Annotated in this window: 55 protein-coding genes and 2 tRNA genes (2 of these 57 cut by a window edge); 41 read left to right on the top strand and 16 right to left on the bottom strand. The window is 72.8% G+C overall.

The features are described 5' to 3' along the window. From mrdA to BMX74_RS27230, 11 genes are all read left to right on the top strand, one after another. On the top strand, window positions 1-818 hold the end of the coding sequence (mrdA, locus tag BMX74_RS27280; protein ID WP_091103564.1) for a penicillin-binding protein 2. Its footprint begins 1,228 nt before the window's first position; only the last 818 of its 2,046 coding nucleotides appear in the window; its start codon lies beyond the left edge, outside the window; its stop codon occupies window positions 816-818. Next, entirely contained in the window at window positions 815-1,981 is a 1,167-nt protein-coding gene (rodA, locus tag BMX74_RS27275; protein WP_091103563.1) for a rod shape-determining protein RodA, read from the top strand. The genes mrdA and rodA overlap by 4 nt, the downstream gene beginning before the upstream one ends. A 27-nt stretch (window positions 1,982-2,008) precedes the next feature. Next, window positions 2,009-3,919, top strand: a complete 1,911-nt coding sequence (locus BMX74_RS27270; protein ID WP_055506263.1) for a TIGR03960 family B12-binding radical SAM protein — start codon at window positions 2,009-2,011, stop codon at window positions 3,917-3,919. A gap of 154 nt (window positions 3,920-4,073) precedes the next feature. Beyond that, window positions 4,074-4,826 (top strand): TIGR03936 family radical SAM-associated protein, encoded by a 753-nt coding sequence (locus BMX74_RS27265; RefSeq protein WP_337959862.1) that lies wholly within the window; start codon window positions 4,074-4,076, stop codon window positions 4,824-4,826. Window positions 4,827-4,970: 144 nt separating this feature from the next. Then, window positions 4,971-7,949: an Rne/Rng family ribonuclease gene (locus tag BMX74_RS27260; RefSeq protein ID WP_091103561.1), complete on the top strand. Its 2,979-nt coding sequence runs from the start codon at window positions 4,971-4,973 to the stop codon at window positions 7,947-7,949. A gap of 203 nt (window positions 7,950-8,152) precedes the next feature. Beyond that, window positions 8,153-8,455 (top strand): 50S ribosomal protein L21, encoded by a 303-nt coding sequence (gene rplU, locus BMX74_RS27255; RefSeq protein WP_055506260.1) that lies wholly within the window; start codon window positions 8,153-8,155, stop codon window positions 8,453-8,455. A gap of 15 nt (window positions 8,456-8,470) precedes the next feature. Next, complete coding sequence (rpmA, locus tag BMX74_RS27250; RefSeq protein WP_020546367.1) at window positions 8,471-8,728, top strand: 50S ribosomal protein L27; 258 nt, start codon at window positions 8,471-8,473, stop codon at window positions 8,726-8,728. Between the two features lie 164 nt (window positions 8,729-8,892). Next, a complete protein-coding gene (gene obgE / locus BMX74_RS27245; RefSeq protein ID WP_055506259.1) occupies window positions 8,893-10,242 on the top strand; it encodes a GTPase ObgE in 1,350 nt (449 codons plus the stop codon). A gap of 118 nt (window positions 10,243-10,360) precedes the next feature. Beyond that, window positions 10,361-11,479, top strand: a complete 1,119-nt coding sequence (gene proB, locus BMX74_RS27240; protein ID WP_218154073.1) for a glutamate 5-kinase — start codon at window positions 10,361-10,363, stop codon at window positions 11,477-11,479. Window positions 11,480-11,537: 58 nt separating this feature from the next. After that, window positions 11,538-12,821: a glutamate-5-semialdehyde dehydrogenase gene (locus BMX74_RS27235; RefSeq protein ID WP_091103560.1), complete on the top strand. Its 1,284-nt coding sequence runs from the start codon at window positions 11,538-11,540 to the stop codon at window positions 12,819-12,821. Window positions 12,822-12,983: 162 nt separating this feature from the next. Further along, window positions 12,984-14,960 (top strand): serine/threonine-protein kinase, encoded by a 1,977-nt coding sequence (locus tag BMX74_RS27230; RefSeq protein ID WP_055506257.1) that lies wholly within the window; start codon window positions 12,984-12,986, stop codon window positions 14,958-14,960. Between the two features lie 62 nt (window positions 14,961-15,022). Here the strand turns inward: BMX74_RS27230 and BMX74_RS27225 are convergent, their stop codons facing one another. Further along, window positions 15,023-16,036, bottom strand: coding sequence for a M48 family metallopeptidase (locus tag BMX74_RS27225; protein WP_055506378.1), 1,014 nt, complete (start codon window positions 16,034-16,036; stop codon window positions 15,023-15,025). A 96-nt stretch (window positions 16,037-16,132) separates the two neighbouring features. Between BMX74_RS27225 and nadD the strand changes: the two genes are divergently transcribed. The 4 genes from nadD (at window position 16,133) to BMX74_RS27205 (ending at window position 18,020) form a co-directional block, all read left to right on the top strand. Beyond that, window positions 16,133-16,750, top strand: a complete 618-nt coding sequence (nadD, locus tag BMX74_RS27220; protein WP_082535335.1) for a nicotinate-nucleotide adenylyltransferase — start codon at window positions 16,133-16,135, stop codon at window positions 16,748-16,750. A gap of 90 nt (window positions 16,751-16,840) precedes the next feature. Continuing rightward, window positions 16,841-17,236: a ribosome silencing factor gene (gene rsfS, locus BMX74_RS27215; protein ID WP_055506256.1), complete on the top strand. Its 396-nt coding sequence runs from the start codon at window positions 16,841-16,843 to the stop codon at window positions 17,234-17,236. Next, a complete protein-coding gene (locus BMX74_RS27210; RefSeq protein ID WP_055506255.1) occupies window positions 17,233-17,880 on the top strand; it encodes a histidine phosphatase family protein in 648 nt (215 codons plus the stop codon). The genes rsfS and BMX74_RS27210 overlap by 4 nt, the downstream gene beginning before the upstream one ends. A gap of 67 nt (window positions 17,881-17,947) precedes the next feature. After that, a tRNA-Ala gene (locus BMX74_RS27205) sits at window positions 17,948-18,020 on the top strand. Window positions 18,021-18,073: 53 nt separating this feature from the next. Here BMX74_RS27205 and BMX74_RS27200 read toward each other — a convergent pair. Then, window positions 18,074-19,039: a metallophosphoesterase gene (locus tag BMX74_RS27200; RefSeq protein WP_091103558.1), complete on the bottom strand. Its 966-nt coding sequence runs from the start codon at window positions 19,037-19,039 to the stop codon at window positions 18,074-18,076. Window positions 19,040-19,284: 245 nt separating this feature from the next. Between BMX74_RS27200 and BMX74_RS27195 the strand changes: the two genes are divergently transcribed. Then, window positions 19,285-20,475, top strand: coding sequence for an MFS transporter (locus BMX74_RS27195; RefSeq protein ID WP_218154072.1), 1,191 nt, complete (start codon window positions 19,285-19,287; stop codon window positions 20,473-20,475). 44 nt (window positions 20,476-20,519) lie between these two features. Here BMX74_RS27195 and BMX74_RS27190 read toward each other — a convergent pair whose 3' ends face one another. Then, window positions 20,520-20,840 (bottom strand): hypothetical protein, encoded by a 321-nt coding sequence (locus tag BMX74_RS27190; protein WP_143078776.1) that lies wholly within the window; start codon window positions 20,838-20,840, stop codon window positions 20,520-20,522. Between the two features lie 35 nt (window positions 20,841-20,875). Here BMX74_RS27190 and BMX74_RS27185 point away from each other — a divergent pair, with 35 nt between their 5' ends. Beyond that, the gene (locus BMX74_RS27185; protein WP_091103552.1) at window positions 20,876-21,643 is read left to right on the top strand and encodes an SDR family oxidoreductase; all 768 of its coding nucleotides are present in this window, start codon (window positions 20,876-20,878) and stop codon (window positions 21,641-21,643) included. Here BMX74_RS27185 and BMX74_RS27180 read toward each other — a convergent pair. The 5 genes from BMX74_RS27180 to nhaA form a co-directional block, all read right to left on the bottom strand. Continuing rightward, complete coding sequence (locus BMX74_RS27180) at window positions 21,637-22,182, bottom strand: G protein-coupled receptor family protein (protein WP_055506250.1); 546 nt, start codon at window positions 22,180-22,182, stop codon at window positions 21,637-21,639. The genes BMX74_RS27185 and BMX74_RS27180 overlap by 7 nt on opposite strands. A 127-nt stretch (window positions 22,183-22,309) precedes the next feature. Further along, window positions 22,310-23,308, bottom strand: a complete 999-nt coding sequence (locus BMX74_RS27175; protein WP_091103550.1) for an NAD(P)-dependent alcohol dehydrogenase — start codon at window positions 23,306-23,308, stop codon at window positions 22,310-22,312. Further along, window positions 23,305-23,538, bottom strand: a complete 234-nt coding sequence (locus BMX74_RS27170; RefSeq protein WP_055506248.1) for a helix-turn-helix transcriptional regulator — start codon at window positions 23,536-23,538, stop codon at window positions 23,305-23,307. Before BMX74_RS27170 ends, BMX74_RS27175 begins: the two co-directional genes overlap by 4 nt. After that, window positions 23,532-23,960, bottom strand: a complete 429-nt coding sequence (locus tag BMX74_RS27165) for a hypothetical protein (RefSeq protein WP_055506247.1) — start codon at window positions 23,958-23,960, stop codon at window positions 23,532-23,534. The genes BMX74_RS27170 and BMX74_RS27165 overlap by 7 nt, the downstream gene beginning before the upstream one ends. A gap of 112 nt (window positions 23,961-24,072) precedes the next feature. After that, window positions 24,073-25,869 (bottom strand): Na+/H+ antiporter NhaA, encoded by a 1,797-nt coding sequence (nhaA, locus tag BMX74_RS27160; RefSeq protein WP_055506246.1) that lies wholly within the window; start codon window positions 25,867-25,869, stop codon window positions 24,073-24,075. 288 nt (window positions 25,870-26,157) lie between these two features. Here nhaA and BMX74_RS27155 point away from each other — a divergent pair, with 288 nt between their 5' ends. Continuing rightward, window positions 26,158-26,529, top strand: coding sequence for a hypothetical protein (locus BMX74_RS27155; protein WP_055506245.1), 372 nt, complete (start codon window positions 26,158-26,160; stop codon window positions 26,527-26,529). 74 nt (window positions 26,530-26,603) lie between these two features. On the opposite strand, the gene BMX74_RS27150 is transcribed toward BMX74_RS27155, so the two are convergent. Continuing rightward, window positions 26,604-27,116: a 2-thiouracil desulfurase family protein gene (locus BMX74_RS27150; protein ID WP_055506244.1), complete on the bottom strand. Its 513-nt coding sequence runs from the start codon at window positions 27,114-27,116 to the stop codon at window positions 26,604-26,606. A gap of 144 nt (window positions 27,117-27,260) precedes the next feature. On the opposite strand from BMX74_RS27150, the gene BMX74_RS27145 reads away from it, so the two are divergent. From BMX74_RS27145 to BMX74_RS27120, 6 genes are all read left to right on the top strand, one after another. Further along, window positions 27,261-27,623, top strand: coding sequence for a hypothetical protein (locus tag BMX74_RS27145; RefSeq protein WP_055506243.1), 363 nt, complete (start codon window positions 27,261-27,263; stop codon window positions 27,621-27,623). Window positions 27,624-27,670: 47 nt separating this feature from the next. Then, window positions 27,671-28,051 (top strand): hypothetical protein, encoded by a 381-nt coding sequence (locus BMX74_RS27140; protein WP_055506376.1) that lies wholly within the window; start codon window positions 27,671-27,673, stop codon window positions 28,049-28,051. A gap of 31 nt (window positions 28,052-28,082) precedes the next feature. Next, window positions 28,083-28,706, top strand: a complete 624-nt coding sequence (locus BMX74_RS27135; RefSeq protein WP_055506242.1) for an SRPBCC family protein — start codon at window positions 28,083-28,085, stop codon at window positions 28,704-28,706. Between the two features lie 215 nt (window positions 28,707-28,921). Further along, window positions 28,922-30,133 carry a CynX/NimT family MFS transporter gene (locus tag BMX74_RS27130; RefSeq protein WP_091103548.1) on the top strand — a complete coding sequence of 404 codons (1,212 nt, stop codon included), beginning with the start codon at window positions 28,922-28,924 and terminating at the stop codon, window positions 30,131-30,133. Then, window positions 30,130-30,969 carry an alanyl-tRNA editing protein gene (locus tag BMX74_RS27125; RefSeq protein WP_055506240.1) on the top strand — a complete coding sequence of 280 codons (840 nt, stop codon included), beginning with the start codon at window positions 30,130-30,132 and terminating at the stop codon, window positions 30,967-30,969. Before BMX74_RS27130 ends, BMX74_RS27125 begins: the two co-directional genes overlap by 4 nt. A 68-nt stretch (window positions 30,970-31,037) precedes the next feature. Then, window positions 31,038-31,110, top strand: a tRNA-Ala gene (locus BMX74_RS27120). A gap of 242 nt (window positions 31,111-31,352) precedes the next feature. Here the strand turns inward: BMX74_RS27120 and BMX74_RS27115 are convergent. Continuing rightward, on the bottom strand, window positions 31,353-31,964 hold the full coding sequence (locus BMX74_RS27115) for a TetR/AcrR family transcriptional regulator (RefSeq protein ID WP_055506239.1): 612 nt from the start codon (window positions 31,962-31,964) through the stop codon (window positions 31,353-31,355). A 69-nt stretch (window positions 31,965-32,033) separates the two neighbouring features. Between BMX74_RS27115 and BMX74_RS27110 the strand changes: the two genes are divergently transcribed. Continuing rightward, window positions 32,034-33,350 (top strand): M14 family zinc carboxypeptidase, encoded by a 1,317-nt coding sequence (locus BMX74_RS27110; protein ID WP_055506238.1) that lies wholly within the window; start codon window positions 32,034-32,036, stop codon window positions 33,348-33,350. A 261-nt stretch (window positions 33,351-33,611) separates the two neighbouring features. Here BMX74_RS27110 and BMX74_RS27105 read toward each other — a convergent pair whose 3' ends face one another. Continuing rightward, window positions 33,612-34,124: a DinB family protein gene (locus BMX74_RS27105; protein ID WP_055506237.1), complete on the bottom strand. Its 513-nt coding sequence runs from the start codon at window positions 34,122-34,124 to the stop codon at window positions 33,612-33,614. Between the two features lie 108 nt (window positions 34,125-34,232). Continuing rightward, the gene (locus BMX74_RS27100; protein WP_055506236.1) at window positions 34,233-34,430 is read right to left on the bottom strand and encodes a DUF4236 domain-containing protein; all 198 of its coding nucleotides are present in this window, start codon (window positions 34,428-34,430) and stop codon (window positions 34,233-34,235) included. 251 nt (window positions 34,431-34,681) lie between these two features. Between BMX74_RS27100 and BMX74_RS27095 the strand changes: the two genes are divergently transcribed. The 11 genes from BMX74_RS27095 (at window position 34,682) to BMX74_RS27045 (ending at window position 47,190) form a co-directional block, all read left to right on the top strand. Further along, complete coding sequence (locus BMX74_RS27095) at window positions 34,682-35,431, top strand: metallophosphoesterase (protein WP_055506235.1); 750 nt, start codon at window positions 34,682-34,684, stop codon at window positions 35,429-35,431. A gap of 268 nt (window positions 35,432-35,699) precedes the next feature. After that, window positions 35,700-36,818 carry a multiple monosaccharide ABC transporter substrate-binding protein gene (gene chvE / locus BMX74_RS27090; protein ID WP_091103547.1) on the top strand — a complete coding sequence of 373 codons (1,119 nt, stop codon included), beginning with the start codon at window positions 35,700-35,702 and terminating at the stop codon, window positions 36,816-36,818. Between the two features lie 57 nt (window positions 36,819-36,875). Next, entirely contained in the window at window positions 36,876-38,405 is a 1,530-nt protein-coding gene (mmsA, locus tag BMX74_RS27085; RefSeq protein ID WP_091103545.1) for a multiple monosaccharide ABC transporter ATP-binding protein, read from the top strand. A gap of 5 nt (window positions 38,406-38,410) precedes the next feature. After that, window positions 38,411-39,673: a multiple monosaccharide ABC transporter permease gene (gene mmsB, locus BMX74_RS27080; protein WP_218154071.1), complete on the top strand. Its 1,263-nt coding sequence runs from the start codon at window positions 38,411-38,413 to the stop codon at window positions 39,671-39,673. Between the two features lie 74 nt (window positions 39,674-39,747). Then, window positions 39,748-40,731 carry a LacI family DNA-binding transcriptional regulator gene (locus tag BMX74_RS27075; protein ID WP_201784709.1) on the top strand — a complete coding sequence of 328 codons (984 nt, stop codon included), beginning with the start codon at window positions 39,748-39,750 and terminating at the stop codon, window positions 40,729-40,731. Window positions 40,732-40,792: 61 nt separating this feature from the next. Continuing rightward, window positions 40,793-42,451 carry a ribulokinase gene (araB, locus tag BMX74_RS27070; RefSeq protein ID WP_218154076.1) on the top strand — a complete coding sequence of 553 codons (1,659 nt, stop codon included), beginning with the start codon at window positions 40,793-40,795 and terminating at the stop codon, window positions 42,449-42,451. An 11-nt stretch (window positions 42,452-42,462) separates the two neighbouring features. Continuing rightward, on the top strand, window positions 42,463-43,110 hold the full coding sequence (locus BMX74_RS27065) for an L-ribulose-5-phosphate 4-epimerase (RefSeq protein WP_201784708.1): 648 nt from the start codon (window positions 42,463-42,465) through the stop codon (window positions 43,108-43,110). After that, entirely contained in the window at window positions 43,107-44,564 is a 1,458-nt protein-coding gene (gene araA, locus BMX74_RS27060; protein ID WP_091103542.1) for an L-arabinose isomerase, read from the top strand. Before BMX74_RS27065 ends, araA begins: the two co-directional genes overlap by 4 nt. Window positions 44,565-44,643: 79 nt before the next feature. Further along, window positions 44,644-45,858, top strand: a complete 1,215-nt coding sequence (locus BMX74_RS27055) for an FAD-binding protein (protein ID WP_055506228.1) — start codon at window positions 44,644-44,646, stop codon at window positions 45,856-45,858. Window positions 45,859-45,947: 89 nt separating this feature from the next. Continuing rightward, window positions 45,948-46,739, top strand: coding sequence for an LLM class flavin-dependent oxidoreductase (locus BMX74_RS27050; RefSeq protein WP_055506227.1), 792 nt, complete (start codon window positions 45,948-45,950; stop codon window positions 46,737-46,739). A gap of 55 nt (window positions 46,740-46,794) precedes the next feature. Beyond that, a complete protein-coding gene (locus tag BMX74_RS27045; protein ID WP_055506226.1) occupies window positions 46,795-47,190 on the top strand; it encodes a DUF3224 domain-containing protein in 396 nt (131 codons plus the stop codon). Here the strand turns inward: BMX74_RS27045 and BMX74_RS27040 are convergent. Then, on the bottom strand, window positions 47,178-48,146 hold the full coding sequence (locus tag BMX74_RS27040) for a hypothetical protein (protein WP_091103540.1): 969 nt from the start codon (window positions 48,144-48,146) through the stop codon (window positions 47,178-47,180). The genes BMX74_RS27045 and BMX74_RS27040 overlap by 13 nt on opposite strands. 101 nt (window positions 48,147-48,247) lie before the next feature. After that, entirely contained in the window at window positions 48,248-49,219 is a 972-nt protein-coding gene (locus tag BMX74_RS27035) for a helix-turn-helix domain-containing protein (protein WP_091103539.1), read from the bottom strand. 122 nt (window positions 49,220-49,341) lie between these two features. Between BMX74_RS27035 and BMX74_RS27030 the strand changes: the two genes are divergently transcribed. From BMX74_RS27030 to BMX74_RS27020, 3 genes are read left to right on the top strand one after another with little or no spacing between them, the layout of a single operon-like run. Then, entirely contained in the window at window positions 49,342-50,361 is a 1,020-nt protein-coding gene (locus BMX74_RS27030; RefSeq protein ID WP_055506223.1) for a type III polyketide synthase, read from the top strand. A 7-nt stretch (window positions 50,362-50,368) separates the two neighbouring features. Then, window positions 50,369-50,881 carry an isoprenylcysteine carboxyl methyltransferase family protein gene (locus tag BMX74_RS27025; protein ID WP_055506222.1) on the top strand — a complete coding sequence of 171 codons (513 nt, stop codon included), beginning with the start codon at window positions 50,369-50,371 and terminating at the stop codon, window positions 50,879-50,881. Next, window positions 50,878-51,417: a TIGR03086 family metal-binding protein gene (locus tag BMX74_RS27020; protein ID WP_091103537.1), complete on the top strand. Its 540-nt coding sequence runs from the start codon at window positions 50,878-50,880 to the stop codon at window positions 51,415-51,417. Before BMX74_RS27025 ends, BMX74_RS27020 begins: the two co-directional genes overlap by 4 nt. Here BMX74_RS27020 and BMX74_RS27015 read toward each other — a convergent pair. Beyond that, on the bottom strand, window positions 51,386-53,161 hold the full coding sequence (locus BMX74_RS27015) for an asparagine synthetase B family protein (RefSeq protein WP_091103535.1): 1,776 nt from the start codon (window positions 53,159-53,161) through the stop codon (window positions 51,386-51,388). The two genes, BMX74_RS27020 and BMX74_RS27015, sit on opposite strands and share 32 nt — an antisense overlap. A 210-nt stretch (window positions 53,162-53,371) precedes the next feature. On the opposite strand from BMX74_RS27015, the gene BMX74_RS27010 reads away from it, so the two are divergent. After that, window positions 53,372-54,895 (top strand): vWA domain-containing protein, encoded by a 1,524-nt coding sequence (locus BMX74_RS27010; protein WP_256257283.1) that lies wholly within the window; start codon window positions 53,372-53,374, stop codon window positions 54,893-54,895. Window positions 54,896-54,946: 51 nt separating this feature from the next. Then, the gene (locus tag BMX74_RS27005; protein WP_091103531.1) at window positions 54,947-55,804 is read left to right on the top strand and encodes an alpha/beta fold hydrolase; all 858 of its coding nucleotides are present in this window, start codon (window positions 54,947-54,949) and stop codon (window positions 55,802-55,804) included. 57 nt (window positions 55,805-55,861) lie between these two features. Here the strand turns inward: BMX74_RS27005 and BMX74_RS46350 are convergent, their stop codons facing one another. Next, a protein-coding gene (locus BMX74_RS46350; RefSeq protein WP_091103529.1) for a patatin-like phospholipase family protein crosses the window boundary here: on the bottom strand, window positions 55,862-56,068 show its 3' end. It continues 648 nt past the right edge of the window; 207 of the gene's 855 nt are visible here — the last part of the coding sequence; the start codon falls outside the window, past its right edge — the gene reads right to left on this strand; it ends in the stop codon at window positions 55,862-55,864.

Raw genomic sequence — 56,068 nt, 5'->3', positions numbered from 1 at the left:
ACCCGAAGAAGCACCCGAAGGAGATCTTCGCGAACACCGCCAGGGCGTTCGGCTTCGGCAAGCCGACCGGCATCGACCTGCCGGGGGAGTCCTCCGGCCGCATCCCCGACCGGGCCTGGAAGAAGGACCTGTGGGCGCGGACGAGCGCCATCAGCTGCAAGCGGTCGCGCACCGGCTACCCGGAGGAGAAGGACGCCGCGCGGGCCGCGTTCCTCAAGCGGCTGGCGCTGGAGAACTGCACCGAGGGGTTCCTGCTGCGGCCGGGCGACTCGGCCAACTTCTCGATCGGGCAGGGCGACGTGCTGGTGACGCCCGTGCAGCTCGCGCGGGCGTACATGGCGCTCGTGGGCGACGGCAGGCTGCGCAGCCCGCGCATCGCCTGGGCGCAGGTGCGTCCCGACGGGACCGTGGTCAAGACGTTCGACGTGCCGGTGGTCGGCAAGCTGCCGCTCAGCGAGAAGGAACGGCTCTACATCAAGGGGGCGCTCAGCGACGTGGCGTCCGACGGCACCGCGGCTGGCGCGTTCGCCGGGTTCCCCATGGACAGGGTCCGGGTGGGCGGCAAGACCGGAACCGCGGAGGTGTGGGGCAAGAAGGACACCTCGTGGTTCGCGTCGTTCGCGCCCACCGACCACCCGCAGTTCGTCGTGGTGGTCATGGTGTCGCAGGGCGGCATGGGCGCCGAGACCGCGGCGCCCGCGGTCAGGGAGATCTACGAGGGCATCTACGGCATCAAGGGCCCGGCGGCGCTGCCCGGCGGCAGGCCGGTGTCGCGGCTGCCGCGCTTCGCGCCGGACGGGACGGTGATCAGGGAATGATCGACCGCGCCGTGACGCTCAGGCGGCCCTCGCTGGTGCGGCGGGCGATGGGCACCGACTCGATCGTGCGCAGGTTCGACGGCCTGATGCTGGTCGCGGTGCTGGGGCTGTCCGTGCTCGGCACGCTGCTCGTGTGGTCGTCCACCAGGACGTGGGCGCCCGGGGCCACGGGGCTGGTGAAGAAGCACCTGCTCAACCAGGTCATCGGGGTCATCCTCTGCATGGTCGTGGCGAGCGTCGACCACCGCGCGATGCGGGCGTACGCGCCGCTCGTGTTCCTCGTCTCCCTGGCGGGGCTCGGGCTGGTGATCACGCCGCTGGGCGCCACGATCAACGGCTCCCACTCGTGGATCCTGCTCGGCGGCGGGTTCGCGGTGCAGCCGTCGGAGTTCGCCAAGGTCGGGCTGTTGCTGATCATCGCGATGCTGCTGGCGCAGCCCGCCGAGGGCAGCGACAGGCCGCGCAACCTCGACGTGGTGCTGGCGCTGGTCGCGGCCTGCGTGACCATGGGGCTGGTGATGCTCCAGCCCGACCTCGGCACGGCGCTGGTGCTGGCGGTGATCACGGCGGGCGGGCTGGTCATCTCGGGCGTGCGCAAGCGGTGGATCATCCTGCTGGCGACGGTCGCCGGGGCCGGGATCTTCGCCGTGTTCCACTTCCAGATGCTGGAGCCGTACCAGATCGCGCGGTTCACGGCGTTCCTCGACCCGAGCGTCGATCCGCGCGGCGTGGGCTACAACAGCACGCAGTCGCTCATCGCCATCGGCTCGGGGCAGCTGCTCGGCAAGGGGCTGCTGGGCGGCGGGCAGACGACCGGCAGGTTCGTGCCGGAGCAGCACACCGACTTCATCTTCACGGTGGCGGGCGAGGAGTTCGGGTTCGTCGGGTCGCTGGCGGTGGTGGTGCTGCTCGGCGTGGTGCTGCTGCGCGCGCTGAAGATCGCCAGGGAGTGCGAGGACAGGTTCGGGACGCTGGTGGCCGGCACGATCGTGTGCTGGCTGGCGTTCCAGGCGTTCGTCAACATCGGGATGACCATCGGGATCATGCCCATCACCGGCCTGCCCCTGCCGTTCGTCTCGTACGGCGGCACCTCCACGTTCGCCAACCTCATCGCCGTGGGGTTGCTGCAGGCGATCAGGGTGCGGCGGCGCGTGTTCGACTAGCCCGGCCGCGCCGCTACGCTGGACGTCATGCCTGTCGAGTCGATTTTCCCTCGCCTGGAAGCGCTGCTGCCCAAGGTGCAGAAGCCCATCCAGTACGTCGGAGGTGAGCTCAACTCGACCGTCAAGGACTGGGACTCCGCCGACGTGCGATGGGCGCTCATGTACCCGGACGCGTACGAGGTCGGGCTGCCGAACCAGGGCGTCGCGATCCTGTACGAGATCCTCAACGAACTGCCCGGCACACTGGCCGAGCGCACCTACGCCGTCTGGCCCGACCTGGAGGCGCTGATGCGCGCCGAGGGCGTCCCGCAGTTCACGGTCGACGCCCACCGGCCCGTACGCGCCTTCGACGTGTTCGGCGTGTCGTTCTCGACCGAGCTGGGCTACACCAACCTGCTGACCGCCCTCGACCTGGCCGGCATCCCGCTGAGGGCCGCCGACCGCGGCGAGGACGACCCGATCGTGCTCGCGGGCGGCCACGCGGCCTTCAACCCGGAGCCGGTCGCCGACTTCCTCGACGCGGCCGTGCTCGGCGACGGCGAGCAGATCGCCATCGCCATCTCCGAGGTCGTCCGCGAGTGGAAGGCCGAGGGCCGGCCGGGCGGGCGCGACGAGCTGCTGATGCGGCTCGCCGAGTCCGGCGGCGTGTACGTGCCGAAGTTCTACGACGTCGACTACCACCCCGACGGCCGCATCAAGCGGGTGGCGCCCAACCGGCCCGACGTGCCGTGGCGGGTGCACAAGCACACCGTGATGGACCTCGACGAGTGGCCGTACCCGAAGAAGCCGCTGGTGCCGCTGGCCGAGACGGTGCACGAGCGGTTCAGCGTGGAGATCTTCCGCGGCTGCACGCGCGGCTGCCGCTTCTGCCAGGCCGGCATGATCACGCGGCCGGTGCGCGAGCGCTCGATCACCACGATCGGCGCGATGGTCGAGAACGGCATCAAGGAGTCCGGCTTCAACGAGGTCGGCCTGCTGTCGCTGTCGTCGGCCGACCACTCCGAGATCGGCGACGTCGCCAAGGGCCTGGCCGACCGGTACGAGGGCACCAACACGTCGCTGTCGCTGCCGTCCACCAGGGTCGACGCGTTCAACATCGACCTGGCGAACGAGTTCTCCAGGAACGGCAGGCGCTCGGGCCTGACGTTCGCGCCCGAGGGCGGCTCCGAGCGCATGCGCAAGGTGATCAACAAGATGGTCACCGAGGAAGACCTCATCCGCACCGTCACCACCGCCTACTCGCAGGGGTGGCGGCAGGTGAAGCTGTACTTCATGTGCGGGCTGCCCACCGAGACCGACGAGGACGTGCTCGGCATCGCCGACCTGGCCAAGAAGGTCATCAAGGCGGGCCGCGAGGCCACCGGGTCGCGCGACATCCGCTGCACGGTGTCGATCGGCGGGTTCGTGCCCAAGCCGCACACGCCGTTCCAGTGGGCGGGCCAGGCCGACCACGAGACCGTCGACCGCCGGCTCAAGGCCCTGCGCGACGCGCTGAGGGGCGACAAGGAGTACGGCAGGGCCATCGGCTACCGCTACCACGACGGCAAGCCGTCCATCGTGGAGGGCCTGCTGTCCCGCGGCGACCGCCGCGTGGGCGCGGTGATCAGGGCCGTGTGGGAGGACGGCGGCCGGTTCGACGGCTGGAGCGAGCACTTCTCGTACGAGCGGTGGATGGCCGCGGCCGAGAGGTGCGGCGTCGACGTCGGCTGGTACACCACGCGCGAGCGCGAGGAGAACGAGGTGCTGCCGTGGGACCACCTCGACGCCGGCCTCGACCGCGAGTGGCTCTGGCAGGACTGGCAGGACGCCGTCTCGGGCGGCGAGGTCGAGGACTGCCGCTGGACGCCGTGCTACGACTGCGGTGTCTGCCCCACCATGGGCACGGAGATCCAGATCGGTCCGACGGGCAGGAAACTCCTTCCTCTCACCGTGGTGTAGCCGCGCTCAGTGGGCGGCCCGTACCTCGGCGTACACGGCCATCGGCCGGGGCGGCTTATCCTGAGACGAAGGAACTCTGACAAGGGAAGGACACGAAGCTCTGAAACCTGTTCCCGAGGGGCCACCGCCCGCGCCGACGGCGCAGCGCCTGCGTGTGCGCTACGCCAAGCGCGGCCGCCTGCGCTTCACCAGTCACCGCGACATCTCGCGGGCCGTCGAGAGGGCGGTCCGCCGTGCCGGCATTCCGGTGGCCTACAGCGCGGGTTTCTCGCCTCACCCGAAGATCTCCTACGCGGGCGCGGCGCCGACCGGCGTCGCCAGCGAAGCCGAGTACCTCGAGATCGGCGTCACCACGCCGTGCGACCCCGAGCAGGTCCGGTCCGCACTGGACGAGTCGCTGCCGCCGGGGCTCGACGTCCTCGACGTCGTGGAGTCGGGCAGTGGAAGCCTGGCCGACCGCCTGGAGTTCTCCGACTGGGAGGTGCGCCTGCGCGGCGCCGACCACGGGCCGGCGCTCGTGGCGGTGGAGAAGTTCCTCGCCGCGGAGGCCGTCGAGGTCGAGCGTCTCACCAAGAAGGGGCCCCGGCGCTTCGACGCGCGCGAGGCCGTGGTGTCGCTCGTGGTGTCCGAGGGAACAGACAGAACCGCAGCTCAGGTGGGCGGACAGTCGTGTGTCATACTGCGCATGGTTGTTCGGCACATGACGCCTGCCGTTCGACCCGACGATGTGCTCACAGGGCTGCGCCTTGTGGCCGACTTCGCGCCGCCGGTCCCCCCCGAGGTGACCAGGCTGGCGCAGGGGCCGCTCGACGCCAGCACCGGTGCGCTTGCCGACCCGCTCGACCTGGACCGCGACACGACGCGCGGCGGCGAGGCGGGGCCGGTGGGTGAGCACGTCGCCGGTTAAGGCGGTGCCCTGCGAGAGCGGGGCGCCACCGCTGACAGGACTTGGCGCCCGCGCCTCCGCTGTGGGGGCGCGGGCGGACAACGAGACACGATGGCTCCTGCGCGGCGCGGCGACGCGCCCGGGAGCTGACGGGAGAGCGCCCGCATGCTCGAGAACGAGCCCAACGCCGGGGCCACTGGCCCTGACGGGGAGACAACTGAACAGCCCAAGGTGACCGCGCGCCGCCGCTCCGCCAGCCGCCCCGCGGGGCCGCCGCCGGAGGTTCCCGAGGCGCCGGCCGACGTGCCCGTCACCGTGCCCGCCGCGCAGGCGGCGCCGTCGGTGACGGAGGGAAGACCGCTGCCGAGCACGGCCGCGCAGCGCGCCGCGGGGGAGCCCGCGCCGGTCGAGGAGCGGGAGGCCGAGGTCCGTACGGCGCCGGCGGGTGACGTGAGCGCCGCCGTGGTCTCCGTGAACGGCTCAGGCACGGCCCCGGCCCAGGAGGCGGAGCCGGCCGGTGAGCCCGCCGCCGCCACGGCGGAGGAGGAGAAGCCCAAGAGGGCCACCAGGACGACGAGGACGCGGTCCACCGCGACGACCGCGCGTAAGCGCACGACGAAGAAGGCGGCCGAGGCGGAGACCGCGGAGGCCGCGGCTGAGGCGCCGTCCGAGCCGGTGGCGGGGAGCGCCGTTCAGGGCGCGCCCGCGGAGCAGGAGGCCGCGCCGGCCGCCGAGGAGGCGCCCAAGCGGCGCCGTACCCGGAAGAAGGCCGAGCCGCAGGAGGCGGCGCCCGAAGCCGTCCAGGAGGCCGCTGAGGCGGCCGTGGAGGCCCCGGCGGGCGTCCCCGGCACCACCGGGCCGCGGGCCGCCGGCGAGGCTCCTCAGGCCGCCGAGCGGGCCGCGACGGCGGGCGGCGAGGACATCCTCGAGGTCCTGCCCGAGGAGGAGCCGCTCGACGACGAGCCCGCGGGCGAGGAGCTCGTCGAGGAGCCCGCGCGTCCCAACCTGCTGGCCGACCCGTTCGGGCTGTCCGCCCACCGGCAGGACACTCCCGGCGCGACGTTCCGGCGTCCCGCGGCCATCTTCGCGCCGCTGTTCCAGGCGCCCGACCCGAGCCAGGCGGCGCCCGCGGTGACGCGCCGTCCCGAGCCGCCCGCCGAGCAGGCGGAGCCCGAGGAGGCGGAGTTCGAGGAGACGGAGGAGGACTCCGAGCTCGCCGAGCTCGACGAGGAGCACGCCGAGGAGATCGAGGACGAGACCTCCGACGAGCAGGAGGAGGAGGGCGGCGGCCGTCGCCGCCGCCGTCGCAGGGGCGGCAGGGGCCGCGGCAGGACCCGCGAGCGCGACGAGTCCGACGAGGGCGAGGAGCACGAGGAAGAGGGCGAGGAGGAGCAGCCCGAGGAGGCGCAGGAGTCCGACTCCTCCACCTCGCGCCGCCGTCGCCGCCGCCGCCGCAGGGGCGCCGAGGAGGGGGCGGAGCCGTCGAGCGACGACCCGCCGAACACGGTCGTGCGCATCCGCGCGCCGCGCTCGGGCCGCGCCGCGTCCCTGGACATCGCCACCGACGGCGTGCAGAGCGTGCGCGGCTCCACTCGCCTGGAGGCCAAGAAGCAGCGCCGCCGCGAGGGGCGCGAGCTCGGCCGCAGGCGTCCGCCGATCATCACCGAGTCCGAGTTCCTGGCGCGCCGCGAGTCGGTCGACAGGATGATGGTGGTGCGCCGCCAGGGCGACCGCACCCAGATCGCGGTGCTCGAGGACGGCGTGCTCGTCGAGCACTACGTCAACCGCGAGGCCAGCCAGTCGTACGTCGGCAACGTGTACCTCGGCAAGGTGCAGAACGTGCTGCCGTCGATGGAGGCGGCGTTCGTCGACATCGGCAAGGGCCGCAACGCCGTGCTGTACGCGGGCGAGGTGAACTTCGACACCGCGGGCATGGAGGGCCAGCCCAAGCGCATCGAGTCGGCGCTGAAGTCGGGCCAGTCGGTGCTGGTGCAGGTCACCAAGGACCCGATCGGCCACAAGGGCGCCCGCCTCACCAGCCAGATCAGCCTGCCCGGCCGCTACCTCGTGTACGTGCCCGACGGGTCGATGACCGGCATCAGCCGCAAGCTGCCCGACAAGGAGCGCACGCGGCTCAAGAGCATCCTGAAGAGGGTCATGCCGGAGAACGCCGGCGTGATCGTGCGCACCGCGGCCGAGGGCGCCTCCGAGGAGGAGCTGGCGCGTGACGTGGCCAGGCTGTCGGCGCAGTGGGAGAGCATCCAGAAGAAGGCCAAGTCGGCCAGCCCGCCCGAGCTGCTGTCGGCCGAGCCCGACCTGACCGTCCGCGTCATCCGGGACGTGTTCAACGAGGACTTCAGCTCGCTCGTCGTCCAGGGCGACGACGCCTGGGACACCGTGGACGAGTACGTCAGGTACGTCGCCCCGCACCTGGGCGAGCGCCTGTCGAAGTGGGACGGCGACCAGGGCGACGTGTTCGAGTCGTACCGGATCGACGAGCAGCTGGGCAAGGCGCTGGAGCGCAAGGTGTGGCTGCCGAGCGGCGGCTCGCTGGTGATCGACAGGACCGAGGCCATGACCGTGGTCGACGTCAACACCGGCAAGTTCACCGGCCAGGGCGGCAACCTGGAGGAGACGGTCACGCGCAACAACCTGGAGGCGGCCGAGGAGATCGTCCGTCAGCTCAGGCTGCGCGACATCGGCGGCATCATCGTGATCGACTTCATCGACATGGTGCTGGAGTCGAACCGCGACCTGGTGCTGCGGCGGCTGCTGGAGTGCCTGGCGCGCGACAGGACGAAGCACCAGGTCGCCGAGGTCACCTCGCTGGGCCTGGTGCAGATGACGCGTAAGCGGGTCGGTCAGGGGCTGCTGGAGGCGTTCTCGACGGCGTGCGAGTGCTGCAACGGGCGCGGGCTGATCGTCTCGACCGAGCCGGTCGAGGCCAAGCCCGAGCCGCGCGGCACGCAGGGCAAGATGGCCGTCGAGAAGGCGGTCGCGGAGAAGGTTTCCGCGGCCAAGGACTCCGCGGGCCGTGATACCGTGACCGGTGCGCTTGAAGACGTCCCTGTTGAGGACGACCAGGCCGGCCAGACTTCTGGCAGGGGGCGGCGACGCTCCCGCCGAGCCAAGTCCGCAGAGTAGCCAGGCGCTCCCGTGAGGGAGCGCCCGCTCGGCGGGCATCTGACGATCCGTCCGGTTCGCCTAGGGCACCGATCATCCGGTACCCTGGTGAACCGGTGCGTCCAGTGACGCGCTCTGTTCGCGCGCCTACTCGGTTCGTCGGTTTCCAGACAGTGATCGAATGCCGGGCGCAGCATTCAGTGAGTCAGTAGAAGGGTTCCGCGGTGTACGCGATCGTTCGTTGCGGCGGCAGGCAGCAGAAGGTCTCCGTCGGTGACGTCCTCGAGGTGGACAAGGTCGCCGGCGAGGTCGGCTCTTCGGTTACGCTGCCGACGGTGCTCGTCGTCAACGACGGCGACGTGACCACGGAGGCGGGCAAGTTCACGGTCAGCGCCGAGATCCTCGGTGAGACCAAGGGCCCGAAGATCCGCATCCTGAAGTACAAGAACAAGACCGGTTACAAGAAGCGCCAGGGTCACCGTCAGCGGTACACCCAGGTGAAGATCACCGGTATCGACCAGGCCTGATCGGGAGTTTGAGAGATGGCACACAAGAAGGGCGCGTCGTCCACCCGGAACGGCCGTGACTCGAACGCTCAGCGCCTGGGCGTCAAGCGCTTCGGCGGCCAGCTGGTCAACGCGGGCGAGATCATCGTCCGTCAGCGCGGCACCCACTTCCACCCGGGCGACAACGTCGGCCGCGGCGGCGACGACACGCTGTTCGCGCTGACCGCCGGGCACGTCCAGTTCGGCGTGAAGCGCGGGCGTCGCGCGGTCAGCATCGTTCCGGTCGCGGAGTAATCTCCCGCCGTTCGGAGTTCAGCCAAGGGGTGGATCGGCTTGCGATCCGCCCCTTGAGCGTTTTCCGGGGAGTTCTCCCCGGGGCGCGGCCCGCCGCAGCGGCGGGCCGCGATCAGAGGTCAGAGGTGACGCCCCCCCACCGGGGGCCGATGGAGGAGTGCTGGATGCCGGACTTCGTGGACCAGGTGGTTCTGCATGTCAAGGCCGGTGACGGGGGGAACGGGTGCGCCTCCATCCACCGGGAGAAGTTCAAGCCGCTGGGCGGCCCCGACGGCGGCAACGGCGGCCGCGGCGGCGACGTGATCCTCGAGGTCGATCCCAACACGGCGACGCTGCTGGAGTACCACCGGCGCCCGCACCGCAAGGCCGACAACGGCAAGCAGGGGCAGGGCTCCAACCGCGACGGCGCGAACGGCGAGGACGTCATTCTGGCCGTGCCCAACGGCACCGTGGTCAAGGACGCCGCCACGGGCGAGGTGCTGGTCGACCTCGTGGGCGCCGGCACCCGGTACGTGATCGCGCGGGGCGGCCACGGCGGCCTCGGCAACGCGGCGCTCGCCACGACCAAGCGCAAGGCCCCCGGCTTCGCGCTGCTGGGCGAGCCCGGCGACCAGCTCGACGTGATGCTGGAGCTGAAGAGCGTGGCCGACGTGGCGCTCGTCGGCTTCCCCAGCGCCGGCAAGTCGTCGCTGATCGCCGCGCTCAGCGCCGCCAAGCCGAAGATCGCCGACTACCCGTTCACGACGCTGGTGCCCAACCTTGGCGTCGTCACGGCGGGCGACACCGTCTTCACGGTCGCGGACGTGCCCGGCCTGATCCCCGGCGCCTCCCAGGGCAAGGGGCTCGGCCACGAGTTCCTGCGCCACGTCGAGCGGTGCGACATGCTCGTGCACGTCATCGACTGCGCCACGATGGAGCCGGGCCGCGACCCGGTCAGCGACTACGAGGTGATCGAGGCCGAGCTGCGGGCGTACGGGAAGCTGGAGGACCGGCCCCGGATGGTCGTGCTGAACAAGGCCGACGTGCCCGACGCCAGGGAGCTGTCCGAGATGGTCATCCCCGAGTTCGAGTCGCGCGGGCTGAAGGTGTTCACGGTGTCGGCGGCCACGCACGAGGGGCTGCGCGAGTTCACGTACGCGATGGGCGAGTGGGTGGCGGCGGCCCGCGCGAACAAGCCGGTCGAGGAGCCGACCCGGCTGGTGATCAGGCCGAGGCAGCTCGGCGAGTCCGGGTTCACGGTGCGCCAGGTCGGCGAGAACCAGTTCCAGGTGACCGGCGAGAAGCCGGAGCGCTGGATCAGGCAGACCGACTTCAGCAACGACGAGGCCGTCGGCTTCCTGGCCGACAGGCTGGAGCGGCTCGGCGTCGAGGAGCAGCTGCTCAAGGCGGGCGCGACCCCGGGGGCGGAGGTCGTGATCGGGTCGATGGAGGGCGGCTACGTCTTCGACTGGCAGCCGACGCTCAACGCGGAGTCGGTGCGTCAGGGCCCGCGCGGCACCGACAGCCGCCTCTAGACCGATCGCCTCAAGCCCGGCTGCCTCGGGCGGCGCGGCCGCCTCGGCCGGGGAGGCCGGGCGGCTGAGGGGGCGAGGGCAGATCGGGTGATCCGCCGGGTCGGATAGGCTTCCAGACGTGCGGGAACGGATCGGCTCAGCCTCGAAGGTCGTCGTCAAGGTAGGCTCCTCCTCGCTCACGACTCCCCAGGGCACGATCGACGTGGACCGGGTCGACGCCCTGGTCGACGTGCTGGCGGCGCGCCGCAAGGCGGGCACGCAGATCGTCCTGGTGTCGTCGGGGGCGATCGCGGCGGGCCTCGGGCCACTCGGGCTGTCGGCGCGACCGCGTGACCTGGCCACGCAGCAGGCCGCGGCCTCCGTGGGCCAGGGCGTGCTGGTCGCCCGCTACACCTCGTCCTTCGCCAGGTACGCCCTGCGCGTCGGCCAGGTGCTGCTGACGGCCGACGACATGATGCGCCGCGCCCACCACGCCAACGCCCAGCGCACGCTGGCCAGGCTGCTGGAGCTCGGCATCGTCCCGATCGTCAACGAGAACGACACGGTCGCCACCGACGAGATCCGCTTCGGCGACAACGACCGGCTGGCCGCGCTGGTGTCCCACCTCATCCACGCCGACGCGCTGGTGCTGCTCTCGGACGTCGACGCGCTGTACGACGGCCCGCCGAGCCGCCCCGGCTCGCGCAGGCTGTCCGAGGTCCGGGGGCCCGAGGACCTCACGGGCGTCGAGCTGGGCAGGAACGGCGCGGCCGTCGGCACCGGCGGCATGATCACCAAGGTGCAGGCGGCGCGCATCGCCACCGGCGCGGGCGTGCCGGTGGTGCTCACCGCGGCGGCCCACGCGGCGCAGGCGCTGTCGGGGGCCGAGGTCGGCACCTACTTCCACCCCGGCGGGCGCCACCCGGGCACGCGGCTGCTGTGGCTCGCGCACGCCACCACCGGGCGTGGCCGCCTCCATCTCGACCAGGGCGCCGTCGAGGCCATCGTGGGGCGGCGCAAGTCGCTGCTGCCGGCCGGGGTAACGTCGGTCGAGGGCGAGTTCGCGGCGGGCGACCCGGTCGACCTGTGCGGGCCGCAGGGTCTCGTCGTGGCGAGGGGCCTGGTGAACTTCGACGCCTCCGAGATCCCCGGCCTGCTCGGCCGCTCCACGAGAGAGCTGGCCAGCGCCCTCGGTCCGGAATATGAACGCGAGCTGATCCACCGTGACGACATCGTCATACTGGAAGCTCACACGTAAGCCGGTCGGTCCGCCGCACGTCGGCGGGCCCGACGAAGCCTTGACGAGGAGCACGCCGATGTCCGAGGAGTTCCTGAAGGTCGCCCGCGCGGCACGAGAGGCCGCCGCCGAGCTGGCCCCGCTGCCGCGGGCGCCGAAGGACCGGGCGCTGCGTGCCGTCGCCGACGCGCTGGTCGCCCGCACCGCCGAGATCGTCGAGGCCAACGCCAAGGACGTCGAGCAGGCGAGGGAGCAGGGCACGTCCGAGGCGATGATCGACCGGTTGCGGCTCGACGCGGCCAGGGTGGCGGCGGTGGCTGACGCGGTGCGCCAGGTGGCCGACCTGCCCGACCCGGTGGGCGAGGTGGTGCGCGGCGGCACGCTGCCCAACGGCCTGGAGCTGCGCCAGCTCAGGGTGCCGCTCGGCGTCATCGGCATCATCTACGAGGGCAGGCCCAACGTCACCGTCGACGCCGCGGCGCTGTGCCTGAAGAGCGGCAACGCGGTGCTGCTGCGCGGGTCGTCCAGCGCGTACGCCTCCAACACGGCGCTGGTCCGCGTCATGCAGGAGGCGCTGGAGGGCACCGAGGTGCCGGCGGGGGCGGTGCAGCTCGTCCCGGGGCGCTCGCGCGACTCGGTCAAGGAGCTGATGCGCGCCCGCGGCCTGGTGGACGTGCTGATCCCGCGCGGCGGCGCGTCGCTCATCAACTCGGTGGTCGAGGAGTCGACGGTGCCGGTGATCGAGACGGGCGTCGGCAACTGCCACGTCTACGTCGACGCCGACGCCGACCTCGGGCTCGCCGTCGAGATCCTGCTGAACGCGAAGACGCAGCGGCCGTCGGTGTGCAACGCGGCCGAGACGTTCCTCGTGCACGCCGACGTGGCCGCCGCGTTCCTGCCGCGCGCGCTGGCGGCGCTGGCCGAGGCTGGGGTGACGGTGCACGGCGACGAGCGGGTGGCCCGCCACGGCGACGTCGTGCCCGCCACCGAGGACGACTTCCGCGCCGAGTACCTGTCGCTCGACATCGCGGCCGCCGTCGTCGACTCGCTGGAGGACGCGGTCGCCCACATCAGGCGCTACGGCTCGGCCCACACCGACGCCATCGTCACGCGCTCGCAGCAGGCGGCCCGCCGGTTCGTGGCGCTGGTCGACTCGGCGGCGGTGGCGGTGAACGCCTCGACGCGGTTCACCGACGGCGGCGAGTTCGGGTTCGGCGCGGAGATCGGCATCTCGACGCAGAAGCTGCACGCGCGCGGCCCGATGGGGCTGCCCGAGCTGACGTCCACCAAGTGGGTGTACACGGGTGAGGGGCATCTGCGCACGTCCGAGGGTTCGGTGCTGGCGCGTCCCGATCAGGGGTGAGGCGACGGCGGGCCTGATCGCGGTCGCGGGGCGGGGCCGGGCGGCCCCGCGGCGCGCTCCGCGATCAGACCGGGCGGCAAAGTCTCGGCGCGCCGCGGGCGCGCGCTCCCGTCACGGCGCTAGGGTTGTGTCCCTTATGGGCGCGCCGAGCGGGGAGGGACGGTGAGCAAGCTCGGCAAGGTCGGGCCGTACACCCTGCTGGAACGGCTCGGCCGGGGTGGCATGGGTGAGGTGTACCTCGCCAGCGCCCGTCGTGGCGAGCGCGTGGCGCTCAAGGTCCTGCACGATCTGGCCGAGGACGAGATGTCCCGCATCCGGCTGGAGCGCGAGGTCCGGGCGCTGCGCAGGGTCGAGAGCCCGTACGTCGCCAAGGTGCTCGACGCGGACCTGACGGGTGCGCGGCCGTACCTGGTGATGGAGAACATCGACGGCGTCACCCTGCTGGAGCAGGTCAGGCAGCACGGGCCGCTCGACATGGCGCAGCTCCTGGAGCTGGCGCAGGGCATCGCCGCGGCGCTGGCGATCATCCACGCGGCCGGGGTGGTGCACCGCGACCTGAAGCCGGGCAACATCATCATGGGCTCCCACGGTCCCGTGCTGATCGACTTCGGCATCGCGCAGGTGCTCGACGCCACCCGGCTGACCATGACGGGCACGTTCCTCGGCACGCCGGGCTACACCGCCCCCGAGATCTTCGCGGACGAGCCGGTCGACGCGTCCGTCGACGTGTACGCGTGGGCGGCGACGGTGGCGTTCGCCGCGACCGGGCGGCCGACGTTCGGCAGGGGCACGGCCGAGGCGCAGATGTACGCGGTGCTGAACGGCCAGGCCGATCTGAAGGGCGTCCCGGTGGCGCTGCTGCCGCTGGTGCGGGCGGCGCTGAACAGGGAGCCGGGCAAGCGTCCCACGGCGGCGCTGCTGGCCGACAGGTTGTCGCGGCTGGCCCGCGCCACGAGCGCGGCCGCGAACGGGGCCGCGGGGCAGGCCGGGGGCGCGTCCGCCGGTCAGGGCGGCGGGACGGCCGCCGCCTCGGCGGCGGGCGGGCAGGAGGCGGGCGAGACGCCGCCGGCGGCCGACGACGCCAGGGGCGCGGCGAGGAGCCGCACCGCCGACTCGGCGAGGAGCCGCACCTCCGATTCTCCGAGGGGCCGAGCCGCCGACGAGGCGAGGGGCACGGCGGCCAGGCGCGCCGCCGACGAGCCCAGGGGAGCGGCGGCCAGGGCGCGTGCCGCCGAGGAGGCGAAGGGCGCCGCGCGGGGCCGCGCGGCGGAGGAGGCCAAGCAGCCCGCCCCGCGGGCCACGCGCACCGGCGCCGATGGCAAGGTGCCGGCGCCGCGCACGCGCGGGACGGCCGACGGCAAGGGGGCCGCCGCCCGCGCCCGCGCCAACACCGAGGGGAAGGTGCCCGCGCCCCGCGTCACCAGGGCGCAGGCGGCGGGGGCCGACAGCAAGGCGCCGGCGTCACGCGTGCGCGCGGTGACCGAGGGCAAGACGCCGGTGCCGCGTACCCGCGCCGCGGGGGAGGCGAAGGCGCCCGTGCCCAGGGCGCGGGCCGCCGAGGCGGTGCGCGGCAGGACGCAGGCGCCGCGCAGGACGGGCCTGCGGGCGGAGTCGTCCACGACGCTGCCCGCGGGCAGCGGCGCGCTGATGCTGCTCGCGGTGCTCGCGGTGCCGTGCGTGGTGGCGACGGTGATCTGGCCGATCGCCTCCATCGCCATCACCACGGCGTTCGTGGTGCTGACCAGGGCGCTGTGGATGAGCCACTGGATGGTGCGCAACCGCGCCACGCGCCGGGCCAGGGCGGCGCTGCGCACGCTGTGCTTCCCGTTCGCGCTGACCGGCTCGGCGGCCACGGCGGTGGTGTGGCCGGGCGTGCCGGTCGCGGTGGCGGCGGGCGGCGCGCTGTGGGCCACGGGAGGCGGTCAGATCACCTCCGACTGGTGGCAGCAGCCCGCGCCGGTGACGGTCGCGGGCGTGGTGTTCGGCATGCTGTGCGGCGGCATCACCGGCCGCGAGATCGAGCGGATCGGCGCCCGGCTGCCGGAGCTGCGCAGGGAAGGGCTGCGCGCACTGGCCGTGCTGGGCGGGTTCGTCGCCCTGTGCGCGGCCGCGGTGCGCGCGATCGCGCTCCTGCTGTGAGCCTCCCGCCGTGACTCTCCTGTCGCGAGTCTCCTGTCGCGCCCGCCCCGGCGGGGGCCGGGTCAGCCGTCGCGGCGGGAGAAGCGGTTGAAGATGCGCTCGCCCGCGTTCACCGCGCCCTCGGCCACGTCGCGCAGCACCCCGATGAACGGGTCCTGCGACTGCGACCAGGACGCGCGGTAGGACTCGGCCGCCGCCTTGATCTCCTCGGTCACGCGGGCGTTGGCGTCGTCCTCCCTGCGGGGGTAGTCGCCGCCGATGATGCGGTCGTACTGGCCGCTGCGCTGCCACTTGTCGAGCTCGGCCACGCGCACCACCGCGAACGGGTGGGTGGTGCCGAGCAGGTTGAGCACCTTGAGGAATCCGTCGCGCAGGTCGCCCGCGGTGTCGTACTCCTGGTACTGCTCCAGGAACGCCTCGATGTTCATCTCGTGGGTGTAGGCGCCGCCGGCGAGCTTCATCAGGGCCCGCTTGGCCGCCTCGGGGTTCTGGCTGGTGAGCAGGCCGCCTCGGTCGGAGGAGAGCTCGGACTTGCGGTACCACTCCTCCAGCCCCGCCACGATCGCGCGCAGGCCGATGTAGCCGAGCGGGATCCAGGCCACGCGGGTGGCCAGGCGGGTGAGGATGTCGAGCATGGTCCGGTAGACCGCGTGTCCCGAGAGGATGTGCGCGGTCTCGTGGCCGATGACGAAGCGCTGCTCCTCCTCGTCCATGAGGTTGAGCAGGCCGGTCGTCACGACGATGAACGGGTCGTCGAACCCGATGGCCTTGGCCTGGACCTGGGGATCCTGCTGGATGTAGATCTCCGGGATGCGGTGCAGGTCGAGGGTGTAGGCCGCGTCGCGCCCCATGTCGTAGATGGAGCGGAACTGGGTCTCGCTCACGCGCACCGCCGACGCTAGGTGCATCAGGCGCAGGCGGCGCTCGCTGACGAGGCCGGACATCTGCTTGAGAACCGTGTCGAACCCACTCAGTTTCCGCAGAGCGACCAGGGCGGACCGGTCTGCGGGGTGTTCGTAGGCACGGGACGAGATGCCGGGTAGCTGGACGCGGTTGCGGTCCGGGGTGGTCGTCATGCCCGGCATGCTACGTCCGCGAGGGGTGGGATGCGCGGCCATCACCGAGGGGGGTGCCATCATGTTGGGGTGGAGCGTCCGCGTAAGGTCCGTTTCATGATGAATGCTCCTGGTGTGCAAGGTATTAGGCGGGTTGGGGTGATGGGCGGGACGTTCGACCCCATCCACCACGGCCACCTCGTGGCAGCCAGCGAGGTCGCACACCACTTCGAGCTGGACGAGGTCGTCTTCGTGCCGACCGGGCGTCCGTACCAGAAGGCCGAGCGCGCGGTGTCGGCGCCCGAGGACCGCTACCTGATGACGGTCATCGCCACCGCCTCCAACCCGCGCTTCTCCGTCAGCAGGGTGGACATCGACCGGCCGGGGCCGACCTTCACCATCGACACCCTGCGCGACATCGGCGAGTTCTACGGCCCCGACACCGAGCTGTACTTCATCACCGGCGCCGACGCGCTCGGCGCGATCCTCGGCTGGCAGGACGCCGACGAGCTGTTCGAGCTGGCGCACTTCGTGGGCTGCACCCGTCCGGGGCACACGCTGCACGACCCCGGGCTGCCCGAGGGCAAGGTGACGCTGCTGGAGATCCCGGCGCTGGCCATCTCCTCGTCGGAGTGCAGGCAGCGCGTGGCCAAGGGGGAGCCCATCTGGTACCTGGTGCCCGATGGGATTGTGCAGTACATCAACAAGCGCGGGCTTTATCGCACTAAAGGCTGATGCGGCGTGCGCCGTACGTGAGGGGCGGCGGGGCGGAAGGGTACCCTCAAGTATGGGCATGCTGCCGACACAGGAGGACAGACCCGCATCGTGACCGCATCCGAGAGAGCCGTCCAGCTGATCCAGATCGCCGCCGAGGCCGCGGCCGACAAGCTGGCGGATGACATCCTCGCGTACGACGTGAGCGAGCAGCTCGTCATCACCGACGCCTTCCTGCTCTGCTCCGCCACCAACGACCGGCAGGTCCGCGCCATCGTCGACGAGATCGAAGAGCGGCTGCGCACCGAGGCCGACGCCAAGCCCGTGCGCCGCGAGGGTGAGCGCGAGGGCCGCTGGGTGCTGCTCGACTACATCGACATCGTCGTGCACGTCCAGCACGAGGAGGACCGCACCTTCTACGCGCTCGAGCGCCTCTGGAAGGACTGCCCGGCCATCTCCCTGCCCGAGAGCGTCACGCACGCCAGCATCCAGCGGGCGCGCACTTGAGCAAGAGGATCGTCTGCCTCCGCCACGGGCAGACGCTGTGGAACGTCGAGCACCGCTTCCAGGGCCACTCCGACATCCCCCTGGACGAGACCGGCCTCGCGCAGGCCGCCAGGGCCGCCTCGCTGCTCGCCGCGCTGCGCCCCACCCTGATCGTCTCCTCCGACCTCCAGCGGGCCAACGACACCGCGCTCGCGCTCGGCCGGCTCGTCGGCCTGGACGTCGCCGTGGACAAGGACTTCAGGGAGCGCGGCGGCGGCCAGTGGGAGGGCCTGACCCGCGACGAGATCGCCGCCCGCTGGCCCGAGGAGTACGTCGCCTGGGACGCGCCGGGCGGCGAGCCCGTGGCCGAGGTCGCCACGCGCGTGGCCCTCGCCATGCGCCGCTGGGCGGCCAGGCTGGCCGACGACGGCCTGCTGGTGGTCGCCTCGCACGGCGCCGCGCTGCGGCTCGGCATCTGCGAGCTGCTGGGGCTGCCCGAGCAGCTGTGGTCCGCCCTCGGCGGCCTCGGCAACTGCTCCTGGTCCGTCCTGGAGGAGGGGCGCAAGGGGTGGCGGCTGCTGGAGCACAACGCCGGCACGCTGCCCGAGCCGATCAGCAGCGACGACTCGCCCGACGCCGAAGGCCGCGGAGCCGGGCGCGATTAGGCGAATCGGCGCGGATGGTTATATGCTCTCGGAGCGCCGCAAGCGGGCTGACCCGCAGCGGTGACCAGGGGCTATAGCGCAGTTGGTAGCGCGCCTCCATGGCATGGAGGAGGTCTGGGGTTCGAATCCCCATAGCTCCACCTGCGATCACGAGAGCGGCGGCGTCCATGAGGGCGCCGCCGCTCTCGTTCTGTCAGGAGGCCGGTACGGTCCTGGGCTCCCACGAGAACACGCCCGGCGACGCCGGGTCGGCCGTCACGCGCAGCCACTCGCTCGCCGTCGCGCCGAACGTCTCCAGCCTCGTCAGGTTCGGCACGCCCGCGTAGCCCGGCTCCACCTCGTAGCGGTGCTCGTCGCCGTGGACGAGCAGCACCGGCTTGCCGTACGCGCGGGCCCGCTCGGCCAGCTCGGCCCTGATGCGCGCGTACCCCGGCGTGGCCGTCGGCTCGGCCTGCATCATGAGCAGCACGCCCGGCGCCTGCGCCCGCTCCGCCGTGTCGAACGCGGCGTCGATCCAGTCAAGGGCCGCCGACTCGCGCGCCTCGAACTCCGCCCGGCGCTCGGCCGGGCGGTCGCCGCCGGGGAGCTGGCCCCACGGTTCGAGGTCGTTCTCGCTGCCGACGACGTGCACGGTCGCGAACAGCACGCCCGACCGGGTGAACAGCACGTTCTCGCGGTAGTCGCGGTGCCGCGGGTCGCGGGCCTGGGTGCGCACGCCCATCGGGTGCGCGCCCAGCGTGCGCCCGGCCACCGGGTAGAACACCCGCCTGACCGCGTCGAGCCGCTCGGTCGGCAGGTAGCCGCCCGCGGCCGTGCGGTGGCAGTCGGTCCACTCGTTGTCGCCCGGCGTCAGGACGAACGGGTCGTCGAAGGTGCCGAACAGCTCGGCCAGCGCCGCGAACCTGGCGTCGTCACACGTGGACGAGCCGTTCTTGACGTCGCCCGCGTGCAGCACGAAGCGCACGCCTGGCTCGGCGTCGATCGCGGCGACCAGTGAGGGGAACGCGGCCTGCTGGGCGTCGCCGTACGGGGTGTCGCCGATCAGCGCGAACGTGACGGCGCGCCCGTCACCGGCGGGGGAGGGCGTCGCGGCGGCGGCCGGCGCGGTGACGGCCAGGGACACCGCGGCGAGGGCCGCGGCGATGAGGGTGGTACGCATGCCCGATTGTCGGCAGATCCGGCTCACCACCTCATGACGCCCGATCGACCACCGGGCCAACCCTGCGCGACGACCCGGCCAACCCGTCCGTGGAGATCTGCTAGCGTCTGGGGCGTGTTCCACCTCTGTGCGTAGACCGGTGCCTGACGTCGATCCTCCCTCCAGGCACCGCGGCCTCCGCCTGCGTGCGGGCCGCCTCTCCACGCTAGGAACACTTCCTTGTCCTCCCTGTCGCGCTGCTGCGCGTGCGCGGGACCTTCCGCGCCTTCTCCGCGGCCCTGCTGGGCCGCCTGTCCTACGGGACCGTCTTCCTGTCCCTGACGCTCGGCGTCGCCGGCGCGAGCGGCTCGTACGCCGTCGCGGGCACGGCCATGGCGCTGTTCGGGCTGTGCGTCTCGACGCTGTCGCCGCTGCGGGCCGCCCTGATCGACCGGTACGGCGCCCGCAGGGCGCTGCCGCCGATGGCCGCCGCGTACGCGCTGCTGCTGGGCTGCCTGGCCGTCGCGGTGTGGCGGCCGGGCGCGGACGCCGTGCCGCTGTGCGCCCTGGCCGGGGCGGCGGGGGCGTGCGCGCCGCCCCTCGGGCCGACCATGCGGGCGCTGTGGGGCCATCTCGCTCCAGGCCCCGAGGCGCTCCAGCGCGCCTACGGCCTCGACGCGGTCATGGAGGAGCTCATCTTCGTCACCGGGCCGCTGCTGGCGGGGCTGTTCCTGCTGGTGTCGCCGGGCGCGGGCGTGGCGGCGAGCGCCGTGCTCGTGCTGACGGGGACGGTCGCCTTCGCGTCCAGCCCCGCCGTACGGGCGATGGACGCCTCCCGCGAGGCCACCAGGCGGGGTCCACGGAACGAGCGGCCGGGAGGCTGGTGGCGGCGCGGCCCGCTGCCCATGACGGTGACGGTGACGGCGGCGGCCGGGCTGTGCCTGGGCGCGGTGAGCCTGCTCCTGGTGGCGTTCGCCGGGCAGCGCGGCCAGACCGCGCTGGTGCCGTGGCTGGAGGCCGCGCAGGCGGCGGGGAGCGCGCTCGGCGGCCTGCTCTACGCCGCCGTCCCCTGGAGGTCGCCGCTGCGGGTGCGGCTGGCGCTCCTCGCCGCGGGGCTCGGCCTTGCCGTGGCCCTGGCCGGGCTCGCGCCGGGCGGTGCGGCGATGGCGGCGGCGGTGTTCGCCGCGGGCGTGTTCGTCTCGCCGCTGCTGACCACGGGGTACCTGCTGGCCGACGAGGCGGCGGGGGAGGAGCACAGGACCCAGGCGGGGGCATGGGTCAACACCGCGCTGAACACCGGCGTCTCCGCGGGGAACGCCGGCTCGGGGCTGCTCGCGGGGTGGCTGGCGCTGCCGCTGTGCTTCGCCGCGGCCGCCGTGCCGGTGCTGGCCTCGGCGGCCGCCGCCGGCGGGGTCCGACGTCGAACCGGCGCCCCGGCGGAGCCGCCGCCCCGGTAGCGGCGCCGGACGTCAGAGGTCGCCCCCGGTAGCGGCGCCGGACGTCACGCGTTGCCGCGCACCCACAGGACGACGCCCACCGCGAGGGCCCCGATGAGGAGCACCAGGCCGCCCACGAGCACCGTCCACCACCAGGCGGACCTGGGCGGCTTGGCCACGTAGTGCGGGACGTCGGGCAGCATGTCCGGCGTGTACGGCAGGCGCCGCGTGGACTGCTCCAGCGGGTTCCCCATCGGGGGAGGGGCGGGCCGCGGCAGGCGGCGCTGGACCGTCCGGTCGGGGTCGGGCGGCTGCTGCTCGTGGGACATGTGCTCGGGGGGCATGGTCTCCTCGCGCTGCCGGAGGCAAAGGATCAATCTGGTCATTGTCACACCTTCCCGGTCCGGCTCGTCCAGAACGCATGACACGCGTACTCGTGACAGGAGCAAGCGGACGGCTCGGCAGGGCCGTCGTGGACGTACTCGCCGGACAGGGGTACGAGGTGCGGGCCGCCAGCCGCGCCGCCAGGAACGCGGGCGGGCCGGTGCGCTGGGTCGTCGCCGACCTCGTCAGCGGGCGCGGCGTCGCCGAGGCCGTGGACGGCGTGGACGCCGTCGTCCACCTCGCGTCGGCACCGTACAAGGGGCGCTACACGGCACAGGTCGAGATCGACGGCACGCGCGGGCTGCTGCGCGCCGCGCGGGAGGCCGGGGTGGGGCACGTCCTGTACGTCTCGATCGTCGGCGCCGACCGGGTGCCGTGGGGCTACTACAGGGTCAAGCTGCGCGGCGAGGAGGTGGTCAGGGCGGGCGGGGTGCCGTGGACGATCCTGCGGGCGACCCAGTTCCACGGGTTCGTGGAGCAGGGGCTCGCCGCGCTCGCCAGGCCCGGCTTCCTGGTGGTGGACCCGGCGATCCCGGCCCAGCCGGTGGACGTCCGCGACGTGGCCGCCCGCCTGGAGGGGCTGCTGCGGCTCGGCCCGTCGCGGACGGTGGAGGAGTTCGGCGGGCCGGAGGTGCTGACGCTGGGCGAGGCCGCCGAGACGTGGCTGCGGGCACGGGGGAGGCGCCGGCCGGTGCTGCGCGTGCGACTGCCCGGCCCGCTGGGGCGGGCCTTCCGCGCCGGGCACCTGGTGACCGCCGCCCGGCCGACCGGGACGATCACCTGGCGGGAGTACCTCGCTCAGTAGCCCTGCGGCGGCTGCCCGCCCGGGGTCTGCCACCCCGGCTGCTGCTGTCCGGACTGCTGCGGGCCCATCTGCTGGGGACCGGGCTGGTGGGCGCCCGGCTGGTGGGGTGCGGGCTGCTGCCAGTCCGGCAGGGGAGCGGGGCCCGGCTGGGGCCACGGCTGGTGGGGTGCGGGCTGCGGCTGCCGGCCCTGGGGCAGCGGCTGCTGCCCGGCCTCACGGCCGGTGCTGCGCGCGGCCACGCCCCAGATCAGCAGGCCGGTGCCGACGATCTCGAAGAAGGTCGAGATCAGGTTCTGGATGGAGAAGACCGTTCCCAGCGACCTGGTCCCGAACAGTTCGAGGATCAGGTCGGTCGCGAAGTTGCGCAGGACGTTGAACAGCGTGCCCAGCAGGAGCACGACGCAGCCGATCAGCCCGAGGACGGCCGCGCGGCCCCTGTGCCGTCTGGCCATGGCCGTCAGGACGATCCCCACGAGCAGCAGGACGCCCGAGGCGCCGAGACCGAGCACGGCGGTGATGAGGATGGAGGAGTCGTTCATGTGGAGGTGGTCCATTCCCTGGCTAGGAGACGGAGGGATCTGGCGGGGACCGGTGCCGGGACACCCGAGATTCCGCAGACCTCCTGGCCACCTTAGCGTCGAGGCGTGACGTCCCCCCGGGGAAAGGTCACTCCCCGGACGGCGGGCGGCCCGGCGTCCCGACGACGACGGCCTTGCCCGTCGCGTGGCCCCCGGCGACGTACCGGACGGCCTCCGGGGCCTCCTCCAGCGGGTACGTCGCGCCGATGACGGGCGTGAGCCGGCCGGCTTCGATCAGTTCCGCCAGCAGGCGCAGGTCCTCCTCGCGCGGCTTCAGCAGCAGCACGCGCAGCCGGTGACGGACGAGCGGCGACAGCAGCATCGCGCGAAGCTGACGGTCCACGCCGCCGATCCAGCGCCCGCCCTCCTCGCCGCCCATGATGACGAGGGTGCCGCGGGGCGTGAGGGCGCGCCGCAGGCGCGACAGCGGGCGGTTGCCGGCGATGTCGAGGATGAGGTCGTAGCGGTGGCGCCGGTCGGTGAAGTCCTCGCGGGTGTAGTCGACGACGTGGTCGGCGCCGATCGAGCGGACCAGGTCCGCCTTGCCGGGGCCGCACACCGCTGTGACCTCGGCGCCGAACGCCCTGGCCAGCTGCACCGCGAACGTGCCCACCCCGCCCCCGGCGCCGGTGACCAGCACCTGCTGCCCTGCCCGGACCCGTCCCAGGTCGCGCAGGCCCTGCAGGGCGGTGCGCCCGGACACCGGCACGGCCGCCGCCTGCTCGAAGGTGAGGCCGGCGGGCTTGTGCGCCAGGTCGTCCTGCCGGGCGCGGGCGTACTCGGCGAAGGCGCCGACGCAGGTGCCGAACACCTCGTCCCCGGGGCGGAAGCGGGTGACGCCGCGCCCGACCGCCTCCACGCGCCCCGCCACGTCCGCGCCCCGCACCTTGATCTTGGGCGCGCGGAGCCCGAAGCCGAACAGCCGCAGCAGGTACGGCTTCCCCGTCATGAGGTGGACCACGCCGGCGTCGACGCCCGCCGCGTGCACCCGCACGAGGACCTCGCCTTCTCCCGGCGCCGGCTGGTCGATGTCCCTGAGCCGCAGCACGTCGGCCGGCCCGTAGCTGTCCTGGACGATCGCTTTCACGGGGTCTCCTCCGCGTTGTCGGGGTAGTGGAAGACGTCGTCGAGCGGGACGCCGAACACCCGCGCGATCTGGAAGGCCATCTCCAGGGACGGCGAGTAGCGGCCCTGCTCGATGGCGATGACGGTCTGCCGCGTGACGCCGACGCGGCGGGCCAGCTCCGCCTGGGTCATCTCGCCGTGGGCGAAGCGGAGGGCGCGGATCGAGTTGGTGACCCGGGTCGGCTTCACCACGGCCAGAAGCCCCGGCGGTAGGCGACGATCTTCGCGACGGACCCGGTGACCGCGGACAGGACGAACGCCAGGTAGAGCACGTTGGCGATCCAGAACTGGTCCACGCCGGCCATCGCCATGCCGAGGGCCGCGACGGCCCCGGTGACGACGAACGACTGGCCCATGTGCTCGCCGAACCGGCTGATCTCCCGGTCGCGCTGGTCCTTCCGGTCGGCGTCCTCGGGGGCGAGGGCCGCGACGACGACGCGCAGCACGATCGTGACGACGACGGCGGAGCCGATGGTCCACAGCATGGTGGCCGCGTACGGCACGTCGGCCAGCGGGCCGCCGCCCGCCTTGCCCAGGAGGAGGACGAGGTACGTCACGTAGGCGACGGCCGAGACGACCGCCATGTTCCACGCGAGCTTCTCTTCGAACGACATGCCTTCAATGTAAAGAACGGCAGACATCGTGTCTAGTATTCTTTACATCACTCGGCCCGAGGAGGGAGCGGTGCGACACCTCACAGAAGCCGGAGCCCGAGGCCCCGGCGCGTCACCCGGACGGTCGGAGGGCTGCCAGAGCCCGGTCGATCGAGTCGAGGTCCAGGGGGCCCTGGTAGCGGACACCGTTGAGGAAGAGGGTGGGGGTGCCGCGGACGCCGCCGGCGCGGCCCGACTCCTCGTCCTCGGCGATCCGCGACACGTGCGCGGGCACGTCGCCCCAGGGGTCCACGTCGAGTTCCGCCGCGTAACGCTCCAGGTCGCGGTCCGTGAGGAAGCGCTGGTTGTCGTACAGGACGTCGTGCATGTCCCAGAACCTGCCGCGGTCGGCGGCGGATTCGGCGACGATCGCGGCGGACGCGGCCCGCGGATGCAGGGTCCGCAGCGGGAAGTGCCGGAAGACCAGCCGCACGTCCGGGTTGCGCCGCAGCAGCTCGTCCAGCACGGGGTGCAGCCTGCCGCAGTACGGGCACTCGAAGTCGCCGTACTCGACGATCGTGATCGGGGCGTCGGCGGGGCCCCTGACGTGGTCGTCAGGGCCGACGGGCGCCGCCAGCGCCTCGGGCAGCTCCTCCTCGGGCTCGGCCTCCGGCGGCGCGCAGACGCCGCCGCGGTCCCAGGCCAGCCGGAAGACGATCCAGCCCAGCACCGCCGACAGCAGCGACCCCGCCAGGATCCCGATCTTGGCCTGGCTCTGGACGGACGGGTCGTCGAAGGCGAGGTCCACGATGAACAGCGCCACCGTGAAGCCGATGCCCGACACCGCCGCCCCGCCCAGGAGCTGGCCCCACACGAGGTTGCCCGGCAGCACGCCCCACCCGAGCCGCAGCGGCAGCCACGTGCCGATCGAGATGCCGGCGAACTTCCCCGCCACCAGCCCCACGGCCACGCCGATCGAGATCGGGGAGGTGAGCGCGGCCCGCACCGCCTCGGCGTCGAGCCGCACGCCCGCGTTGGCCAGCGCGAACAGCGGCACGATCACGTAGCTGCTCCACGGGTGCAGCCGGAGCTGGAGCCGCTCGTTCACCGAGACCGCCATCCTGACGCGCCGCGCCGCCTCCCTGGCCGCCCGCGCGCTCGGCTCCGTCGTGAACCCCTGCACGGCCTCGCCCGCGAGCAGCAGCTTCTGGTCGCTGGGGGCGTACACGAAGACCAGGACGCCGAGGGCGATGCCGACCAGCGTCGGGTGGATGCCGCTCTCCAGCGTCGCCACCCACAGGGCGAACCCGAGCACGATGTACGCCGGCGCCCGCCAGATGCGCAGCCACCGCAGGGTCGCGATCGCGGCCAGCAGCGCGGCGGCGGTGACCAGCGCGGGCACCTCCAGCTCGGAGGTGTAGAAGACGGCGATGATGATGATCGCCAGGATGTCGTCGACGATGGCCAGGGTGAGCAGGAACGCCCGCAGCGGGTCGGGGCAGCGCGCCCCGACGATCGCGAGCACGCCCAGCACGAACGCGGTGTCCGTGGCGATGGGCACGCCCCAGCCTCCCGCGCCGGGGCCGCCGAGGTTGAGCGCCAGGTAGAGCCCGGCGGGCACGAGCATCCCGCCGAACGCCGCCACGGCCGGGACCGCGATGAGCCGCCGGTCGCGCAGCTGCCCGAGCCGCACCTCGTACGACACCTCCAGGCCGATGACGAAGAAGAAGACGGTCATGAGGCCGTCGTTCACCCAGTGGCGCAGGTCGAGCGAGAAGCGGGCGTCGCCGAAGGACAACCCCATCGGGATGTGCCAGAACGCCTCGTAGGTGTGCCCCCAGGGCGAGTTCGCCCAGACCAGGGCGAGGACCGTGCCGGCGAGCAGCACCGTCGTGCTCCCGGCCTCGGTCCTGAAGAACGACCGCAACATCCCGCCACCCCCGGCGTCCGATCCTAGGACCCGGCCGTCCTCCGCCCGCGCGGGCCCGGCGCGCCCCGCTCGCGGGGGCGGTCCCGCTACCCCGGCGGGCGTAGTGGGGACGTCTCCCTCCGGACGATGCCCGGGGCGCGGCGCCGCTGCCAGCCTTGTCCCATGGACGGAGGGCAGGACGCGCACCAGGACGCCCAGCGGGAGGCCCAGGGGAGGGCCCGGCGGGGTGCACGGTGGAGAGGGCGGTGGGAATCACGGTGGGGATCACGGTGGGACACCCGGTGGGAGGTGCTGCGCGGAGTTCTGGGCGGGCTCTCGGCGGCCTACGCCGTGGCCTTCCTCGTCGCCGCGCTGGCGCACGCGGGGGTCGCCTTCCGCGGGCTGGGGGAGCCCGTGATCGTCCCTGCCGCCGTGGCGGAGACGCTGTGCGGCGCGGCCGTGCTGGCCGGCGGGTACGGCGCGCTCGCCCGGCGGCCGTGGGCCTGGAACGGTCTGGTCTACACGCACGCGGCGGCGCTGGCCGGGGTGCTGATCGGCATCCTGGCCCTGGCTTCCGGCGCGGCCACCACGACGCCCCTCACCCTCCTGTACCACCATGTGATCGGCGCGCTGCTGGCCGCCGGCCTCGCCGCCGCCTTCTACGCCAGGACGCGCGGGTAGCGGCCCCGCCGGGCCTCCACGGGAACGCGGGGCCTACGGGGCGGTGAAGTGGCCAGGCTCCAGGGAACGCGCGCCTATGGGGCGGTGGGGTGGCCGGGCTCCAGGGTGCGCAGGCAGGCGGCGGCGTCGTCGAGGTGGTCCTCGCTGAAGACGCGGATGCCGTGCTGCTCCAGCAGCGCCGTGGTGACGCCGTGGCCCGCGACCCGTCGGCCGCCGAAGGTGCCGTCGTAGATCGTCAGGGAGCCGCAGGACGGGCTGCCCTCCTTCAGCACCGCCAGCCGGGCGCCGGCCGCGCGGGCGGCGTCGAGCGCCGCCCGCGCGCCCCGCACGAACTCGGCGGTCACGTCGGAGCCGTCGGCGGCCAGCACGCGGGCCGCCCCCGCGAGGACGTCGGCGCCGCTCGCGCCCGGCTCGATCTCGGCGGCCGGCCGCGGGACGGGCAGCCCGCCCGCCACCTCGGGGCAGAACGGCACCAGCCGGCCTTCTTCGCGCCAGCGGGCGAGCCTGGCGTCGCCGCTGGTCTTGGCCCCGCCGTCGTAGCGCACCCGGCGGCCCATCAGGCACGCGCTGACCAGGATCCTCTCCACGCCTCCGATCCTACGAGCCCCTGACCGGCCGCCAGGCTGGTGAGCCCCTGGCAAGGCGTGCGCGCCCCTGACCGGCCGGAAGTCCTCCACGGCCGTGAGCGGCCGAAAGCGGGGGCGGGGGGTCCTGGCGGTAGCCTTTCCCCGATGAACACCACCGTCGCCACGATCGTCATCACGCTCGCCCTGGTGCTGATGCTGGGCAGCGTGATCGCCGCCGTCCGCGACCGCGCCATGGGCATGGTCCTCCTGATCGGGTTCGCCCTGCTGGAGGTCGCCGTGCTCGTCCAGGCCGGGTTCGTGATCGCGGCCGTGGCGGGCGGGGCGGGGCCCGAGGACAAGGTGACGCTGTTCGGCTACATCGCGGGCGAGGTGCTCATCCCGCCGGCGGGCGTCTTCCTCGGCCTGGCCGAGCGCAGCAGGTGGGGGTCGGCGATCCTGGCGGTGGCCGGGTTCGCGATCGCGGTGATGACGGCGCGGCTGCTGCAGGTCTGGCAGGGCCAGGCGTGAGCGGTGACGGCACCGAGCCGCGGGCGAGCCGTGACGACCGGCCGCCGGTGAGCGGCGACGGCATCGGCACGGGGCCCGGGCGGGCGCTGGTCGCCGTCTACGGGCTGTTCGCGCTGGCGGCGGGCTCGCGGGCGGGCGTGCAGATCGCCACCAGGTTCGGCGAGGCGCCGCTCGCGTACACGCTGTCGGCCTTCGCGGCGCTCGTCTACGTGGTGCTGACCGTGGCGCTGGTGCGGGGCGCGAGGCGGCTCGCGTTCGCCGCGCTCGGCGTGGAGCTGGCGGGCGTCCTCCTCATCGGCACCGCGAGCCTGGTCGATCCGGCCGCCTTCCCCGACGAGACCGTCTGGTCGGCGTACGGGAGGGGGTACCTGTTCATCCCCCTGGTGCTGCCCGTCGTGGGCCTGTACTGGCTGCGGCGCAGGCGTTAACGCGCGTGCCGATCGGGCAGAGGCAGATGCCATGAGCACGATCGAGCATTCGGTGGACGTGAACGTCCCCATCACAGTCGCGTACAACCAATGGACGCAGTTCGAGAGCTTCCCCGAGTTCATGGAGGGCGTGGAGTCGGTCAAGCAGCTCACCGACACCCGCACCGCCTGGATCACCGAGATCGCCGGCGTGCGGCGTGAGTTCCAGGCCGAGATCACCGAGCAGCACCCGGACGAGCGGGTCGCCTGGCGCTCGCTGGACCGCCCCCACCAGGCCGGCGTGGTGACCTTCCACCGCGTCGACGCCGCCACGACCAGGGTCACGCTGCAGATGGAGTACGACCCCGAGGGGTTCGTGGAGACGGTGGGCGACTGGCTGCAGATCGTCCGCACGCGCGTCAAGGGCGACCTGGAACGCTTCAAGGCGTTCATCGAGTCGCGCGGCGGCGAGACCGGCGGCTGGCGCGGCGACGTGCCGGGTCCGCACCAGCGCGGCTCCTCGTACGGCACGCCTGGTGCCACGGAGGGTCTGGGCGGCACGGTCCCGCCCGGCACGGTGGGCGGCGGCGACTACCGTCCGGACACGACGCTGCCGCCTCCCGGCCCGATCCCGCCCGGCGGCGAGCCTCCGGAGGGTCCGCGGCCGGTGCTGTGAGGCGCGTACGTGGACCTGCGGCGGCCGCGGGTGCGAGACCCCGAGAGTCCGTGGCAGAAGCCCCCGCTCCGGCGGGGGCTTCGTCGTGAGGTCTGGACCGGTATCAGGTCTTTCGCCGGATACCTCATGAGTCAGGAATAACCCGGCAGTTTGCTCCTGTTAAGGTGGTGTCTCATGATTCATCCCATGACTTGATGAGTGGAGGACCTCCCCGCATGAGCGTGCTCGTCCAAGAGTCCCGACCGAGGACCGCGCCCCTCGCCTGGCTCCTCGTGCTGGGAATCGTCCTGGCCGCGCTGAACCTGCGCACCGCCGTGACCAGCGTGGGACCGCTGCTCGACCAGCTCGCCCAGGGGCTCGGCATGTCGAGCGTCGGGACGGGCCTGCTCACCACGCTACCCGTCCTGGCGTTCGCCGGGGTCGGCGCCGTCACGCCCGCGCTGTCGCGGCGCCTCGGCGAGCACCGGCTGCTCCTGCTCGCGCTCGTCACCCTCGGCGCGGGCATGCTCGTCAGGTCGCTGGTCGACTCCGCCGCCGTGTTCCTGCTGAGCAGCGCCGTGGCGCTGTCCGGCGGAGCCGTCGGCAACGTGCTCATCCCGACGCTGATCAAGCGCCACTTCCCGGCCCGTACCGGGATCATGACCACCGTCTACACCACGGCGCTGGCCGCGGGCACCATGCTCGCCGCCGCCGCGACCGTGCCGATCGAGCGCGCGTCGGGCAACTGGCACATCGCGCTCGGCGTGTGGGCGGCCCTGGCCGCCGTCGCCGCCATTCCGTGGCTTGCGCTCCTGCGCAGTGAGCCGGAGCGGGACACCGGCCGCCGGGACGCGGGGCCCCGCACGCTCCTCAGGAGCAGGCTGGCCTGGACGATCGCCGTCTACTTCGGCACGCAGTCCATGATCGCGTACATCATGTTCGGGTGGCTGGCCACGATCCTCACGGACGGCGGCTACAGCACCGGGCAGGCCGGGCTGATCCTCGGCGTGTTCACGGCGCTGAACATCCCCGTCTCGATCGTGGTGCCGATGGTCGCCGCGCGCTTCCGCGACCAGCGGCCGGTCGTCGTCGGCCTGGTCGCCGCGTACGTGGTCGGCTTCCTCGGCCTGTGGCTGGCGCCCGCCGCGTCCGCGCCCGTCTGGGTGTTCTTCGTGGCGGTCGGCATGGGATCGTTCCCGCTGGCGCTGACCATGCTCGCGCTGCGGGCGAGGACGCCGGAGAGCACGGCCGCGCTGTCCGCCTTCGGGCAGAGCGCCGGATACCTGATCGCCGGCGCCGGCCCGCTCCTCGTGGGCGTGCTGCGCGAGGTGACGGGCGGGTGGAGCCTGCCGTACCTGATGATCTTCGGGGTGCTGGTCGCGCAGCTCCTCACCGGCCTGTACGCCGGACGCGACCGCTACCTGGAGGACGAGAGAATGGCCCGGTGAAGTCCACCGTCGTCACCTTCCCCAGCGGCCTGGTCAGCGGCCGCTCCGCGATCGTCGGGACCGTGCCGGTAGGGGGCCGGCACGGCCTCGTCGTCGAGCGAACCCCGTTCCACCCCCTCGACCACACCTGGCCCGACCAGCCCGCCGACCGCGGCACGATCGCGGGCCTGCCGGTCGTCGACTGCGTGACAGGGGCCCAGTCAGAAACCGGCGAGGTGTTCACGGGCGAGGACATCCCGGTGCGGCGCGGCACCGAGGGGTGGGAGTGGCTCGTCGTCCACGTCACCGACGACCTGCCCGGCGACGGCGGCGACCTGGTGGGGCTGGAGGTCGACCTGGAGGTCGACGCCGCCCACCGGGCCGCGCTGTCCGCGGGGCACAGCGCCTGCCACCTGGCCGCCCTCGCGCTCAACGCCGCCCTGGCGGAACGCTGGCGCAAGGAGGCGGCGCGCGACGCGCTCGGCCACCCCGACTTCGACCAGACCGCGATCACCTCGTCGCGCATCGAGCCGTACGGCAGCGTCGACGTCTACCGGCTCGGCAAGTCGCTGCGCAAGAAGGGCTTCACGGCCGAGGACCTCGACCCGGCCGGGGTCGCCGCGCAGGTGAACGCGCGGCTGAAGGCATGGGTGGCGGCCGACGCGCCCGTCCGCGTGGACGTGCCCGGCCCCGCCCTGACCGCCCGCCGCACCTGGCACTGCTCGCTGCCGGAGGGCGAGGCGTCGATCCCCTGCGGCGGCACCCACGTCACCCGTACGGGCGAGCTGGGCGAGGTCACCGTCGAGCTCTCCCTCGACGAGGCCGCCCTGACCATGCGCACCACCGTCACGCCCTGAGCGCAGGCGGCGCCGGCCCCGGCGCGGCGCGAACACTCCTGAAAGTCCGTTAGACTTGGTGATCGCAAGGGGCTATGGCGCAGTTGGTAGCGCGCCTCCATGGCATGGAGGAGGTCTGGGGTTCGAATCCCCATAGCTCCACCGGGGCCGTTCTTGAAACGGCTCGACTGGAGTTGACGGGATCCCGTCTGATCATCGCGATCAGGCGGGATCTTGTCGTTTCTGTCGGAGCGGTCCGGGTCACCCGGCCGTGGGCGAGGCGGTTCGTGGGATCGCCGAGATCGAAGGCGGAGTTCTTCGCCCGGCCGTTCAGGCCCTCGGTGTCGGCTTTTCCAGCCGCCGGCACGTGAGTGCCGTGGTCCCCACGAACCCTCGGCCGTGATCTAGGCCGGGCCCAGCACCGCCGGCCTGATCAGGGCCTGGGCGGTCTCCACGAAGAACTCCTCGGAGGCGTCGTGTGCACCGAGCACGACGCCCTGCCCGAGCCCGGACAGCAGGGCCTTCAGCGCGCGGGCCAGGCGCAGCGCCTGCCTGTCCGTGACCGCGGCTCCTTCGTGCTCGCGGCCCGAGAACAGCGCGGCGAGCTCGACCTCGGTCGATCTGATCGAGGCGTTGAGCTTGCCGAGCAGCTCCGGGTCGTGGAGCACGAGGTCGAGCACGCGGGCCTCGAACAGCAGCTTCCCAGCGGCCTCCGGGTCGGCCGAGATGCGCAGGAACCTGCGGGCGACCTCGGCCACGGCCTCCTCCAGCCGCGGGCCGAACTCGGCGGCCTCGGCCGAGCGCAGGTCGAGCGGCCCCACGTAGTCGTCGACCATGGCGACCATCAGATCGTTCTTACCGCCGAACAGCGAGTAGATCGCGCCGGTGGTCAGACCGGCCAGGTCGGCGATGTCCTCCAGCTTCGCCTTGGAGCCGTCCCGGCCGACGACCTCGCGTGCCGCCTCGATCAGCGCGCGCTTGTTGGCCGCCTTGCTTTCAGCTCTGGTCAGCCGCATGACATCTCCTGCACGCCGTAAAAGTAATCTGATTTACTAGAATAATTCAGATTATCAGGAGGCTGAAAGATGGACGTCGCCCACCACATGAGCCGGGTGCCCGACTACGCCGCGTTCCCCACGGTGGACCAGATGCATGCCGAGCTCGACGACCTCGCCGCCGCCCACCCCGACCTCGTACGGTTGCGCCGCATCGGCACCTCTCGCCTCGGCGAGCCGCTGCGCGTCGCGACCATCGGCTCCGGCCCCCACGACGCCGTGGTCATCGGCGGCCCCCACCCCAACGAGCCGATCGGCGCGCTCACCGTCAGCGCGCTGCTGCGCCAACTCGTCGAGGACACCGGTCTGCGCGAGGGGTTCGGCTACCGCTGGCACCTCATCCCGTGCGTCGACCCCGACGGCGCTCGGCTCAACGAGGGCTGGTACGCCCGGCCCAGCGACCGCCGCGCCTACGCTGAGCACTTCTACCGTCCCGCCGAGGCCGACCAGGTCGAATGGACCTTCCCACTGACCGGCGAGGACTACTTCTTCGACCGCACCCTGCCTGAAACCGAGGCGCTGATGCGCCTGATGGACGAGGTCAGGCCCGCCTTCGTCTACTCGCTGCACAACGGCGAGCTCCAGGGCGCGTTCTACTACCTCAGCAAGGACGATCCCGCGCTCGCCGCTCGCCTGGCCGCCATCGCGACCGCCGAGGGCGTGCCCCTGCACATGGGGCCGCCCGAGGTGCCGAGCGCCGTCCCGATCGGTCCCGCCGCCTACATCACCCCGAGGGGCGCCAAGCTCGCCGCCGCCTACGGCATCGGCGGCGGCAGCATCGACTACGCCGACCGCTTCGGCGCCCTGCACCTGGTCACCGAGCTGCCCTACTGGGCCGACCCCCGCGTCGCCGACCAGTCTCCCGCCGGCCAGAAGTACGGCGAATCGATCAGGGCCGCCCTCGCGGCACAACGCGACCTGATCGCCGAGCTGGCGCGATCCCTGGCCGCCGTGACCGCCGACCTGACCGTCCAGTCTCCCTTCCGCCGCGCTCTGGAGGACTTCGTCCGCGCCTACGGCGAGTTCATCGGCGAGTGGGAAGATCTGTCCGGCACCGACCGGCCCGCCACCGTGGCCGAGGTGGTCGGCAAGCGGCAGCTCGTGCACAGCATGCGGCTGAGGTACTCCCGGACCTGTCTGCGTATGCTGGACGCCGAGCTCGGTGCGGGCAACCAGACGCCCGCCATCCGCGCAGAACGGGCCCGGCTCGGCGCACGCTTCGACGAGTGGTTCGCCGAGGCCGAAGCCGAAGCGATGGGCACGCCGATCCCGCTCCGCTCCCTGGTCGCCGTACAGCTCGGCGCGGCGCTGCTCGCAGCGGAGTCGGCCAAGGGGACCGCCGCCTGAACCGATGCCCGCCGCGAGGGCAGGCATCGGTTCAGACGGCGCTGTGCCTGTCGCGAGGGCAGGCGCTCGCGGCGGCCGAGATCCTCTACCGGCAGGGCCGCCTTCCTCGTGCTGGACAGGGTGGCGCGTCGTGCCGGGCTCGTCGCGCTCAACCCGATGGGCCGGCCGATCGTCATGGGCAATGCCGGTGACGCCGACGACGTCGGCGTCTCGGCGAGCTCGTGCTCAAGGTCTCCTGATCGGTAGGGCGGCGGCGCGGCTCTAGTAGTAGCCGGTCGTGCCGTCGAGGAGTTCGCGCACCGTGTCGAGGTGGCCCGCGTGCCTGGCCGTCTCCTCGATCATGTGGAGCAGCATCCAGCGCAGGTTCGCCGCGGCCGAGCGGAAGTCGGGGTGGCGGCCGACGTCGTCGAGGGAGTGGCGGGCGACGATGTCGTTGGAGACGGCGCACTGCCGCTCGTACTCCTCCAGCAGCCGCGCCAGCGGGACGCCCTCGACCATCATGTCGGCGTCCTCGGGGCCCTCGAACTGCGGGCCCTCCGCCTTGCCGCCCAGGAAGAGCACCTCGAACCAGCAGTGCTCCACCCACCGCAGGTGCGACACGAGCCCCGCCGCCGTCATGAGCGGCGAGGACGGCAGCACCGGGCGGTGCGCGTCGGCCTCCGACAGGCCCTCGCACTTCCAGCGGACGATGGAGCGCTGCATGTCGAGCCAGCCGACGAGCTGCGTGCGCTCGTCGGCGGTGAAGGGCGGCCGGGTGCGGGGAGGAGGTGTCATGGCAGGACCGTACGACGCCGCCTCCCCGGGCCGCACCGGGTTTTCCGCGCGCCCGGTCCGACCGGCTCCGCTGATCAGCGGTTACCTCGAAACCGCGATATATCGGGTTCAGTGATGGCGGCGCCGGCCGCCGAAGGTCTTGCCGAGGTGGAACCCGCCGGGCAGGCGGACGGAGACGTGCCGGCGGCCGTCGGGCGTGGTCGTCACGTGGACGTTCCGGTTGCCGAAGCTGTGACCGACCCCGTGCCTGGTCAGGTGGATGCGGAACGGCCCCAGTTTGATCGACTTGCTGTAGTGCCAGCCCATGACCCTCCTTCGGTTCCTCCCTGTACGGGGTGAACGTACCGGCCTGTCATGGGGGTTCCCCGGCCCGCCGGGCGGGGGAGCGGCAGCGCGCGGCCGGGCCGCCACCCCAGGCGACCGCGTGGCCGGGCCGCCACCCCGGGCGGGACCGTGGGCCGGGACCGGATCTCGTGAAGGGTCCGGCCGCGGCGTAACGTCGGCGTCGGCCCTGTCCGCGGCCGGCGCGGGCGGGCATCCAGGGAAAGGACCCGCACATGATCGTGATCGCTCACGTCAGCGACATCCACATCGGCGCGACCGAGCGGGCCGCCCCGCGCGCCGCCGCCGTGCTGCGCTACCTGGACGCCCTCCCGCACGACCTGGACGCCGTGCTGGTCACCGGGGACATCGCCGACCACGGCAGCCCCGCCGAGTACGAGGAGGCGGCCAAGCTGCTGGCGTCGCGCCACCCGGTGTTCGTCTGCCCGGGAAACCACGACGTGCGGGAGGAGTTCCGGCGGGTGCTGCGGGGGGAGGAGCCCGCCCCGGGCCCGGTGAACCAGGTGTACCGCACGGAGAAGGCCGTCTACGCGCTGTGCGACTCGTCGGTGCCGGGCGAGGCGGCGGGGCGGCTGGACGGCGAGACGCTGGACTGGCTGGGCGAGGTGCTGGACGGGAGCGACCTGCCGGTGTTCGTGGCGTTCCACCACCCGCCGGCGCCGCTGCACAGCCCGTTCCTGGACGGCATCATGCTGCGTGACGACGGCCGGCTGGCCGAGCTGGTGGCCGGGCACGAGAACGTGGCGGCCGTCCTGGTGGGCCATGCGCACACGGCGGCGGCGACGACGTTCGCGGGCCGGCCGCTGCTGGTCGCGCCGGGTGTCGTCTCGACGCTGCTGCTGCCGTGGGAGCTGGGGCCGTCGTCGCGCGGCTGCCTGGACCACGAGCTCCCGCCGGCGCTCGCCTTCCACGTCCTGGACGACGGCGGCCGGGTGACCACGCACTACCGGGTGGTCCCGGCCTGACGGCCTGATCAGGGGGCGCGTCCACCCCGTCCGAGCGGCCGATCTCTGCCCGCCAGGGCTCTGACCTGCGGGGATGTCGGACGGGGCGTTACCCGAAGGTTTCCGTGAGGTTGTCAGGGGCCGTTGACAGCGCCATTGTTAGCGATAACAATCAGCGGGTACCAACGGCGAATTCTGTTCGGTCGGTCATGTTCGTGATCGATCTCGTCGGTCATCCCCCCGGCAGCCGCCGTCGGCCGAGCTGCCCCGCAACCCCCAGGAGACGCACATGAGGTTGGGACGAATCGGGGGCGTGGTGTCGGTCATCGCCCTCGCCGCGACCATGACGGCCTGTGGCTCCAGCCAGAAGACGGTGGACGCCGAGGCCACCGGCTCCGCCGCCGCCGGGAGCGCCGGCGCGCTCATCGGCGTCACGATGCCGACGAAGTCGTCCGAGCGCTGGATCCACGACGGCGACAACGTCAAGTCGCAACTGGAGAAGCTGGGCTACAAGGTCGACCTCCAGTACGCCGAGAACGACATCCCCACGCAGGCCAACCAGATCGAGAACCAGATCACCAAGGGCGCCAAGCTCCTGATCATCGCCTCGATCGACGGCACGGCGATCACCAGCCAGCTCCAGCAGGCCGCCGACAACAAGATCCCGGTCATCGCCTACGACCGGCTCATCCGCAACAGCCCGAACGTCGACTACTACGCCACCTTCGACAACTTCAAGGTCGGCGTCCAGCAGGCCACCTCGCTGCTGAAGGGCCTCGGCGTCGAGGACGGCGAGAAGGGCCCGTTCAACGTCGAGCTGTTCGGCGGCTCGCCCGACGACAACAACGCCACGTTCTTCTGGAACGGCGCCATGTCGGTGCTCAAGCCGAAGATCGACGACGGCACCGTCGTGGTCAAGAGCGGCCAGACCGACTTCAAGCAGGCCGCCATCCTGCGCTGGGACCCCGCCACCGCGCAGAAGCGCATGGAGGACATCCTCACCAAGACCTACGCCAGCGGCGCGAAGGTGGACGGCGTGCTCTCGCCGTACGACGGCCTGTCGATCGGCATCCTGTCGGCGCTCAAGAGCTCCGGCTACGGCACCGGCGGCCAGCCCTACCCGATCGTGACCGGCCAGGACGCCGAACTCGCCTCCGTGAAGTCCATCGTCGCCGGCGAGCAGTACTCCACGATCTTCAAGGACACCCGCAAGCTCGCCGAGCAGACGGTCAAGATGGCCGACGCCGTGCTCAAGGGCGGCAAGCCCGAGGTGAACAACACCAAGGACTACGACAACGGCAACAAGGTCGTCCCCTCGTACCTGCTCGACCCGGTCATCGTGGACAAGAGCAACTACAAGGACGTCATCGTCGGCAGCGGCTACTACACCGAGGACCAGCTCAAGTAAGGGAAGCGCCCCGGGGACGGCGCGTCCCCGGGGCCCCCGACCGAGGGGCCAGAAGACATGGACGACCACATCCTGCGGATGAGCGGGATCACCAAGACGTTCCCCGGTGTCAAGGCGCTGCAGGACGTCACGCTCTCCGTCAGAAGGGGCGAGATCCACGCCATCTGCGGCGAGAACGGCGCCGGTAAGTCGACGCTGATGAAGGTGCTGTCAGGCGTGTACCCGCACGGCACGTACGAGGGCGAGATCCGCTTCGACGGCGAGGTGTGCCGCTTCGGCGGCATCCGCGACAGCGAGAGGGCCGGCATCGTCATCATCCACCAGGAGCTGGCGCTCAGCCCGCAGCTGTCCATCGCCGAGAACATCTTCCTCGGCAACGAGCGGGCCACCCGCGGCTTCATCGACTGGAACCGTACGAACTACGAGGCCGGCGAGCTGATGCGGCGGGTCGGCCTGCGTGAGAACCCGGTGACCTCGATCTCGGACATCGGCGTGGGCAAGCAGCAGCTCGTCGAGATCGCCAAGGCGCTGTCGAAGGAGGTCAAGCTCCTCATCCTCGACGAGCCGACCGCCGCGCTCAACGACGAGGACTCCGCGCACCTGCTCGACCTGCTGCGCGGGCTGCGCGACGAGGGCATCACCTGCGTGATCATCTCGCACAAGCTCAACGAGGTGACCGCCATCGCCGACTCCGTCACGATCATCCGCGACGGACGCACGATCGAGACCCTCGACCTGGCGGGCGACGACGTCACCGAGGACCGCATCATCTCCGGCATGGTGGGCCGCGCCCTGGACAACCGGTTCCCGCCGCACGAGCCGACGATCGGCGACGAGGTGCTGCGCGTCGAGGACTGGACGGTCCACAGCCCGAGCCAGCCCGGCAGGAAGGTCGTGGACGGCGCGTCGCTCACGCTGCGCCGAGGCGAGATCGTCGGCCTGGCCGGCCTCATGGGCGCCGGCCGCACCGAGCTGGCCATGAGCGTCTTCGGCCGCGCCTACGGCGTCGGCATCTCCGGCAGGATCTTCAAGGACGGCCGGCCGATCGAGATCCGCACCGTCCAGGACGCGATCAGGCACGGCATCGCGTACGCCACCGAGGACCGCAAGCGGTACGGGCTCAACCTCATCGAGGACATCAAGCGCAACATCTCGGCGGCCGGGCTGGCCGGGCTGTCGAGGCGCGGCTGGGTGGACGAGCACGAGGAGTACCGCGTCGCCCGCGAGTTCCACAAGAGCATGAACATCAAGGCGCCCGGCGTGTCGAGCGTCGTCGGCAAGCTCAGCGGCGGCAACCAGCAGAAGGTCGTGCTGTCGAAGTGGATCCTCACCGAGCCTGACGTGCTCATCCTCGACGAGCCCACGCGCGGCATCGACGTCGGCGCCAAGTACGAGATCTACACGATCATCAACAGCCTGGCCGACCAGGGGAAGGCGGTTCTGGTGATCTCTTCGGAGCTGCCGGAGCTGCTCGGTCTGTGCGACCGCGTCTACACACTCGCAGAGGGCCGGATCACCGGTGAGGTGCCGCGCCGGGAGGCGACGCAGGAACGCCTCATGTACCTCATGACCAAGGGACAGGAGTAGCTCCCATGAGCAGCATCACGCCCGCCGACGTGCAGGTCGGCACCGCGGGCGACGGGCCGGGAGAGCCGCGGCGGCCGGGCCGGGTGTCGCTGGGCGGACTGTCGCTGAACCTGCGCGCGAGCGGCATCTACATCGCCTTCGCGCTCATCGTCCTGCTGTTCTCCGTGCTGACGGACGGCGCGCTGCTCCAGCCGCAGAACATCTCCAACATCATCGTCCAGAACTCGTACGTGCTGATCCTGGCGATCGGGATGATCCTCATCATCATCGCCGGGCACATCGACCTGTCGGTCGGCTCGGTGGTGGCGGTGACGGGCGCGCTGGCGGCCGTGCTCATGGTGAACATGGGCGTGGCCTGGCCGCTCGCGCTGGCGATCACCGTCGTGGCGGGCGGCCTGATCGGCGCCTGGCAGGGCTTCTGGGTCGCGTACTTCGGCATCCCGGCGTTCATCGTGACGCTCGCCGGCATGCTGCTGTTCCGGGCGCTCACCCTCACCGTGCTCGGCAACCAGGGCATCGGCCCGTTCCCCGACGCGGTGCGCACGCTGGCCAACGGCTTCACCGACGGCTACCTCGGCAACGTCGGCCTCGGCCCGCTGGGCGGCGCCGACCTGTTCAGCCTCCTCGTCGGCCTGATCGCGGTCGCCGGCATGGTGGCCGCGCAGTGGCGCACCCGCAAGGCCCGCGCGGGCTACGGGCAGGAGGTGGACCCGATCGCGCTGTTCGCCGTGAAGATGGCGGCGGGCGCCGCGCTCATCCTCTTCCTGGTGGTGCAGCTGGCCAGGTTCAAGAACCTGCCGTGGGTGCTGGTGCTGCTGGCGATCCTGGTGCTGGCGTACTCGCTGATGGCCAACCGCACGGTGTTCGGCCGGCGCGTCTACGCCATCGGCGGCAACCTGCAGGCGGCCGTGATGTCCGGCGTCAAGGTCAAGCAGGTCGTCTTCTGGATCTTCGTGAACATGGGTGTCCTGTCGGCCGTCGCGGGCATCATCTTCGCCGGAAGGCTCAACCAGGCGGGCCCGACCGCGGGCAACAGCTTCGAGCTCGACGCGATCGCGGCGGCCTTCATCGGCGGCGCGGCCGTCCAGGGCGGCGTCGGCAAGGTGGTGGGCGCGATCACCGGCGGCCTCATCATGGCGGTGATCAACAACGGGATGTCGCTGATCGGCTCGCCGAGCGAGCGGGTGATGCTGGTCAAGGGCGCCGTGCTGCTGGCCGCCGTCGCGTTCGACGTCTGGACCAAGCGCCGGGCGGGCGCCGGTCGCTGATCGGCACTACGATCCAGGGGCAGGCAGTGAGAGGAGAGACCGTGGCATCGAGCACCGAGCGTCGCCTGCCCGTCATGGCCGACGTGGCAAGGGAGGCGGGCGTCTCGCACCAGACGGTCTCCCGGGTGCTCAACGACCACCCGAACGTCCGCCCCGACACCCGCGCCCGGGTCGAGGCGGCGATCTCCCGGCTGGGCTACCGGCGCAACCTGGTCGCCCGCGCCCTGGTCACCAAGCGGTCGAGGACGCTCGGCGTGGTGAGCTTCGACACCACCCTGTACGGCCCGGCCAGCATGATGTACGGCATCGAGCAGGCGGCCAGGACGGCCGGCTACTTCGTCAGCATCGTCAGCCTGAAGTCGCTCGACGCGGCGAACGTCCGCGACGCCATCGACTACCTGGCCGAGCAGGGGGTCGACGGCGTCGTGGTGATCGCGCCGCAGCGCTCGGCGGGCCGGGCCCTGGAGAGCCTCCCGCAGGGCCTGCCGGCGGTGGCGGTCGAGGGCTCGCACACCACGGGCGTGCCCGAGGTCTGCATCGACCAGGTCGAGGGCGCCAGGCTCGCGACCCGGCACCTGCTCGACCTCGGCCACGAGACGGTCTGGCACGTCAGCGGCCCCGCCGACTGGATGGAGTCCGAGGGCCGCATCGAGGGCTGGCGCTCGGTGCTGGAGGAGGCCGGCCGTCCCGTGCCTGAGCCGCTGGCGGGCGACTGGAGTCCGCGCGCGGGCTACGAGGCGGGCAAGAGCCTGGCCGCGATGCGGGGCGTCACCGCCGTGTTCGCGGCCAACGACCAGATGGCGCTCGGCGTGCTGCGGGCGCTGACGGAGAAGGGGGTGCGGGTGCCGGAGCAGATCAGCATCGTCGGCTTCGACGACATCCCCGAGTCCGAGTTCTTCTCGCCGCCGCTCACCACGGTCAGGCAGGACTTCGACGTGGTCGGCAGGCACAGCATCGAGCTGCTGCTGCGCCAGATCGACGCGGGCCTGTCGGCGTACGAGCGGCTGGTGGTCCCGCCGAGCCTGGTGGTCAGGTCCAGCACGGCCCGCGTCCGGTAGCAACGCATGGCCCGTCCCCCCGTAGGAACTCCTGGAGTTGAATGTGAACGCTAACAATTGCGTGGTCGGAGTCGACTTCGGCACGCTGTCAGGACGTGCCGTGGTCGTCCGCGTCTCCGACGGCGAGGAGCTCGGCAGCGCCGTGCACGAGTACGCCCACCGGGTGATGGAGCAGGCCCTGCCCTCGGGCCGCCGCCTCGGCCCCGACTGGGCGCTGCAGTCCCCGCAGGACTGGCTCGACGTTCTGCGCGTGGCCGTGCCCGAGGCACTCGCCGCCGCCGGCGTCGCCCCCGAGGACGTCATCGGCATCGGCACCGACTTCACCGCCTGCACCGTGCTGCCCGCCACCGCCGACGGCACCCCCCTGTGCTTCGAGACCCCCGACGTGTCGCACGCCTGGCCCAAGCTGTGGAAGCACCACGCCGCCCAGCCGCACGCCGACCGCATCAACGAGCTCGCCGCCCGGCGCGGCGAGAGCTGGCTCCCCCGGTACGGCGGCAGGATCTCCTCCGAGTGGGAGTTCGCCAAGGCCCTGCAGGTGCTGGAGGAGGCCCCCGAGGTCTACGCCCGCGCCGAGCGCTGGATCGAGGCCGCCGACTGGATCGTCTGGCGGCTCACCGGCGTCGAGAGCCGCAACATCTGCACCGCCGGCTACAAGGGCGTCTTCCAGGACGGCTCCTACCCGTCCGAGGAGTTCCTCGCCCAGCTCGACCCCGCCTTCGCCGGGTTCGCCGGCAAGCTCGCCACCGGCGAGGTCGGCGAGAAGACCGGCCCGGCGGGAGTCAGGCTCGCCCCGCTCGGCGGGCTCGCCGGACGCCTGACCGCCGAGGCCGCCGCCTGGACCGGCCTGCCCGAGGGCGTCGCCGTCGCCGTCGGCAACGTGGACGCCCACGTCACGGCCGCCGCGGCCGACGCCGTCCGGCCCGGCCAGATGGTCGCCATCATGGGGACGTCCACCTGCCACATCATGCCGAGCGACCGGCTCGCCGAGGTGCCCGGCATGTGCGGCGTGGTGCGCGACGGCATCGTGCCCGGCCTGTGGGGCTACGAGGCGGGCCAGTCGGCAGTCGGCGACGTCTTCGCCTGGTTCGTCGAGTCGTTCGTGCCGGCCTCGTACACCGAGCGGGCGCGCGAGCAGGGCATGAACGTCCACGAGTACCTCACCTCGCTCGCCGAGCGGCAGGCGGTCGGCGAGCACGGGCTCGTCGCGCTCGACTGGTTCGGCGGCAACCGCTCCGTGCTCGTCGACCACAACCTGTCCGGCGTCGTCGTCGGCCAGACCCTCGCCACCCGGCCCGAGGACGTCTACCGCGCCCTCATCGAGGCCACCGCGTACGGCGCCCGCGTGATCGTCGAGACGTTCGAGGCGTCGGGCGTGCCCGTCGAGGAGTTCGTCGTCGCGGGCGGCCTGCTGAAGAACCCCTTCCTCATGCAGGTCTACGCCGACGTGCTGCGCCGCCCCCTGTCGGTCATCGGCTCCGACCAGGGCCCCGCGCTGGGCTCCGCCATCCACGCCGCCGTCGCCGCCGGGGCGTACGACGGCATCGAGCCGGCCGCCGCCGCGATGGGCAAGCGCACCGAGGCCGCGTACACCCCCGACCCGGCGCGGGCCGACGCCTACGACCGGCTCTACGCCGAGTACAAGAACCTGCACGACCACCTGGGAGACGGACGGATGCTGCACACGCTGCGCGCCATCAGGAACGAGGCCCGCGCATGAACGTCGACGCGATGCGGAAGGTCGTTAGCGACCTGCACGCCGAGCTGGTGCGCTACGGCCTGGTCGCCTGGACGGCGGGCAACGTCTCGGGGCGCGTCCCCGGCGAGGAGCTGTTCGTCATCAAGCCGTCCGGGGTCTCCTACGACGAGCTGTCGCCGGAGAACATGGTCGTGTGCGACCTGGACGGCGACCTGGTCGAGGGCGCGCACGCGCCCTCCAGCGACACGGCCGCGCACGCCTACGTCTACCGCAACATGCCCGAGGTGGGGGGCGTCGTCCACACGCACTCCACCTACGCCTCGGCCTGGGCGGCGCGCGGAGAGTCCGTGCCCTGCGTGCTGACCGCGATGGCCGACGAGTTCGGCGGCGAGATCCCGGTCGGCCCGTTCGCCCTGATCGGCGACGACTCGATCGGCCAGGGCGTCGTCTCCACCCTGAAGGGGCACCGCTCACCGGCGGTGCTCATGCGGAACCACGGCGTCTTCAGCATCGGCAAGGACCCGAAGGCCGCCGTCAAGGCGGCCGTGATGTGCGAGGACGTCGCGAGGACCGTGCACGTCGCCCGGCAGCTCGGCACGCCGCTGCCGATCGCGCGGGACGACGTCGACCGGCTCTACGACCGCTACCAGAACGTCTATGGACAGAGGAGCCCGCGTTGAACATCTGGTTTCTGACCGGCAGCCAGGGGCTGTACGGCGAGGACACGCTGCGCCAGGTGGCCGAGCAGTCCCGGCGCATCGCGGAGCAGCTCCCGATGCCCGTGGAGTGGAAGCCGGTGCTGACCGACGCCGCCGCCATCAGGCGCGTCATGCTGGAGGCGAACGCCGACGACTCGTGCGCGGGCGTCATCGCCTGGATGCACACCTTCTCCCCGGCCAAGATGTGGATCGCCGGGCTGGACGCGCTGCGCAAGCCGCTGCTCCACCTGCACACGCAGGCCAACGTGGAGCTGCCGTGGAGCTCCATCGACATGGACTTCATGAACCTCAACCAGGCCGCGCACGGCGACCGCGAGTTCGGGTTCATCCAGACGCGCCTCGGCGTGCCGCGCAAGACCGTGGCCGGGCACGTCAGCGACCCGGCGGTGGCGGCGCGCGTCCTCACCTGGACGCGGGCCGCCACCGGCCTGGCGGAGCTGCGGACGCTGAAGCTGGCCAGGTTCGGCGACAACATGCGCGACGTGGCCGTCACCGAGGGCGACAAGGTCGAGGCGCAGCTGCGCTTCGGCGTGTCGGTCAACACCTACGGCGTCAACGACCTGGTCGAGGCCGTGGACGCCGCGTCGGACCCCGACGTGACCGCGCTGGTCAAGGACTACGCCGAGCAGTACAGGGTCGCGCCGGAGCTGCTGGGCGAGCGGCACGAGTCGCTGCGCTACGCCGCGCGCGTCGAGCTGGGCCTGCGTGCCTTCCTGGAGTCGGGCGGTTTCCGCGCGTTCACGACCAACTTCGAGGACCTCGGCGGCCTGCGCCAGCTCCCCGGCCTGGCCGTGCAGCGGCTCATGGCCGACGGCTACGGCTTCGGCGGCGAGGGCGATTGGAAGACGTCGGTGCTGCTGCGCACGCTCAAGGCGATGGCCCCGGGCGGCGGCACGTCGTTCATGGAGGACTACACCTACGACCTGACGCCGGGCAACGAGCTCATCCTCGGCGCGCACATGCTGGAGGTCTGCCCGTCGATCGCCGCGGGCACGCCGTCCTGCGAGATCCACCCGCTCGGCATCGGCGGCAGGGAGGACCCGGTCAGGCTGGTGTTCGACGCCGAGCCCGGGGCGGGCGTCGTCGTGGGCCTGGCCGACATGGGCGACAGGTTCCGGCTGGTGGCCAACGAGATCGACCTCGTGGCCCCGCCCGAGCCGCTGCCGAAGCTGCCCGTGGCCCGCGCGGTGTGGCGGCCCCGCCCGAACCTGCGCACGTCCACCGAGTCGTGGCTGACGGCGGGCGCGCCGCACCACACGGTGCTGTCCACGGCGGTGGGCCGCGAGGAGCTGATCGACCTGGCCGACATGCTGGGCGTGGAGCTGCTGGTCATCGACGCCGACACGACCACCGAGCGGTTCACCAGGGAACTGCGCTGGAACCAGGCGTACTACCGGCTCGCGCAGGGCCTGTGACACGAAGGGGCTCCCGGGGGCTCCCTGGCGGCGCCGGGAGCCCCTCCCCGCGGCAGCCGCCGTATGGAAGGGTGAGGCCGTGACGCTGACCAACTGGGCAGGGAACACCACGTTCCGGGCGAGGAACGTCCACCATCCGACCTCGCTCGACGAGCTCAGGCGGATCGTCGCGCGGGGCGAGCGGGTCCGCGCCCTGGGCAGCGGGCACTCGTTCAACGACGTGGCCGACGGGCCCGGCGACCTGGTCGTCCTCGACCGCCTGCCGGAGACCCGCGCCGGCGGCGTCGAGATCGACACCGCGGCCGCGTGCGCGCGGGTGCCGGCGGGCATGACGTACGCGCGGCTCGCCACCCGGCTGGACGCGGCCGGCTTCGCGCTCGCCAACCTGGCGTCGCTGCCGCACATCTCGGTCGCGGGCTCCGTCGCCACCGGCACGCACGGGTCGGGCGAGCGCAACCAGAGCCTGTCGGCCGCCGTCCGCGGGCTCGACCTCGTCACGGCCGACGGCTCGGTGGTGTCCGTGAAGCGCGGCGACCCCGACTTCCCCGGCATGGTGGTGGCGCTCGGCGCGCTCGGCGTCGTCACCTCGCTCACGCTCGACCTCGTCCCGGCCTTCGAGCTGCGCCAGTACGTGGTCGAGGACGTCCCCGCCGACGCCGGGCTCGACGAGGTCATGGCGAGCGGCTACAGCGTCAGCCTCTTCACCGACTGGCGGGCCACCCGCGCCTGGGTCAAGCGCCGCGACGAGCTGGAGCGGGCCCCCTGGCCGGGCACCCGGCTCGCGGACGGGCCGCGCCACCCCGTGCCCGGCATGCCGCCGGGGAGCTGCACCGCGCAGCTCGGCGCGCCGGGCCCCTGGCACGAGCGGCTGCCGCACTTCCGCCACGACGCGCCGCCGAGCAGCGCGGGCGACGAGCTGCAGTCGGAGTTCGCGCTGCCCAGGGCGTTCGCGGCGCAGGCGCTGCGCGAGCTGTACGCCGCCGGCGACAGGATCAGGCCCGTGCTGCAGGTGTCGGAGGTCCGCGCCGTCGCCGCCGACGACCTGTGGCTCAGCCCGTTCCGCGGTCGCGACAGCATCGGCGTCCACTTCACCTGGGTCAAGGACCCGGCCGCGGTGCTGCCGGTGATCGAGCTGGTCGAGGACGTCCTCGCCCCGTTCGACCCGCGGCCCCACTGGGGCAAGCTGTTCACCCGCAGGTACCCGTGCCCCGACGGCTTCCGCGAGCTGGTCGGGCGCCACGACCCGAAGGGCGTCTTCGGCAACGCCTTCCTGTCGCTACTGCTGGGGGAGTAGCGCGGCCCTCGGGCCTGCTCCCGGCGGCGTAGCGGCCCACCGCCCGGCGGACGATGTGCCCGCCGGGCCGGTCCGCGATCGTGGGAGACATGACCGATCACCCGTTCCGTTTCGGGGTCGTCGCCGGACACGCCTCCGACTCCGCCGCCTGGACCTCCCTCGCCCGCCGCGCCGAGAGCGCCGGCTACGCGACGCTGCTGATCCCCGACACGCTCCACACGCTCTCGCCGTTCGCCGCCGCCGCGGCCGCGGCGGCGGTCACCACCACGCTGCGGGTCGGGACGTTCGTGCTCAGCGCGCCCAACCGGGCGCCCGAGCACGTCGCCTGGGAGGCCGCCACTCTGAGGGCGCTCAGCTCCGGCCGATTCGAGCTCGGCCTCGGCGCCGGCCGGCCCGGCGCGGAGGAGGACGCCGCCCGGCTCGGCATGCCCTTCGGCACGCCCGGGGAGCGTATCGAGCGGCTGTCCCGCACCGCCGACGCCGTCAGGGACGCCGCCCCGGACGTCCGGCTCCTCGTCGCGGCCGCCGGCGCCCGGCTGCTGCGGCTGGCGGCGCGCAAGGCCGACACGGTGGCGCTCGGCCTGCCGCCGAACGTCAGCGAGGAGCAGGTGGCCGCCAAGCTCGACGAGCTGTACGAACTGGCCGGCGACCGCTTCCACGCGCTGGAGCTGAACCTCAACCTGCACGCCGTCGGCGACGAGCCGCCCGCCTGGATGCCGCGGCTCGCGCCCGGCGGCGTCGGCGTGCTCAAGGGCTCCCCGCAGGAGATGGCCGACACGCTGAGCCGGCGGCGCGACAGGCTCGGCATCTCGTACGTCTCGGTGAGCGCCCAGTACCTCGACGCCTTGGCGCCCGTCGTCGGACTGCTGGCCGGAACCTGAGGACGCGGGGGAGAACCTGACGGGGCCTGACAGGTACGTCCGGCACGATGGCGGCATGACCATCGCGAAAGGCCCCTTCGACACCGCGGGCTGGGACCCGAAGCCGCCGTTCCACGAGCGTGACGGCGTCTCCCTGGGGCTCGTCACCATGACCAAGACCTTCCACGGGGACCTGGAGGCCACGAGCGTCGTCACGCTCATGGTGGCCGCGACGCCGGTCGAGGACTCCCGCTCGTACGTCGCCATGGAGCGGATCGAGGGCAGACTGCACGGGCGGGCGGGCAGCTTCGTGGTGCAGCACGACGCGGTCAGCGACCGCGGGGAGCAGTCGCTGCGCATCACGGTCGTGCCCGACTCGGCCACCGGGGAGCTGCGCGGGCTGCGGGGCGCGATGGACATCGCCATCGCGCCCGACGGCTCCCACGCGTACACCTTCGACTACCGGCTCTGAACGCGGAGGGTGCGGCGGGCGGTGCGGCGGGCGGCGACCAGCAGCAGCGCCACCGCGCCCGCGCCGAACACGACGTGGCTGGCGAGGTTCATCGCGGGCGTCGTCGGCACCAGCGGGCCGCTGAAGAAGGCGTGCCAGGCGTAGGTGAGCAGCGCGCCGCCGGCCAGCGCCACGCGGTGCCCGCCGCCCCAGCCGCGCCCCGCCGACCAGCGCAGCACCAGCACCGCGATGCCGGCCTCGGCCGCGGCGAGCGTCGCGATCACCGCCCACACGGGCAGGTCGGCCAGCGTGGACAGTTCGAACAGGCCGCCCGCCGCCAGCGCCGCCGTGAACACCGTCCACGGCGACGGCGCCGCCCTGCCGGGGGCGGGCGGCGCCGACGGCAGGCGGAACGCGGCGGCGACGAGCCCGGCCACGATCACGGCCACGGCCGTGAGCTGCGGGGCCGACGCGAGGAAGTGGCCGTTGCCGTAGGAGAACACGGTGACCGCCACCGCGCCGAGCGTCGCGAGCGCCGCCGTGACGCCGAGCCCGGCGCGGCCCAGCCACGGCGTGGTGCGCCTGTCACCCGCCAGCTCCTCCACCAGCGCGATCGGCACGCACACGCTCCAGACCGTGTGCAGGCCGAGCACGAACAGCGTCCACGGCACCCCGATGCCGAGGAACGGCACGTAGCCGGGGTCGAGCAGGCGCTGCCCCGCGTAGTCCGGGTTGAACAGCGACATCGTCATGACGCCCTCCTCCAGCACGCCGTAGGCGAGCGCCATCAGGACGATGGCCGGCCAGCCGAGCCCCTTCCTGCGGGCGACCTCGCGGATCACCACGGCGGCGCCGCCGTACGTGGGGGCCAGCATGACGAGGAAGGGCAGGTGCGTCAGCGGGAAGTCGCCGAGCAGGAACTCCGCGACCAGGGGGGACAGGAGGGCGAGCCCGAGGGCGGGAAGGATTCGTCGCATGTCCTCGATGGTCGGCTCGCGCGGCCCGCCTGTGACGTGTCATCGATCCTGAGCTCGGCATGACAAATGTCCTACGCGCCCGCCACCCGCGCCGGGCCCGGTCAGCCGGCGAACGCGCGGCGGTAGGCCGACGGGGAGGTGCGCATCGTCCTGGTGAAGTGGTGGCGGAACGTCGCCGGGCTCTCGAACCCGACCGCCGCGCCGATCGCCTCCACCGGCGCGTCCGTCGACTCCAGCATGGCCAGGCTGGCCGCCACCCGCTGCGAGATCACCCAGCGCAGCGGGCTCGTGCCGGTGCGCCGCCTGAAGTGCCTGACGAACGAGCGCTCCGACAGGTGCGCCGCCCGCGCCAGATCCGCCACCGCGATCGGCTCGGACAGGTGGCCGAGCGCCCACGCCATCGCCCTGCCCACCGGGTCGTCGTCCTCGACCGGCGGCACCGCGGCCTCGATGAACTGCGCCTGGCCGCCCTCCCTGTGCGGCGCGATGACCAGGCGGCGGGCCACCGCGTTGGCGACGTTCGGCCCGTGGTCGCGGCGGACGAGGTGCACCAGCAGGTCGAGCCCGGCCGCGCTGCCCGCGCTGGTCAGCACGTCGCCGCCGTCGACGTACAGCACCGAGGGGTTGACCCGCACCTCGGGGAAGCGGCGCCGCAGCAGGTCGGCGTACCTCCAGTGGGTGGTGGCCTCGCGCCCGTCGAGCAGCCCGGCGGCGGCCAGCGCGAACGCCCCCGAGCAGATCGACACCATCCGGGCGCCGCGCGCGTGCGCCAGCCGCAGCGCCCCGATCACGGCGGCGGGAACCTGCCCCCGCACGTCGGCCACGCCCGGCACGACCACCGTGTCGGCCCCCGCCAGGACGTCGAGGCCGTGCTCCGCCCGCATCGTGAACCCGCCGACCACCCTGAGCGGCTCGCGCGTCTCCGCGCAGACCCGCAGGTCGTACCAGGGGACGTCCAGCTCGGGACGCGGCAGCGCGAAGAACTCCACCACGCAGCCGAGCTCGAACGGCGCCATCCCGTCGAAGGCCAGCACGGCGACGGTGTGGAGGCGCCCGGGGGCGGGCAGCAGCATGACCGCATGCTAGCCGTGACCGGCCGCACCAGCTCCGGCGCCTCCGGACATCCCGGCAGGTCGTACGGCGGGTCATCCGGGCGGGGCATGTTAGGCGCGGCCGTCTCGGGCAGAGGACACGCATGCACATCTCGGGAGTACAGGCCGTTCTACCGGTTCACCGCTACACGCAGGCGGAGATCACGGAGGCGTTCTCCCGGTTGACCCACGCCGACGAGGAGATCCTGCGGCGCTTCCACGCCGCGACGGGCGTCCAGGGGCGCCACCTCGCGCTCCCGATCGACGACTACCCCAAGCTCGACTCCTTCGGCCGCGCCAACGCCGCCTACGTCGAGGCCGCGCTCGACCTGGCCGAGCAGGCGCTCTCCGGCGCGCTGGACAAGGCAGGCGTGCCGCCCGAGCGCGTCGACCACCTCGTGTTCTGCTCCACGACCGGCCTGGCCACGCCCTCGCTCGACGCCAGGCTCGCCCGGCGGATGGGCCTGCGGGCCGACGTCAAACGGGTGCCGGTGTTCGGCCTGGGCTGCGCGGCGGGCGCGTCCGGGCTGTCGAGGCTCCACGACTACCTGCGCGGCTGGCCGGGCCACGTCGCCGCGCTCGTCTGCGTCGAGCTGTGCTCCCTCACCATCCAGCGCGACGACACCTCCGTCGCCAACCTCGTCGCGAGCGCCCTGTTCGGCGACGGCGCGGGCGCCGTCGTCGCCACCGGGCGCGGGCCGGGCCCCGAGGTCGTCGCCACCCGCAGCACGCTCTACCCCGGCACCGAGCACCTGATGGGCTGGGAGATCGGCGAGCACGGCTTCCGCATCGTCCTCGACGCCGGCCTGCCCGCCTTCGTCGAGCAGGTGCTCGCCGGCGACATCAGAGCCTTCCTCGCCGACCACGGCCTGACCCCCGATCAGGTGCCGACCTGGGTGTGCCACCCGGGCGGCCCCAAGGTCATCGACACGATCGCGCAGACCCTCGGCCTGCCCCCGCACGCCGTGGACGTCACCAGGCGCTCGCTCGCCGAGCACGGCAACCTGTCGTCGGTCTCGGTGCTGGACGTGCTCCAGCACACCAAGGGCCGTCCCGGGCGGCCGGCCGTGCTCATGGCGCTCGGCCCCGGGTTCTCCTCCGAGACGCTGCTGCTGCACTGGTGAGCGCGCGATGGCCGCCTACCTCGTCCTGATCGGGCTGGTCGTGCTCGAACGGCTGGCCGAGCTGGCGGTGGCCCGCCGCAACCTCGCCTGGTCGCGGGCGAGGGGCGGCGTCGAGCACGGCAGAGGCCACTACCCGCTGATCGTGGCCGCCCACGTCGCGCTCCTGGCCGCCGCGCCCGCCGAGGTGTGGCTGCTCGGCCGCCCCTTCGTCCCGGCGCTCGGCTGGCCCATGCTCGCGGCCGTGCTGCTCGCCCAGGGGCTGCGCTGGTGGTGCATCGCCACGCTGGGCCGCCAGTGGAACACCCGGGTCGTCGTCGTGCCCGGCCTTCCGCGGGTGACCGGCGGGCCCTACCGGTGGCTGCGCCACCCCAACTACCTGGCCGTCGTCGTGGAGGGGTTCGCGCTGCCGCTCGTCCACACCGCCTGGATCACCGCGCTCGCCTTCACCGCGGCCAACGCCGCGCTGCTCGCCGTGCGTACGCGGGTCGAGGACCGGGCCCTGGCATCCTTGACTCCATGAACCTGCTGCCGATGATGAAGGACGCGGCCGAGCGCACCTCGGCCCTGGTGCGGAGCATCCGCGACGACGAGCTCACGCTCCCCACCCCCTGCAGCGAGTACGACGTCAAGGGCGTGCTCGCCCACCTGGAGTGGGTGGCCTCGATGTTCGAGTCCGCCGGGCGGGGCGAGGAGCCCCCGGCCCAGGGGGAGTACAGCGGCGACTTCCCCGAGCGCGCCCAGCGGATGATCGCCGCGTGGGAGCGGCCGGAGGCGTGGGAGGGCGTGAGCCCCGGCATGGGCCTGCCGAAGCCGGTGCTCGCCCACATGTGCCTCACCGACCTGGTCGTCCACGGCTGGGACCTGGCGAGGGCGACCGGCCGCCCCTACGAGGCGCCCGAGGACGCCGTCGCCGAGCTCCTGCCCTTCGCCAGGCAGATGGCGCCGATGGGCAGGGAGCGGGGCGCGTTCGGCCCCGAGGTGGAGGTGCCCGCCGAGGCGCCGGCCTTCGACAGGCTCCTCGGGCTCATCGGCCGGGATCCGGCCTGGAAACCCTGATCTCCTCCAGGCCCTCGGGCTGCTTGCCCGGGTACAGGCCGGTGAGCAGCGTGCTGACCGTGTAGAGGTGCCAGGCCAGCGCCGGCCTGGCCACGACGCGGTCGGCGAACAGGGCGCGCACCTCGTCGGGCCGGACGATCGGGGCGAGGGCGTCCAGGCTGCCGAGCACCTGCTCCCGCAGCGCGTCGGTCAGGGCGGGGCCGGGGCTGGTCCGCCAGCTCCAGCCCCCGCCCGTCCGCACGGTGGGCAGGTTGCCCGCGGGCAGCCGCGACCAGGGCCGGCGCTTGGTCATGCCCTCGGCGAACCGCCACGGCCTGCCTTCGATCAGGACGTCCCGCAGCTTCGGGGCGAACCTCAGGACGAGCGTGTAGATCACTTCCTCCGACAGCCGCCACGCCTGGTCGAGGCCGAGCGCCGCGCGCACCACCCGGTTGTCGAGGAACGGCCGCACCGGGTCGCCGCGCCGCAGCGACCCCGCCCTGGCGCCGGCCTGCCACCGGCCGACCTCGTACCAGACGTAGATGTGGTCGAGCGCCTCCAGCGGGTCGGGGTGCGCCAGCCACGGCCTGGCCAGCTCCCGGGCGTGCTCGTTGGCCGCGTCGGTGAACAGCTTCTCGTCCTTGCCGAACGTCGTGCTGATCCGGCGCCGCAGCGCTCTCTCGCTCAGGTCGGTCTGGAGCAGGTTCAGGCCGCCCGCCCGCAGCGTCTCGCCGCTCTGCCCCGCGATCGTCGGCCTGCCGGAGTACGGCAGGTAGCTCACGATCGACTCGTACGCGGAGGTCATGCCCTCGCAGGTGCGCAGCGTCTCCCAGGCGCGGCCCAGCGGGTGCTCCACCAGCACGGCGTCCTTCTGGGCGGTCTGCGGGGGAGCGATGACGGTGTGCGGCACCTTCAGCCTGGCCGCGATCTCCCTGGCGATGATCACGTCGGGATGGGTGTCGAGCCCGTTGGTCGTGACGCGGAACGGCACCTTCGCGGCGTGCAGCAGCGCCGCGAGCACGCGTGGGTCGCGCCCGCCGGTCAGCGCCAGGTTGACCGGCTCGCCGAGGTCGCGCAGCGGGGCGACGGTGGCGAGCAGCGCGTCGGCCAGCTCCGAGACGGCCCTCCGCTTGGCGCGGGGCGACGTCGGCGGGGGAGCCGCCGTCGGCAGCGGCGTCTCGGTGATCTCGCGCCTGCCCTCCCGCACGTCCAGGCGGGAGTTCGGGCGCAGCGCCGTCACCCCCTTGTACGGGGTCTCGTCCGACAGGAAGAACCCCTGCCTGACCATCCACTGCAGGGCGAGCACGTCGTGCTCCACCCGGTCGTCGGGCCGGGCCGCCAGGTGCACCAGCAGCGCCCTGCTGCCCACGATGTGCAGTTCGGGCGTCTCGGCGTGGAAGACGGGGCACACGCGGTTGATCGCGGTGCTCGCCGTCAGGCGCCCGTCGGCGGCGATCCAGGCGGAGAAGCAGCCGCCGACGGTGTCGTCGGGCAGCCGGGACGCGTCCGCCGGGTCGGCCAGGTGGCCGTCGACCCCGACGATCCGGTCGCCGTGCGCGCTCAGCAGCGGCGGCTGACGGGAGTCGTCGGGCTCGTTGGTCCAGGCGAAGAGTGAGACTCCGCGGCCGTGCCACTCACGGCCTCTGATCACTTCGGGAGGCACGGGAAAGGCCGTCTCGGCGGCGGCCCGGACCCGGTCGAGGACGGGGGCCGGTATTCTCTCCTGCTTCGCGGCCAGGCCCAGGTAGACGCGCATGGCAGTCATGCCTACCTCATTTGCACCATTTGTTACAAGTGATCACTGAATTTGTCATCTCTGATCACGTCGTGGTCGCGGTTTGCGCTCGCTTGCGTCACCGGCCAGGCCGCGGGATATCGCACTCCGTCAAACGGCACGGAGGTGGTTGAGATGGTGGTTGAGATGAAATTTCGTCCATTAGCCGCTGGTGCCGCGTTATTCGGAGTTTTGGTCCTTGTGGCCGGGTGCGGCGGCGCAGGCGGCTCCGGCGGCCACAGCGCCGAACGCGCCCCCGCGTCCGGCGAGCACCACGGGCAGCCCGTGCCCCGGGCGAGCGCGAGCCAGGAGCAGGACGCCCGGCAGAAGGACGAGACCGAGACGGAGACCAGCGGAGAGACCGGCAGAGAGACCGGCAGAGAGACCGGCAGAGAGACCGACAGAGAGACCGACACGGAGACCGACACGGAGACCGCGCAGATCTCCACCTTCGCCCTCGACGTGGACACCGCTTCCTACGGCTACGCCCGCCGCAGCCTGCAGGAGGGCCGCTGGCCCGCGCCGGCCGAGGTCAGGCCCGAGGAGTTCGTGAACGCCTTCAGGCAGGACTACCGCCAGCCGTCCGACGACGGGTTCGCCGTCCACGCCGACGGCGCCAGGCTCCCCGGACGCGACCAGGCCGTGCTGCGCGTCGGCCTGCAGACCCGCGAGTCCAGCGCCGCCGCCCGGCGCCCCGCGAACCTCACCTTCGTCGTCGACGTCTCCGGCTCCATGGCCGAGCCCGGCCGCCTCGACCTGGTCAAGCAGGCCCTGCACCGGCTGCTCGACCAGCTCGCCCCCGGCGACCAGGTCTCGATCGTCGCCTTCAGCGACGACGCCAGGCTGCTCGCCTCCATGACGCCCCTCGCCGCCCGCGACGAGCTGCACTCCGCCGTGGACGAGCTCACCGTCTCCGGCGGCACCGACCTGGAGTCCGGCATCGTCGCCGGGTACCAGGAGGCCGCCAGGGCGTACCGGCCCGCCGCCACCAACCGCGTCATCCTGCTCTCCGACGGCCTCGCCAACCAGGGCGAGACCGCCTGGCAGGCCATCCTCGACCGGGTCAAGGAGCACGCCGCGCGGAAGATCGCCCTGCTCACCGTCGGCGTGGGCCGGGAGTACGGCGACGAGCTGATGGAGCAGCTCGCCGACAACGGCGACGGCGCCGCCGTCTACGTCAGCTCCGCCGAGGAGGCCGAGAACGTCTTCGTCACCCGCCTGCCCGCCACGATCGAGCTGCGGGCGCGCGACGCCAAGGCGCAGGTCGTCTTCAACCCGTCCGTCGTCGAGAGCTACCGGCTCGTCGGCTACGACAACAGGACCATGTCCGCCGAGGAGTTCCGCGACGACGGCCGCGACGGCGGCGAGATCGGCCCCGGCCACTCCGTGACCGCCCTCTACCTGGTACGGCTCAAGCCCGGCGCGAGCGGGCAGCTCGCCCAGGCGACCGTGCGCTGGCAGGACCCCGACACCCGGGCCGCGGCCGAGGCGTCGGCGTCGATCGGGTCGGGCGACCTGGCCGGGTCGGTCTGGGAGAAGGCGCCGCTGCGGCTCCAGGTGGACCTCGTCGCCGCCGCCTTCGCCGGCTACCTGCGTGACCGCGAGGGCCTCGGCTTCGACCTGCCCACGCTGCGCGAGCACGCCGCCCGCCTGGCCCGGGAGGCCGAGGACCCGATGGTGACCGAACTGGCCGACCTCATCGTCAAGGCCGGCGCGGTCGGCTGACCCTTGGTGACCGATTTGCGATGTCTCGTCCAGGTCGGGCAGGGTGACCGCATGCAGGACACCGTCGTCATCACGCCGCCGGCCCGGCTCGGCGAGACGCGGCTGCCGGACGGCCGCGCCCTCGGCTGGGCCGAGTGGGGCCCGCGCGAGGGGACCCCTGTGCTGTTCTCGCCGGGGGCCGGCACGAGCCGCCGCCTGGGGTTCGGCGCGGACGTCCTCGACGCGCTCGGCGTGCGGCTGATCTCGCTGGACCGTCCGGGCCTCGGGGCGTCCGACCCCGACCCGGGCCGCACGCTCGCCTCCTGGCCCGCCGACGTACGGGCTCTCGGCCTGGACGCGCCGCGCATGGTCGGCTTCTCCCAGGGCGCCCCCTTCGCCCTGGCCTGCGCGGCCGACGGAGCCGTCAGCCGCGTCGCGATCGTGTCAGGGGCCGACGAGGTGGCGCTGCCCGCCTTCGCTGACTCCCTGCCGCCGCAACTGCTCGATCTCGTCCGTACCGCGGCGGACGACCCCACGGGCGCCGAGGAGTTCTTCGCGCGCTTCACGCCGGACGCGCTCTGGAACCTGATCGTGCCGAACAGTCCCGAGATCGACCGTGGTATTTACACCCAGCCTGACTTCTCCCGCGAATATCGCCTCGCCATGGAGGAGGCATTCCGGCAGAGTTCCGCCGGATATGCGCGGGACACCCTTCTCGCCATGTCCCGCTGGCCCTTCGATCTCGACGAGATCGCCGTTCCCGTCGATCTCTGGTACGGCGAACTCGACGCGAGCCATTCCCCCGACCGAGGCGAGACCCTGGCCGCCCGCATCCCCGGCGCCCGCCGCCACCTCGTGCCCGGGGCGGGCGGCGCGCTCCTGTGGACCCACGGCGAGGACGTCCTCACGGAGCTCCTCGCCGGCGGTTGATCGGAGTCCTGGCGACCGGACGGCTCGCTTCGGCGGCCGCCGGAGATCGGGCGGCGCTCACTCCGCGCCGGATCCGGTCTTCCAGGCGAGGCGGAGCCGCTCCGCGGCGTCGGCGGCCTGACGAAGACCCGCCTGGTAGGCCGGTTCCCAGGCCGTCCGGTCGTTCAGGTCCGGGCCGAAGACGCGGATCGACGCCGGATCGGGCTCGACGGTCACCACCGTGTGCGCCGCGGCGCCCGCCAGCTCCTGGTGGAGCAACTCGCG

This window comes from Nonomuraea pusilla, assembly GCF_900109355.1.
GTDB lineage: Bacteria > Actinomycetota > Actinomycetes > Streptosporangiales > Streptosporangiaceae > Nonomuraea > Nonomuraea pusilla.
Note: the sequence above shows the minus strand (reverse complement) of the source record. Positions and strands in the feature narration are given on the sequence as shown.

Coding starts and splice junctions, on each gene's coding strand:
- rodA (WP_091103563.1), top strand. CDS start 815: ATGATCGACCGCGCCGTGACGCTCAGGCGGCCCTCGCTGGTGCGGCGG.
- BMX74_RS27270 (WP_055506263.1), top strand. CDS start 2,009: ATGCCTGTCGAGTCGATTTTCCCTCGCCTGGAAGCGCTGCTGCCCAAG.
- BMX74_RS27260 (WP_091103561.1), top strand. CDS start 4,971: ATGCTCGAGAACGAGCCCAACGCCGGGGCCACTGGCCCTGACGGGGAG.
- rpmA (WP_020546367.1), top strand. CDS start 8,471: ATGGCACACAAGAAGGGCGCGTCGTCCACCCGGAACGGCCGTGACTCG.
- obgE (WP_055506259.1), top strand. CDS start 8,893: ATGCCGGACTTCGTGGACCAGGTGGTTCTGCATGTCAAGGCCGGTGAC.
- BMX74_RS27235 (WP_091103560.1), top strand. CDS start 11,538: ATGTCCGAGGAGTTCCTGAAGGTCGCCCGCGCGGCACGAGAGGCCGCC.
- BMX74_RS27225 (WP_055506378.1), bottom strand. CDS start 16,036: ATGACGACCACCCCGGACCGCAACCGCGTCCAGCTACCCGGCATCTCG.
- nadD (WP_082535335.1), top strand. CDS start 16,133: ATGATGAATGCTCCTGGTGTGCAAGGTATTAGGCGGGTTGGGGTGATG.
- BMX74_RS27200 (WP_091103558.1), bottom strand. CDS start 19,039: ATGCGTACCACCCTCATCGCCGCGGCCCTCGCCGCGGTGTCCCTGGCC.
- BMX74_RS27190 (WP_143078776.1), bottom strand. CDS start 20,840: ATGACCAGATTGATCCTTTGCCTCCGGCAGCGCGAGGAGACCATGCCC.
- BMX74_RS27185 (WP_091103552.1), top strand. CDS start 20,876: ATGACACGCGTACTCGTGACAGGAGCAAGCGGACGGCTCGGCAGGGCC.
- BMX74_RS27180 (WP_055506250.1), bottom strand. CDS start 22,182: ATGAACGACTCCTCCATCCTCATCACCGCCGTGCTCGGTCTCGGCGCC.
- BMX74_RS27165 (WP_055506247.1), bottom strand. CDS start 23,960: ATGTCGTTCGAAGAGAAGCTCGCGTGGAACATGGCGGTCGTCTCGGCC.
- nhaA (WP_055506246.1), bottom strand. CDS start 25,869: ATGTTGCGGTCGTTCTTCAGGACCGAGGCCGGGAGCACGACGGTGCTG.
- BMX74_RS27145 (WP_055506243.1), top strand. CDS start 27,261: ATGAACACCACCGTCGCCACGATCGTCATCACGCTCGCCCTGGTGCTG.
- BMX74_RS27135 (WP_055506242.1), top strand. CDS start 28,083: ATGAGCACGATCGAGCATTCGGTGGACGTGAACGTCCCCATCACAGTC.
- BMX74_RS27130 (WP_091103548.1), top strand. CDS start 28,922: ATGAGCGTGCTCGTCCAAGAGTCCCGACCGAGGACCGCGCCCCTCGCC.
- BMX74_RS27115 (WP_055506239.1), bottom strand. CDS start 31,964: ATGCGGCTGACCAGAGCTGAAAGCAAGGCGGCCAACAAGCGCGCGCTG.
- BMX74_RS27110 (WP_055506238.1), top strand. CDS start 32,034: ATGGACGTCGCCCACCACATGAGCCGGGTGCCCGACTACGCCGCGTTC.
- BMX74_RS27105 (WP_055506237.1), bottom strand. CDS start 34,124: ATGACACCTCCTCCCCGCACCCGGCCGCCCTTCACCGCCGACGAGCGC.
- BMX74_RS27100 (WP_055506236.1), bottom strand. CDS start 34,430: ATGGGCTGGCACTACAGCAAGTCGATCAAACTGGGGCCGTTCCGCATC.
- BMX74_RS27095 (WP_055506235.1), top strand. CDS start 34,682: ATGATCGTGATCGCTCACGTCAGCGACATCCACATCGGCGCGACCGAG.
- chvE (WP_091103547.1), top strand. CDS start 35,700: ATGAGGTTGGGACGAATCGGGGGCGTGGTGTCGGTCATCGCCCTCGCC.
- mmsA (WP_091103545.1), top strand. CDS start 36,876: ATGGACGACCACATCCTGCGGATGAGCGGGATCACCAAGACGTTCCCC.
- mmsB (WP_218154071.1), top strand. CDS start 38,411: ATGAGCAGCATCACGCCCGCCGACGTGCAGGTCGGCACCGCGGGCGAC.
- BMX74_RS27075 (WP_201784709.1), top strand. CDS start 39,748: ATGGCCGACGTGGCAAGGGAGGCGGGCGTCTCGCACCAGACGGTCTCC.
- BMX74_RS27065 (WP_201784708.1), top strand. CDS start 42,463: ATGCGGAAGGTCGTTAGCGACCTGCACGCCGAGCTGGTGCGCTACGGC.
- BMX74_RS27050 (WP_055506227.1), top strand. CDS start 45,948: ATGACCGATCACCCGTTCCGTTTCGGGGTCGTCGCCGGACACGCCTCC.
- BMX74_RS27045 (WP_055506226.1), top strand. CDS start 46,795: ATGACCATCGCGAAAGGCCCCTTCGACACCGCGGGCTGGGACCCGAAG.
- BMX74_RS27040 (WP_091103540.1), bottom strand. CDS start 48,146: ATGCGACGAATCCTTCCCGCCCTCGGGCTCGCCCTCCTGTCCCCCCTG.
- BMX74_RS27035 (WP_091103539.1), bottom strand. CDS start 49,219: ATGCTGCTGCCCGCCCCCGGGCGCCTCCACACCGTCGCCGTGCTGGCC.
- BMX74_RS27030 (WP_055506223.1), top strand. CDS start 49,342: ATGCACATCTCGGGAGTACAGGCCGTTCTACCGGTTCACCGCTACACG.
- BMX74_RS27025 (WP_055506222.1), top strand. CDS start 50,369: ATGGCCGCCTACCTCGTCCTGATCGGGCTGGTCGTGCTCGAACGGCTG.
- BMX74_RS27020 (WP_091103537.1), top strand. CDS start 50,878: ATGAACCTGCTGCCGATGATGAAGGACGCGGCCGAGCGCACCTCGGCC.
- BMX74_RS27015 (WP_091103535.1), bottom strand. CDS start 53,161: ATGACTGCCATGCGCGTCTACCTGGGCCTGGCCGCGAAGCAGGAGAGA.
- BMX74_RS27005 (WP_091103531.1), top strand. CDS start 54,947: ATGCAGGACACCGTCGTCATCACGCCGCCGGCCCGGCTCGGCGAGACG.